The 57,671-nt window shown below is 38.3% G+C and carries 54 protein-coding genes, 2 pseudogenes and 4 riboswitches (1 of these 60 cut by a window edge); of the genes and pseudogenes, 16 read left to right on the forward strand and 40 right to left on the reverse strand.

Going from position 1 to position 57,671, the window contains the following annotated elements; genetic code table 11:
* From CEF18_RS15760 to CEF18_RS27335, 7 genes and pseudogenes are all read right to left on the reverse strand, one after another.
* A protein-coding gene (locus tag CEF18_RS15760) for a bile acid:sodium symporter family protein (RefSeq protein WP_110937342.1) crosses the window boundary here: on the reverse strand, window positions 1–394 show its 5' portion. 584 nt of this gene lie to the left of the window's left edge; the window shows 394 of its 978 coding nt (coding positions 1–394); the start codon lies at window positions 392–394; its stop codon lies beyond the left edge, outside the window.
* Between the two features lie 445 nt (window positions 395–839).
* Window positions 840–1,481 (reverse strand): YesL family protein, encoded by a 642-nt coding sequence (locus CEF18_RS15765; protein WP_110937343.1) that lies wholly within the window; start codon window positions 1,479–1,481, stop codon window positions 840–842.
* A gap of 44 nt (window positions 1,482–1,525) precedes the next feature.
* Complete coding sequence (locus CEF18_RS15770; protein ID WP_110937344.1) at window positions 1,526–2,821, reverse strand: Gfo/Idh/MocA family protein; 1,296 nt, start codon at window positions 2,819–2,821, stop codon at window positions 1,526–1,528.
* Between the two features lie 56 nt (window positions 2,822–2,877).
* Window positions 2,878–3,726, reverse strand: coding sequence for a carbohydrate ABC transporter permease (locus CEF18_RS15775; protein WP_110937345.1), 849 nt, complete (start codon window positions 3,724–3,726; stop codon window positions 2,878–2,880).
* Window positions 3,727–3,744: 18 nt separating this feature from the next.
* On the reverse strand, window positions 3,745–4,620 hold the full coding sequence (locus CEF18_RS15780; protein ID WP_110937729.1) for a carbohydrate ABC transporter permease: 876 nt from the start codon (window positions 4,618–4,620) through the stop codon (window positions 3,745–3,747).
* 186 nt (window positions 4,621–4,806) lie between these two features.
* Window positions 4,807–6,129: an ABC transporter substrate-binding protein gene (locus tag CEF18_RS15785; protein ID WP_110937346.1), complete on the reverse strand. Its 1,323-nt coding sequence runs from the start codon at window positions 6,127–6,129 to the stop codon at window positions 4,807–4,809.
* A 333-nt stretch (window positions 6,130–6,462) separates the two neighbouring features.
* Window positions 6,463–6,767: pseudogene (locus CEF18_RS27335) on the reverse strand (IS4 family transposase); the annotation flags it as partial.
* A gap of 118 nt (window positions 6,768–6,885) precedes the next feature.
* Here CEF18_RS27335 and CEF18_RS15795 point away from each other — a divergent pair.
* Complete coding sequence (locus CEF18_RS15795; RefSeq protein WP_110937347.1) at window positions 6,886–7,506, forward strand: spore coat protein; 621 nt, start codon at window positions 6,886–6,888, stop codon at window positions 7,504–7,506.
* A 55-nt stretch (window positions 7,507–7,561) separates the two neighbouring features.
* The gene (locus CEF18_RS26015) at window positions 7,562–7,720 is read left to right on the forward strand and encodes a hypothetical protein (protein WP_183041068.1); all 159 of its coding nucleotides are present in this window, start codon (window positions 7,562–7,564) and stop codon (window positions 7,718–7,720) included.
* Between the two features lie 243 nt (window positions 7,721–7,963).
* Here the strand turns inward: CEF18_RS26015 and CEF18_RS15800 are convergent, their stop codons facing one another.
* The 4 genes from CEF18_RS15800 to CEF18_RS15815 are packed head-to-tail and all read right to left on the reverse strand — an operon-like array spanning window position 7,964 to window position 8,982.
* On the reverse strand, window positions 7,964–8,263 hold the full coding sequence (locus CEF18_RS15800; protein ID WP_110937348.1) for a spore coat protein: 300 nt from the start codon (window positions 8,261–8,263) through the stop codon (window positions 7,964–7,966).
* 13 nt (window positions 8,264–8,276) lie between these two features.
* Window positions 8,277–8,465, reverse strand: a complete 189-nt coding sequence (locus tag CEF18_RS15805; protein WP_110937349.1) for a hypothetical protein — start codon at window positions 8,463–8,465, stop codon at window positions 8,277–8,279.
* Between the two features lie 14 nt (window positions 8,466–8,479).
* Window positions 8,480–8,755, reverse strand: a complete 276-nt coding sequence (locus tag CEF18_RS15810) for a spore coat protein (protein ID WP_110937350.1) — start codon at window positions 8,753–8,755, stop codon at window positions 8,480–8,482.
* An 11-nt stretch (window positions 8,756–8,766) separates the two neighbouring features.
* The gene (locus tag CEF18_RS15815) at window positions 8,767–8,982 is read right to left on the reverse strand and encodes a hypothetical protein (RefSeq protein WP_110937351.1); all 216 of its coding nucleotides are present in this window, start codon (window positions 8,980–8,982) and stop codon (window positions 8,767–8,769) included.
* Between the two features lie 312 nt (window positions 8,983–9,294).
* Between CEF18_RS15815 and CEF18_RS15820 the strand changes: the two genes are divergently transcribed.
* On the forward strand, window positions 9,295–9,465 hold the full coding sequence (locus CEF18_RS15820; RefSeq protein ID WP_183041067.1) for a hypothetical protein: 171 nt from the start codon (window positions 9,295–9,297) through the stop codon (window positions 9,463–9,465).
* Window positions 9,466–9,626: 161 nt separating this feature from the next.
* Here the strand turns inward: CEF18_RS15820 and CEF18_RS15825 are convergent.
* A pseudogene (locus CEF18_RS15825) lies at window positions 9,627–9,899 on the reverse strand (glucose starvation-inducible protein B); the annotation flags it as partial.
* Window positions 9,900–10,275: 376 nt separating this feature from the next.
* Between CEF18_RS15825 and CEF18_RS15830 the strand changes: the two are divergent.
* Window positions 10,276–11,346 carry an ATP-grasp domain-containing protein gene (locus CEF18_RS15830; RefSeq protein WP_110937354.1) on the forward strand — a complete coding sequence of 357 codons (1,071 nt, stop codon included), beginning with the start codon at window positions 10,276–10,278 and terminating at the stop codon, window positions 11,344–11,346.
* 88 nt (window positions 11,347–11,434) lie between these two features.
* The gene (locus CEF18_RS15835) at window positions 11,435–12,517 is read left to right on the forward strand and encodes a M20 family metallopeptidase (RefSeq protein ID WP_110937355.1); all 1,083 of its coding nucleotides are present in this window, start codon (window positions 11,435–11,437) and stop codon (window positions 12,515–12,517) included.
* Between the two features lie 61 nt (window positions 12,518–12,578).
* Here CEF18_RS15835 and CEF18_RS15840 read toward each other — a convergent pair whose 3' ends face one another.
* The 11 genes from CEF18_RS15840 to CEF18_RS15890 all read right to left on the reverse strand — a co-directional run bounded on the left by CEF18_RS15840 (window position 12,579) and on the right by CEF18_RS15890 (window position 25,583).
* Window positions 12,579–12,881, reverse strand: a complete 303-nt coding sequence (locus CEF18_RS15840) for a YrhK family protein (protein ID WP_110937356.1) — start codon at window positions 12,879–12,881, stop codon at window positions 12,579–12,581.
* A 325-nt stretch (window positions 12,882–13,206) separates the two neighbouring features.
* Window positions 13,207–13,413, reverse strand: coding sequence for an NETI motif-containing protein (locus CEF18_RS15845; protein ID WP_110937357.1), 207 nt, complete (start codon window positions 13,411–13,413; stop codon window positions 13,207–13,209).
* 90 nt (window positions 13,414–13,503) lie between these two features.
* Complete coding sequence (locus tag CEF18_RS15850) at window positions 13,504–14,010, reverse strand: isoprenylcysteine carboxyl methyltransferase family protein (protein WP_110937358.1); 507 nt, start codon at window positions 14,008–14,010, stop codon at window positions 13,504–13,506.
* On the reverse strand, window positions 14,007–15,095 hold the full coding sequence (locus CEF18_RS15855) for a type III polyketide synthase (protein WP_110937359.1): 1,089 nt from the start codon (window positions 15,093–15,095) through the stop codon (window positions 14,007–14,009). Before CEF18_RS15855 ends, CEF18_RS15850 begins: the two co-directional genes overlap by 4 nt.
* Window positions 15,096–15,377: 282 nt before the next feature.
* Window positions 15,378–16,685 (reverse strand): NCS2 family permease, encoded by a 1,308-nt coding sequence (locus CEF18_RS15860; RefSeq protein WP_110937360.1) that lies wholly within the window; start codon window positions 16,683–16,685, stop codon window positions 15,378–15,380.
* A 179-nt stretch (window positions 16,686–16,864) separates the two neighbouring features.
* A riboswitch (purine riboswitch) is annotated at window positions 16,865–16,966 on the reverse strand.
* A 98-nt stretch (window positions 16,967–17,064) separates the two neighbouring features.
* Window positions 17,065–18,603: a glutamine-hydrolyzing GMP synthase gene (guaA, locus tag CEF18_RS15865; RefSeq protein WP_110937361.1), complete on the reverse strand. Its 1,539-nt coding sequence runs from the start codon at window positions 18,601–18,603 to the stop codon at window positions 17,065–17,067.
* A 152-nt stretch (window positions 18,604–18,755) separates the two neighbouring features.
* A riboswitch (purine riboswitch) is annotated at window positions 18,756–18,857 on the reverse strand.
* An 81-nt stretch (window positions 18,858–18,938) separates the two neighbouring features.
* Window positions 18,939–21,218 (reverse strand): transglutaminase TgpA family protein, encoded by a 2,280-nt coding sequence (locus CEF18_RS15870; protein ID WP_110937362.1) that lies wholly within the window; start codon window positions 21,216–21,218, stop codon window positions 18,939–18,941.
* Window positions 21,219–21,228: 10 nt separating this feature from the next.
* Complete coding sequence (locus tag CEF18_RS15875) at window positions 21,229–22,470, reverse strand: DUF58 domain-containing protein (RefSeq protein WP_110937363.1); 1,242 nt, start codon at window positions 22,468–22,470, stop codon at window positions 21,229–21,231.
* Complete coding sequence (locus CEF18_RS15880) at window positions 22,467–23,441, reverse strand: AAA family ATPase (RefSeq protein WP_110937364.1); 975 nt, start codon at window positions 23,439–23,441, stop codon at window positions 22,467–22,469. The genes CEF18_RS15875 and CEF18_RS15880 overlap by 4 nt, the downstream gene beginning before the upstream one ends.
* A 616-nt stretch (window positions 23,442–24,057) precedes the next feature.
* Window positions 24,058–24,279 carry a hypothetical protein gene (locus CEF18_RS15885; RefSeq protein ID WP_110937365.1) on the reverse strand — a complete coding sequence of 74 codons (222 nt, stop codon included), beginning with the start codon at window positions 24,277–24,279 and terminating at the stop codon, window positions 24,058–24,060.
* Between the two features lie 65 nt (window positions 24,280–24,344).
* On the reverse strand, window positions 24,345–25,583 hold the full coding sequence (locus tag CEF18_RS15890; RefSeq protein WP_110937366.1) for an arginine deiminase: 1,239 nt from the start codon (window positions 25,581–25,583) through the stop codon (window positions 24,345–24,347).
* Between the two features lie 229 nt (window positions 25,584–25,812).
* Here CEF18_RS15890 and CEF18_RS15895 point away from each other — a divergent pair, with 229 nt between their 5' ends.
* From CEF18_RS15895 to CEF18_RS15920, 6 genes are all read left to right on the forward strand, one after another.
* The gene (locus CEF18_RS15895; protein WP_110937367.1) at window positions 25,813–26,658 is read left to right on the forward strand and encodes an SDR family oxidoreductase; all 846 of its coding nucleotides are present in this window, start codon (window positions 25,813–25,815) and stop codon (window positions 26,656–26,658) included.
* Window positions 26,659–26,774: 116 nt separating this feature from the next.
* A riboswitch (TPP riboswitch) is annotated at window positions 26,775–26,882 on the forward strand.
* 122 nt (window positions 26,883–27,004) lie between these two features.
* Entirely contained in the window at window positions 27,005–27,772 is a 768-nt protein-coding gene (locus tag CEF18_RS15900) for a thiazole synthase (protein ID WP_110937368.1), read from the forward strand.
* A gap of 227 nt (window positions 27,773–27,999) precedes the next feature.
* Window positions 28,000–29,106, forward strand: a complete 1,107-nt coding sequence (thiH, locus tag CEF18_RS15905; RefSeq protein WP_110937369.1) for a 2-iminoacetate synthase ThiH — start codon at window positions 28,000–28,002, stop codon at window positions 29,104–29,106.
* 18 nt (window positions 29,107–29,124) lie between these two features.
* Window positions 29,125–29,796 (forward strand): thiazole tautomerase TenI, encoded by a 672-nt coding sequence (gene tenI / locus CEF18_RS15910; protein ID WP_110937370.1) that lies wholly within the window; start codon window positions 29,125–29,127, stop codon window positions 29,794–29,796.
* The gene (thiS, locus tag CEF18_RS15915) at window positions 29,765–29,968 is read left to right on the forward strand and encodes a sulfur carrier protein ThiS (RefSeq protein WP_110937371.1); all 204 of its coding nucleotides are present in this window, start codon (window positions 29,765–29,767) and stop codon (window positions 29,966–29,968) included. The genes tenI and thiS overlap by 32 nt, the downstream gene beginning before the upstream one ends.
* Before the next feature lies 1 nt (window position 29,969).
* Entirely contained in the window at window positions 29,970–30,989 is a 1,020-nt protein-coding gene (locus CEF18_RS15920; protein ID WP_110937372.1) for a MoeB/ThiF family adenylyltransferase, read from the forward strand.
* 249 nt (window positions 30,990–31,238) lie between these two features.
* Here the strand turns inward: CEF18_RS15920 and CEF18_RS15925 are convergent, their stop codons facing one another.
* The 6 genes from CEF18_RS15925 to CEF18_RS15945 all read right to left on the reverse strand — a co-directional run bounded on the left by CEF18_RS15925 (window position 31,239) and on the right by CEF18_RS15945 (window position 37,202).
* Window positions 31,239–32,756, reverse strand: a complete 1,518-nt coding sequence (locus CEF18_RS15925) for a sensor domain-containing diguanylate cyclase (protein ID WP_110937373.1) — start codon at window positions 32,754–32,756, stop codon at window positions 31,239–31,241.
* A gap of 285 nt (window positions 32,757–33,041) precedes the next feature.
* On the reverse strand, window positions 33,042–33,755 hold the full coding sequence (locus tag CEF18_RS15930; RefSeq protein WP_183041066.1) for a class F sortase: 714 nt from the start codon (window positions 33,753–33,755) through the stop codon (window positions 33,042–33,044).
* A 32-nt stretch (window positions 33,756–33,787) separates the two neighbouring features.
* A complete protein-coding gene (locus tag CEF18_RS15935; protein WP_110937375.1) occupies window positions 33,788–35,167 on the reverse strand; it encodes a copper amine oxidase in 1,380 nt (459 codons plus the stop codon).
* A gap of 137 nt (window positions 35,168–35,304) precedes the next feature.
* On the reverse strand, window positions 35,305–35,427 hold the full coding sequence (locus CEF18_RS26875) for a hypothetical protein (RefSeq protein WP_259457913.1): 123 nt from the start codon (window positions 35,425–35,427) through the stop codon (window positions 35,305–35,307).
* 375 nt (window positions 35,428–35,802) lie between these two features.
* Entirely contained in the window at window positions 35,803–36,645 is an 843-nt protein-coding gene (locus CEF18_RS15940) for an anti-sigma factor (RefSeq protein ID WP_110937376.1), read from the reverse strand.
* On the reverse strand, window positions 36,642–37,202 hold the full coding sequence (locus CEF18_RS15945; protein WP_110937377.1) for an RNA polymerase sigma factor: 561 nt from the start codon (window positions 37,200–37,202) through the stop codon (window positions 36,642–36,644). Before CEF18_RS15945 ends, CEF18_RS15940 begins: the two co-directional genes overlap by 4 nt.
* Window positions 37,203–37,429: 227 nt before the next feature.
* On the opposite strand from CEF18_RS15945, the gene CEF18_RS15950 reads away from it, so the two are divergent.
* Window positions 37,430–37,633 carry a CsbD family protein gene (locus CEF18_RS15950; protein ID WP_110937378.1) on the forward strand — a complete coding sequence of 68 codons (204 nt, stop codon included), beginning with the start codon at window positions 37,430–37,432 and terminating at the stop codon, window positions 37,631–37,633.
* A 51-nt stretch (window positions 37,634–37,684) separates the two neighbouring features.
* Here CEF18_RS15950 and CEF18_RS15955 read toward each other — a convergent pair whose 3' ends face one another.
* On the reverse strand, window positions 37,685–39,169 hold the full coding sequence (locus tag CEF18_RS15955; RefSeq protein WP_110937379.1) for an amidase: 1,485 nt from the start codon (window positions 39,167–39,169) through the stop codon (window positions 37,685–37,687).
* A gap of 155 nt (window positions 39,170–39,324) precedes the next feature.
* Between CEF18_RS15955 and CEF18_RS15960 the strand changes: the two genes are divergently transcribed.
* Entirely contained in the window at window positions 39,325–39,633 is a 309-nt protein-coding gene (locus CEF18_RS15960) for a hypothetical protein (protein ID WP_110937380.1), read from the forward strand.
* Window positions 39,634–39,954: 321 nt separating this feature from the next.
* On the opposite strand, the gene cydC is transcribed toward CEF18_RS15960, so the two are convergent.
* The 7 genes from cydC to CEF18_RS15995 form a co-directional block, all read right to left on the reverse strand.
* Window positions 39,955–41,688 (reverse strand): thiol reductant ABC exporter subunit CydC, encoded by a 1,734-nt coding sequence (gene cydC, locus CEF18_RS15965; protein WP_110937381.1) that lies wholly within the window; start codon window positions 41,686–41,688, stop codon window positions 39,955–39,957.
* Entirely contained in the window at window positions 41,685–43,418 is a 1,734-nt protein-coding gene (gene cydD, locus CEF18_RS15970; RefSeq protein ID WP_110937382.1) for a thiol reductant ABC exporter subunit CydD, read from the reverse strand. Before cydD ends, cydC begins: the two co-directional genes overlap by 4 nt.
* 169 nt (window positions 43,419–43,587) lie before the next feature.
* A complete protein-coding gene (locus CEF18_RS15975; protein WP_110937383.1) occupies window positions 43,588–43,746 on the reverse strand; it encodes an anti-repressor SinI family protein in 159 nt (52 codons plus the stop codon).
* A gap of 35 nt (window positions 43,747–43,781) precedes the next feature.
* Window positions 43,782–43,876, reverse strand: a riboswitch (cyclic di-GMP riboswitch).
* 141 nt (window positions 43,877–44,017) lie between these two features.
* Window positions 44,018–44,740, reverse strand: coding sequence for a response regulator transcription factor (locus CEF18_RS15980; protein ID WP_110937384.1), 723 nt, complete (start codon window positions 44,738–44,740; stop codon window positions 44,018–44,020).
* A 33-nt stretch (window positions 44,741–44,773) separates the two neighbouring features.
* Window positions 44,774–48,088 carry an ATP-binding protein gene (locus CEF18_RS15985; protein ID WP_110937385.1) on the reverse strand — a complete coding sequence of 1,105 codons (3,315 nt, stop codon included), beginning with the start codon at window positions 48,086–48,088 and terminating at the stop codon, window positions 44,774–44,776.
* Window positions 48,089–48,498: 410 nt separating this feature from the next.
* Window positions 48,499–49,125, reverse strand: coding sequence for a YpjP family protein (locus CEF18_RS15990; protein ID WP_110937386.1), 627 nt, complete (start codon window positions 49,123–49,125; stop codon window positions 48,499–48,501).
* 322 nt (window positions 49,126–49,447) lie between these two features.
* A complete protein-coding gene (locus tag CEF18_RS15995) occupies window positions 49,448–50,581 on the reverse strand; it encodes an acyl-CoA dehydrogenase family protein (RefSeq protein WP_110937387.1) in 1,134 nt (377 codons plus the stop codon).
* Between the two features lie 296 nt (window positions 50,582–50,877).
* Here CEF18_RS15995 and CEF18_RS16000 point away from each other — a divergent pair, with 296 nt between their 5' ends.
* The 3 genes from CEF18_RS16000 (at window position 50,878) to CEF18_RS16010 (ending at window position 53,394) form a co-directional block, all read left to right on the forward strand.
* The gene (locus CEF18_RS16000) at window positions 50,878–51,237 is read left to right on the forward strand and encodes a hypothetical protein (protein ID WP_110937388.1); all 360 of its coding nucleotides are present in this window, start codon (window positions 50,878–50,880) and stop codon (window positions 51,235–51,237) included.
* Between the two features lie 275 nt (window positions 51,238–51,512).
* A complete protein-coding gene (locus CEF18_RS16005; RefSeq protein WP_110937389.1) occupies window positions 51,513–52,307 on the forward strand; it encodes an SDR family oxidoreductase in 795 nt (264 codons plus the stop codon).
* 229 nt (window positions 52,308–52,536) lie between these two features.
* Entirely contained in the window at window positions 52,537–53,394 is an 858-nt protein-coding gene (locus CEF18_RS16010; protein ID WP_110937390.1) for a MurR/RpiR family transcriptional regulator, read from the forward strand.
* Window positions 53,395–53,475: 81 nt separating this feature from the next.
* Here the strand turns inward: CEF18_RS16010 and CEF18_RS16015 are convergent, their stop codons facing one another.
* The 3 genes from CEF18_RS16015 to CEF18_RS16025 are packed head-to-tail and all read right to left on the reverse strand — an operon-like array spanning window position 53,476 to window position 57,535.
* Window positions 53,476–54,111, reverse strand: coding sequence for a YesL family protein (locus CEF18_RS16015; RefSeq protein WP_110937391.1), 636 nt, complete (start codon window positions 54,109–54,111; stop codon window positions 53,476–53,478).
* Between the two features lie 17 nt (window positions 54,112–54,128).
* Complete coding sequence (locus tag CEF18_RS16020) at window positions 54,129–54,668, reverse strand: type 2 periplasmic-binding domain-containing protein (RefSeq protein ID WP_223292329.1); 540 nt, start codon at window positions 54,666–54,668, stop codon at window positions 54,129–54,131.
* Between the two features lie 59 nt (window positions 54,669–54,727).
* Complete coding sequence (locus CEF18_RS16025; protein WP_223292330.1) at window positions 54,728–57,535, reverse strand: glycoside hydrolase family 3 protein; 2,808 nt, start codon at window positions 57,533–57,535, stop codon at window positions 54,728–54,730.
* Window positions 57,536–57,671 lie beyond the last annotated feature (136 nt).

The following is a 57,671-nucleotide window of genomic DNA, read 5'->3' on the forward strand; positions in this document are numbered from 1 at the left end:
GTACTATTGCCAAGGTCAGCCCTGTATTACCGCCGAATATCCCCGTCCACATTAGTGTTATTACGCCAGTAGGAATCGTAAAAGCAAGAACAAGACCTGCTATCATATAGATATCATCAGGAAAAAAAATAAGACCACTAAGGTAAGCAAGAGAAGGAATGAAGAGCTGTAAAATAATCAAACAGACAACAATTGGAACCGGACGGGAAAAAGCTTGCTTTACATGAAACAGGTTAAGACTAAGACAACTTGAAAAACTGATAAAAGCAAAAATCCACTTAACGATCCAATCAAGCTCAGCCATCCCACTCCACACCGTTACGCCCAGACAAACTATTAAAGGGATCATGTACGGCATTGCCTTCTCTAATAAGAGATTAGTTTTTTTTAGCATTAAACTTCCTCTATTCTTTTACACAACTTCTAGCATTGAAATAAAGATTATCTATACTTATATATACCCCACCGCCTACGTCTCCATAATAAAATTGATAAAAACACCTGATCTATACAATCTACGAATGTAGGGATGGATCAGATCTTTTTCTATAGCAACGCCTAATAACTAATTTCGATTATATCGATACGATTTTAGCAATTTGTAATTAAGTGTAACCTATCAAATACTTTAGGAAAAGTCTGAATTTGTCCACTTAACAGAACTCTTATTTAACTTCAATCTTTCGTCAGCGTTAACCTTAACATTTTACTAGTTAGAGTCATTTCCTTCTTTAGTTCCGTTACCTTAAAAGAGATGGAAGGTTATTCAGCAGACCATAGTTACGTGGCTCTATTATATCAATGAACCTCCATCTACAGCTTGAATCTATCTTTATCACCTAAACCAATCCCCGTATAAAAAAGATTCTCTTTCGTTCCACCTTTTTAAATGATTGACAAGCCATCCACATATTAAGCTGAACAAGAAGACTTACGCCAAAAATTGGAATAAACCCCGGAAAAGAAATTAGAAAGTAATAGGTGGAAATACAAGTGATCAGCATCACCAAAACATTCCCAAAGAATAAGAAACTAAAAGCAATGGAGAATTTAACATATTGATAAAGTTTCAGATCAAAATGGACAAAAACTGGGAAAATATATAGGAGCATCAGAAGGAAAACAACTCCAATGATTGTCATGAGTACGTTGAGACTAAAGTAGAGCGATCCTTCGAAAGAACGAAAGAAATTTAAGTTAAAATACCAAAGGAGACCGAATGCAGTCAGACAAATACCAAGAATATTTGCTCTGAAAAACTCCTTTTTATAAGCTTCCCAAAATGCTCGAAATACCTTTACATCCTCTTCGCCAAGGGCTGTTTTTCGAGCTACTGCAAAGACAGCAGTCGTACTCGGTGCTATTCCGAAAATGATCCCGCCTAAAAGCGTGCAAAAGACCCACATGACATTCAGATAAAAAAAGTAACAAATCCATTGGCAAAGATTATATATACTTGTAAATAATCGACCCATTTCCATCACATTTCACCCCAGTCATTTGTCCGTTTATCGGATTTCATATATCAATAGTTTGTTAGTGTTGGCCGCGCCAACAAATCTTCCACCCGGATCGACTGTTTTTCTTTCACTGACTTCCAAACTGCTTCTCCGGTTGTTACTGCATATGCCCCATCCTTGCTACCTGACAAGATTTTATATGGTCTCAATGGGTCTTCACCTAGAAATATGTCTTCCTGAATCACCGGATCGCCACCGCCATGACCACCTTCCCGTTCGACTACGTGGATTATTTCTTTTGATCCAAACAATGGAAAATAGTCAATTGTCTGTACAGGTATAGGAAATGGAACTCTTGACGGAGCATGATATTCCATGGTTTCCAAGCGCCCTTTTGTTCCATTTATCGCCAATCGGTAGCCTTCATATGGAAGCGAAAAATTGATAGAATAGCTAAGCAATGCTCCCTGATCATATTTAATAGTCGCAGTGTAGGTATCTTCAATTGCAATTTCAGAATCAAAGATACACTGATCAGGACGATAATTCGTATATCCGCTGTGCTGCTTTATATCAGAATCGATATGGTCATCTTGAACCTTCATAGTATTACTACGGGAATTCCAGCGGGAATAGTAAGAACAGTTCCTTTTCACAATGCAACTCTCACAATTACGAGAATCTTCCTGCTCTGGGTTGTATATGCTCTCACTTCCATAGTAGTTCAAAGCACCGAAAGCGAATACTTCTGAAGGCTTCTGATCAAGCCACCAATTTATAAGATCAAAGTGATGGGAACTTTTATGAATCGATAACCCACCAGAAAGCTTGCGATCTCGATTCCAACGCTGAAAATAACTTGAGCCGTGATAGGTGTCAATGTACCAATTGAGGTCCACCGAGGTAACCCTTCCGAGCTTCCCTTCGAGAATCATTTCTTTTATTTTAGTATGATGAGGTCCATAACGATAGTTAAATGTAACGGTTACTTCACCCTTGCTGTTTTCTTCGGCATCCATAATTCTTCTGCAATCCGCTGCCGTAGTGGCCATTGGCTTTTCTGTGACCACATCAAGGTCATGCTCTAGTGCCTTAACAATATACTTTACATGTGTCTCATCACGGCTTGCAACAAGAATTACATCCGGTTTGGTTTCCGATATCATGCGGTCGAATTCGCTGTCTGCAAACTCAGGTACATTAATAATCTCTGGAAGCTGTTCCTTACATATAGCAAAGCGTTTTTTGTCGACATCCAGCAGACCAACCAGCTGACAGTTATCAGAGAATTTTTTTAACATGGGCTCAATGAACATACCGATAGCCCTTTTACTCACGCCACAAACCGCAAACTTTTTCAAGACAATCACCCCACCCCTTTATTTTCTTACCTAAATCAACTATGCTTTAAATGGTCTTAACCCTTCAAACCACTTGTACTAATTCCTTCCACAATATAGCGTTGAAAGATAAAGAAAATAACTATGATTGGAAGCAAACTTAATGATGTCATTGCGAACATTGCACCCCAGTTTGTAACTGCTTCTGGGTCGGAGAATAATTTTAGTGCCAAGGAAACCGGATATTTTTCTGGTGTCTGAAGATAAATCAAAGGTGCCATAAAGTCATCCCAGCGCCAGTAGAATGAGAAAATTGCAGATGTCATCAATGCTGGTACAACAAGTGGCAAGATGATACGGGTAAAAATTGAGAAAGTATTACATCCGTCAATTCTAGCTGCCTGATCGAGTTCTTTAGGAATAGTTCTAATAAACTGCATGATCAAAAAGATAAAAAACGGAATCCCGAAAAATGTCGGTAAAATGAGCGGCAGATAAGTGTCAATCCAGCCGAACCAGTTAAACATAATGTACTGAGGAATCATGGTCATTTCAAAAGGAAGCATCATTGTTAACATCATAATAACGAACCACAATTTTTTCCCTCTAAAAGGAATACGGGCGAATCCATATGCTATTAGAGCTGAAGAAAAAATACTTCCTACGGTTGAGATAATCACAATTATAAAGGTATTCTTATAGAAAGTTGTAAAGGTTATTCCAGCAAATCCTTCCCAACCTTCTACGTAGTTTGAGAATTTCCATGACTCAGGAAAAATAGCATGTGCATCAACAAAAACCTCTGAACTCTCTTTAAATGAACTTCCGAGCATCCAGACAAGTGGGTAAAGCATTATTAAAGTAAATGTCCCTAACACTAGATGCTGAGTTATTTTTTTTATTTTTTTCTTCGTTTTATATTCCACAATCGGGTCCTCCTTCTATTAGTTGTCATAATGAACCCAACGTTCTGAACTTTTAAAGATTAAAGCTGTGAAAATCGCAATAATTAAAAGCATCACCCAGGCCAACGCTGAAGCGTATCCCATGCTAAAGAACTGGAATGCTTGTTTGTACATGTACAGAACATACAGAAGCGTACTGTTCATCGGTCCTCCATTTGTAATGACAAAACTCGGAGTAAATGCCATGAAGCCTTGAATAACCTGCATAATTGTATTAAATAATATAACTGGAGTAAGCATTGGTACCGTGATTTTGAAGAATTGCTGGATCGGACGGGCACCATCTACTTCTGAAGCTTCATAGTAAGTTCTTGGAATATTACGCAAACCTGCTAAGAAAATCAACATGGATGAACCAAATTGCCATCCATACAATACAACTAGTGTCCAGATTGCTGTACCTGGGTCTCCCAGCCAAGAGTGGGTAGGCAACCCGACACTGGATAGTACTCCATTAAAAGCACCATCGTTTCCAAATAACTGTCTCCACATGATAGAAACACCAATACTTCCGCCAACAATGGAAGGTAGGTAAAGCAATGTTCTATACACCCCTACCATTTCAACCACTTTATTTAACGCTAGTGCAACTAATAAAGCAAAGACCAAACGTATTGGAACTGCCGTCCCTGCATATAAGAATGTCACTTCCATTGCTTTCCAAAACATAGGGTCGCTTGTGAACATTTCTTTGTAGTTTCCTAGTCCAATCCAGGTATTTCCTCCCACTAGGTTAGCTTCGTTAAAAGATAAATATAAAGAATAGAGTATAGGGAAAAGTGTTAGGGCAACCGTTCCAATGATAAATGGGGAAATAAACAAATAGCCCATTCCATTTTCATAACCACTTTCCATTTTTTTCTTTTTAGTTCTTTTAAAGTTAAATTTAGGACCTTTCTGATTGCTTTTTAAAGTTTTCTCTAGCGGGCTTGTTTCATCGTTTATTTGTTTCACCGTCATCACCTCTTTCTTCTATAAATAAAAGAGGTCCTGTTAACCCATAGAATTAGAACCCCTACACAGGACCACCTTACTTTCTACCTATTTAGCTAGTATATTCTCTGCATCTTTTCTGAATTGTTCTGATCCTTCTTCCGGTGTTAACTCACCATACATCACCAGTTCATCAATATTTACCAAAGTCTGTAATACTTCAGCTGCATCCGAAGGGAAGTTTGTGTCAGCAGGCGTGCTGTTCTTTCCAACATATTCAATATACTCATAAACCTGTTGATCGCCTTCACTTAAAATTGGTGCTAATTCCTCACGAACATCTGAATCGATTGGAACACCTCGATCTGTACCAATAATTTCAAACACTTCTGTTGCATTCGTGAAGAAACTGATGAATTTCGCCGCTTCTTCTTTGTGCTCAGAATTTTCACTGATAGACCAGAGCATAGATGGCTTCAGGTACATGCCACGATCATTGTTTTCACCAGGGAGCATAACCATTTCAAGTGGTGTCCCAGCTGCATCCTGAAGACTGCCTATTTGATTAGACCAAGAAGTTAAGTCCGTTGCCGCTTCGCCACGGGTAATTAATTCATCCTCGAGCCCTTTAATTTGAGATATAATGTCATAGGAAGGCATCAAATCGGAATCTATCATTTCCTTATTCCTTGTAAAATAATCAACTAGCAGCTGATCACCTTCATATCCAAGGCCTGTCCCATCTTCATTAAATAGTTTCTCTCCTTGCTCTCTTAAATAGTATTCGAAGTGGTTTCCCGGCTCTAACAAACGTGTACCATATTTACCGGTTGCATCATGAATTTCTTGTGCCATTGTCTGATAATCTTCCCATGTCCAATCGTGTGTAGGTGGTTCCACTCCCGCTTCTTCAAATATTTTTGGATTATAGATTGTAGCCATGGCGTTTGTTCCGGTTGGAATCCCAACCAGTTTCCCTTCAACCTTTCCAGAATCGATTGTACCCTCATCTGTTCCTTCAAGATCAATGGTTCCATCCTCTACAAAAGGAGCTAGGTCGGTAAGTAAGTTTTGGGCAGCATATTGGTTCACGAATTCACCAAAGTTTTGCTGCATAATATCAGGAAGATTACTCCCCGCTGCTTGGGCTGCCATTTTTTCAAAATATCCGTCAAACCCTGTAAATTCTGTCGTAATCTTCACATGTGGGTTTTGTTTTTCATACAATGTTATAACTTCTTTCGTCATATCATGACGTCCTTGCGACCCCCACCATGACATCCTCAATTCTACTTGTTCCTCACTAGTATCTGAATTTCCTGAACTGCTCCCTTCTTCATTTCCGGATGCTGACTCTTCTGCGTCACCCCCGCAGGCTGTAATTAAAAAGATCATAAAAGCAGTACACAACAACATTAGTATTTTTTTCATGTTTTTCACTCCTTTTCTATTTTGAAAGCGCTTACTTATTACTCACTTAATCATATGCTATGCTTACTTTTAAATAAATAAAAAATTCAGATATCATTGTCTAAAAACCAGACAATTGTCGGACATTAAAAAAATTAGTTACAAAGCCATTGTTATACGTTTCATTTTTGAATCTAAATAGATAAATTCTAAATAGATAAATCTGTCCAAAAAGGACAGATTTATTTCAATATTCTCTTATTATCGCATTTAGTAAAAGTAAAACATAGGAATTGATTACCTCAGCACTTGTTATTAACTCAACTTTTGCAGACAGAAATAGGCAGGCATGCCTAATAACTGAAGTACGACAGCCCATTCGAGGTAACTAATTTCATCACATAGTTCATAAAACATTCCGCCTAGCGTTCGTTGGTACTCCAGACTTTGCCAGGACAATACATCGGGAAAAAACGATCGTCGAATGGCAGATTAACGAATCATACCAGCGACTTTGAAACTCTTTCTGGAGTTTTTACCAAGGACTTTAATGTTTTGAAGAAGACTTCAATATCCTACCGCATGCCATAAAAACGAATCATCTCTTGGTCACTTAACGTTAAGTCTGTACTCAAAGTTGAAAGCCAGTCGTACTTTTTATAAGGCACTGATCGTATAAGAAAAGCTGCATTGCCATCTAAAATAAAAATATGTACATGTTTTTTTGTTTTTGAAGCAAAATAGTCTAGAATTCCACGTTTCAGGAGGGAAAAAATCATGCAAAATCATAACGAACAGCCAGACGAAATGAAAATTTCAGAAAACATGCGACCACAAATGAGTCATGGAGGGCATGAGATTTTTGACGCACAAGAAATTTTAAGCGGAATCATCGCCATGCTTGATCAGTATCAAATGTATGCTGCAAATATTCAGGATCCTGAATTATTAGAGATTCTTAACCACCAAACCAGCTTTATGACTCACCTATATAACACAGTTCTTGAGTCTTTCCAAACCGGAAAAAAGCCTTCGGATTCCACACACGTATATAATATGACTCGAAGTAATAACGTTGTTTACGGTATACAACCTGGTCAACCACCAAGTAAACCGATTCAATTTACAACTGATATAAATGATGGTGGATTATCAGGTTATATGCTCGGTCAGGTCAAAGGACTATCTTCTTTAATGGCCATGACCGCTCTGGAAATGACAAATCCCGTTCTGCGAAGAGTCATTGCTGACAGTGTGCCTAACCTAATTGAAATGAGTTATGAAGTCTTTCTTTATCAAAATAAACATTCTCATTATCAAGTGCCACAGCTTAATCCTCAAGATATGTCACAATTGCTTCAGAGCTATTCACCTGCACCGGAAAAACCACTTAACTAGGAGCGGGTTTCTCATACGAATGGAGATCTGGACCTAAAAAGGGAGGTTTCATGAATTGGATAAGAAAAGAGATACAGAAGAAAATGATAAAAAGGTTGCACCTACACTAGATGAAGAAGATTCATACGGAGAAGATGCCACTCAATCCGACATAGATCATGGAGATTCAACGAAAGTCACCAGATTGATTAACGATGAGGTTGATCCTTCTTAATGAAAATAATAAGAGCATTTAAAAAGCTAATTTGCGCTTTTTAAGTGCTCTTTTAAGTTGTTTTTGAAGCTCTAGCTATTCATTCTTTTCCACTTAAGCATTGATTGCCCACACTCGACCACTACTTCAGCATGGATGCGCAAATTTCCGTCGATCTTGCGCATATCCATATTACTACCACTCATAAACAAAAAAAAGCTGTGTATGCGAAGGCCTTAAAAATCTTTTCACACAGCCTCTAGACTAATCTTTCGCAACGTTCACGGCATTCTCTGCCACATTCATATCTACCTGTAATTGTTTGCCCATGTCGTGAGGATGATAAAAACCTTCATTAATCATATAAGTTGAAATTTGTTGATGAAAGGCGATTGCATCTTCTAAATGCCTTGTCAGCGTCTGTCTCACTTCAGGAGTAGCTGTTTCCGTAATTGCTAACGCATAGCTTTTTATCTCCGCTTTTGCCGCACTCAAAATGTCTGTAGCAATGACTTGGTCGGTGAGTGATGCCATTCCTGTAATTTTTTCAAGTATTTTATTCATTCGAAAACCTCCGTCATATCAAATGATTTTTCAATTCTTCAAGATGTCCCGAAGTCATCGTGACATCATTTTGCATAATTTCCTTTAAAATAGGATCCGTCACCAGTCCTTGCATGAGCGATGCTTTCGTTAAACACAGACTTTTAAACGTAACTAATTCATGTAATTCCAGTGTTTCATGTACACCTAATTTTTGACGCATGCAAATCACCTTCCTTAAGTATTATTCAAAGCTCTATCTGCGTAACTCAAATCTTTTGATAACTGCTCGGGTACGTTATAAGCATCATAAATACCCCCGTCTTGTAAAAAATTATAAATTTGCTCGTGTTGTTTAATCGCATTTCTTAGTTCTTGCACTAAAAAAGTCTGAATTTCCGGTGAAGTTACTTCCGTTATAGCCGCTGCAAAATCCTTCACAGCCGACTTGGTTTCGAAAAGCATATCGGTTGCGATTGCATGATCAGAAACGCTTAATTGTTTTGTTTCCATGAAATTCTCTCCTATTGATTCATTTGGGATGCTGCAGTACTAAGTATTTCTCTCATATGTCTTACTGTGGTACTACCTTGTTGAATATTTTGAGTAATTAATGCTTTTAATTCAGGGTTTTCCACTTCATTTATACGCGCTTTCGCCTGAGTCAGACACGCACCTTTAAAATTGATTAATTCACGCATATCAGTCACTTCATGAATTGCAAATGGACGATTTTCCATCTCTTCACCTCCATACAGATCTTTATTAGTGTCTGCGTACAACTAAAATTTATTCCAGTTCTTGTAACTGGTTTTTTCAGAATCCCCCGCGCATTGCACAGGAATTAAGCACCTTCCCAATTCAAGGAACGCACTTTGCTTGCACCAGTATAGATTGGAAGTAAACCCCTTGTTTATTTAACAAAATAAAACTCATATTAAGTAATGTTTAGATAGCACTTCGCTATTTCTTAAACTCCGCTACACGACTATGATCATTTTATCGATCATTCTTCAAAGACACATTAATAAGGAGATGTTAACATGTTTGGGATGGGACGAAGAAAGAATAATGGTAATGCCATGATGATGTCACTAGTTGGCATAGGTGTTGGTGCAGCTGCAGCTTACGGCATGTCAAGAAGCCGTAACAACGGTAACAACAGGAACAACGGGAACGATATGTCACAGTCGGCCCAAAGAGCGTTTAACCAGATGAGTTAATAATTCGTTTCGGATTTTCTTTGAACAGCTGAACTTAGCTGTTCTTTTTTTAGGTCCAAAAGAGATATTGAGGATTTCAGGCACACACAAAAGAGACTTTCCATTGTTGCCTTTTTACAACCATTGGAAAGTCTCTTTCTGTTTTAACTGTTGTTACTTGAATTACCGTTGCTCTTTTGTCCACTCTTTGCACCAATTTTCTCATAGAATTTTTTGTCTTGATTCTTACTGGTTTGCTTTCCACCTTTTTGTCCTACTTCTTCATAGAACTGTTTATCTTGATTCTTGCTTCTTTGCTCTCCGCCTTTTTGCCCTACTTCTTCATAGAACTGTTTATCATGGTTCTTGCTCGTTTGCTTTCCTCCTTTTCTTCCCGCTTCCTCTCGACTCATGTTCTCTTGATTGTTATTGTTGTTTTGGCTGTTTTGTGCCATTTCCAACATCATCCTTTTCTAAAAAGTTATTTTTCTTTATTCCACATAAAACAAAATTAAAACTACAAATAATTAAAAAGGGAAGTTTGTCCTAATAGCATTAAATATGAGATGGAGATCGGAATGTTTAAATAGTAATTAACAGCATTTAATGGGCATAATACACACCCTTTCCCTCGATTTAAAGTTACTATCTTAGCTTGGATAATTACTTTTAATAAAGTTTAAGCTTTTTCATAGTGGGTACAAAAAATACTATATTTTAAAAAGTTGGCTCTGTGTTAAATCCTTAACATTCCTATGGAGGAACAACCTATTCTGCTTGGTAAACGAGCGCTTTAAAAAAAAAGCTAAAATACAAGGAGGTATACTTTAAATGAATATCTTACTAACATCAGGCGCGAGACGCATAGACTTCGTTGGTTTTTTTAAAAAGGCTTTAAAAGATGCTGATATAAAAGGGAAAATAATTGTGGCCGATCCTGAGGAGAATGCGCCTTCACTACAAGCTGGGGATGAAAATTATGTAATTCCTCATCAAACCGATTCAAAATACATGGAAGCTATTTTCGACATTTGCAAAAAGCATCATGTGCAATGTCTTGTTCCGTTAAATGATTGGGAAGTACCTAAATTATCTGCTCACAAAAAAGAACTCGAAGCAATTGGTGTATCCGTGTTTACGCCGGACAAAAACATTGTTCATAACGTTCGAGACAAAGGAAAATACAAAGAGCTTTTGAAGCCATTTGATGTAAAAGCTCCTCAATCCTACTTTGATATTAAAGAAGTGGAAGAAGCGTTAGAGAAGAATGAAATATCATTTCCTTTAATCGTGAAGCCCCGAAATGGCTCTGCTTCAATCGGAATTGAAATTGCTCACAGTTTAGAAGATCTAAAATTTGCTTATCAGTTTGCGGTGAATAAAATAAAGGAAACACCGTTAGATAACGCTACTTATAAAAAACCAGAAGATAACATTATCATTCAGGATGTTATTGAAGGTGAAAAATACAGTGTGGATATGTTCAATGATTTAGATGGTCGCTTCCTCGGTTCTTTTATCCGTAAGCAAATCGAAATGAGAGGTGGAGATGTCGATAGATGTATTACAGAGAATCCTCCTGAACTACTAGACATTGCACAGAGAATGGGTGAAAACCTTGGGCATGCTGGTTACATCAATACCGATGTGTATTACGATGGAACTGATTATTACGTCATTGATATAAATCCTCGTTTTGGCGGTGGTTACGCATTTACTCACATGGCAGGTGCAGATATACCTGCTACGATTATCGCGCTAACAGCAGGGGAAAAAGTACAGAAGGATTGGTTAACTCAAGATTCGGACATTGAACTAGCACGTCATGACGTTGTCGTCCAGGTAGATAAAGAAAAGGTTAGTAACACCCTTAAAACAAAAGAAAAAGCAAGCTCAATCTAATTTCATCATAAAATCGGACAGTACTTTTCGGTGATAAGTATATAATTATAGCAACAGTTTAGGACTATAAACATGTAGGAGGGATACAATGGGTGATCCAATCCCCTTATTAGAAGATTTAATCAAGATAGACAGTTCTGGAAAAACAGGAGCCAATAAAGCAGTGGATTATTGTGCGAAATGGTTAATGGACAGAGGTCTAGAGGTGAAAAATATAGAAAACAATGGGTACCGAATGTTAGTTTGTGAAGTTGGAAAAGGAGATAATACAATCGTATTAAATGGACATGTTGATGTTATAGAAGCTGATAAAGAGCAGTTCCAACCTTATGTAAAAGAAGGAAAAATGTATGGGCGAGGTTCGGTGGACATGAAAGCAGGTGTCGCCACGATGATGGAGACCATCTCACATATAAAAGATAGAAATATAGGTACAAGAGTAATGCTTCAAATTGTACCTGACGAAGAGACAGGTGGGGTTAATGGCACAAAATTTTTAACGGAAAAAGGATATATAGGAGATTTTATTATTTGTGGTGAACCGACCAATTTTGGGATTGCCATCCAATCTAAAGGAGTTTTACAACTAGATTTTGAGATATACGGAAAACCAGCTCATGGAAGTAGACCCTGGGAAGGTCATAACGCAATCAAAAAAGCTTATGATCTCTATGAAGACATTCTAAAGCTTCCTTTTGCAGTAGAGACCGCACCACCTATGTATGACAAACCTTCTATAAACCTTGCAAAGCTAAAAGGGGGAACCGTGTACAATAAGGTTCCAGAGAAGTGCAAAATGTCACTTGATATTAGGTACTTGCCTGATCAATCACCAGAAGAAATTTTCAACCAGATCCAAGAAATTACGGAGGGCCATGTAAAAATTCATATATGCAATGGACCGGTTAAAACTAGAAAAGATAATCCTTATGTAGAAAGTCTTGCTGAGTCTATAAAAAATCATACCCAACTTGAGAAAATAAACATTTATGGTCAGCATGGATCAAATGATGGTCAATTTTTTACTAAATATGGAGGATCAGCTGTGGAATTTGGCCCAGTAGGCTTTGACTGGCATGGCGAAAAAGAAATGGTTTATGTAGATTCTGTCAGAGAATATCAAGAAGTATTGAAAGACTTCGTCCAATCATTTGATAATAGAAAAACCTAGATTTGAAAAAGCCACCCTTCAACGTTAGCATCGAAGGGTGGCTTCATTACAGCTAAAATACTTATTCTTGCTTTTTAGTAGGATTATAGTTACTTGAATGCTTCATTTCATTACGGAGCGAGGTATTATGCATGATTCGTAAAACCGGGCGACTCGCGAGAAACAAACTTCCGCATAAGTAAAAGATAGATCCAATAATCTCTGTACTAGTAAAAAAGTTAAGACAGCTTCCCGCAACAAAAAAAAGCCCTATTAGCAAATCATTTAGAGTCGTAATGAGTCGGTATCTTTTTCTGAAAAAGATACGAAACCTTCCTGCTTTCACATCGATGTACTCTTCCGTCTCACGAATTTTTGACTTCATAAATTCACCTGCTTCTATATCATCTTACTAAAGGTTAACTACCACCTTTATAGAAATATAAACGTGAAATTAATAAGAAAAACGGCATAGCCGTCTTTTATTAAATACAGCGTCAGCTTCCACCGCCCCGAGTAGCACCTACGAAGTGCGTGTAGGTGCTACTCGAAAGGACGGTGGGTTTCCCTTGATACGTGCGGTGTGAAGGTAGCAGCCAATTTTATAAATTCTCCTAAAAAACGCGTAGCGCTTTTTATTAAATACAGAGTGAGCTTTCGCTATCTAAAGAACCGATAATTTTATAAATTCTTGTAAAATCAACGTTACTTTAATCTTCTAACAATTTTCCTTCAAAAACAATTCTTTGATGAGAAACTTCAATTTCTATTTTCCCGTTTTTCTTCACTTCTTTAAGCACCGGTTCTTCCATCCGATGGACAGGAGTATAACCATCATTTTTCATTCTATCTAAGCAAGCATCAATGGATTCATTTTCCTCCACATAAAAACGTTGTTTCTTCTTTTTATCTGCCATAATCTCATTCCCCTCATCATTAAACTTATAACGTTTATTCAATCTAAGGGTAATATACCGTAAATAACCAGTATCATCAATGTATGTCCTTTACCCTTCCCCCAGTGCTCTTTCTTCTGCAGGAATTCTTATAAGCAGTAAAAACAAGGCATTAAATATTGAAAATAATACGGCAGTAACATAAGCTTGAAATAAAAGTGGAAAAAGCACTAATTCTAACGTTACTATAAGATAATTCGGGTGGCGCAACTTGGAACTGTAGAGACCTTCCGTGATTCTTTTTTCGCCGGGAATAACAAGGATTTTTGTATTCCAAAACTTTCCGAGCGTGGTTAGCATCCAGATCCTTAGCCCTTGTAATAACACATATCCGAGTAATATTACGAACCAGTATGGGTGAAGAAGCTGTGCCCCAATCGTCCATTCTAAGGCGATAAAGAGAAAATATCCTACATGCATTCCAACTAGCCATTTATAGTGAGCTTGTCCATATTCCAACGCCCCTTTTTCTCGCATCCATTCTTCATTACGTTTTGCAATAATGACTTCACTAAGTCGTTGCAGTACAACTAGCCCCCATAAAATCCAAAAAATCATGATCCTACCTCTCTCCATTCCAATAGTAGAAGCTCTGAACAAAATCCCGGTCCTAATGCGGCCATTAATCCCTTTTCTCCGTGTACAGTCTTGTGTTCCATTATTTTTTTCAATACATACAGTACGGTAGGAGAAGACATATTTCCATGATTTTGAAGAACCTTTCTCGATGTTTCCGTCATCTCTTCCGAAAAAGTCAGAGCTTGTTCATAAGCTTGTAAAACTTTTTTACCACCTGGGTGAGCGACGAAATAACTAATATCTTGCAGGTCAATTTTATTCAAAGAGAGAAATTCCTCTACATTCGGTTTCAACCATTTTTCAATAACATTTGGAATGTTTCGCGAAAAAACAACGTTTAAACCGTTCTCTTTAAGATCCCATCCCATAATATCTTCTGAGTCTTGCATAAACGTCGATTGTGATGCCAGAATAAACGGCAATTTTTTTTGCTTGAATTCCATGCTATTAGCAGCAGTATCCCCAACAATTAGTGCGCATGCTGCCCCATCACCGAACAAAGATGTTCCTACTATATTACTTTTCGAAATATCTTCTTTAGAAAAAGTTAAACTGCAGCATTCAACACATACTACAAGTACTTTGGCTCGGGGATATGCCAGACAATAATCATAGGCACGACTTAGTCCAGCCGCTCCACCAGCGCAGCCAAGTCCCCAAATGGGAATCCGTTTCATGTGAGGTGAAAAGGAAAGTTTGTTCATCATTTTTGCATCAATAGTAGGTGTCGCAATTCCTGAGCTTGAAATGTAAAATATGGCATCAACATCAGATACAACTGTTTCATCCACTTTTTCTAAACAAGACCGAATTACTTTCACGCCAAGCTCTACTGCAACTTCTACATATCTTTCATTTTTTTCTGCAAACGTGTGATCCTCTTTAAACCAAGACATTGGCGCTGACAATTGCCGTTCTTCTATTCCACTAGAATCAAATACTTTAATCATTCGATCTATTGCTGAATAGGATGGTTGAAAGAGATCATAAATAAGTCCTTTAATTTCTGCTTGTGTATATTTAAAGGGAGGATTCTCTGTTGTGACAGAAACAATTGCAGGCAATTAAAGCCCTCCTTCATAAGAATGATGGCATATCTTGCCTTTATATTGTGTTAATTACACTGTTTTCATCCAGTAAGAAAAACGGCATAGCCGTCTTTTATTAAATACAGCGTCAGCTTCCACCGCCATCTTTAAAGTATCAAGGGTGGACTTCCCTTGATACGTGCGGTGTGAAGGTAGCTGCCAATTTTATAAATTACCTTTTTAAAAATAAAAAAGACACTGAAAAAGTATGATCTACTTTTTCAGTGTCTTTCCATTACTCCACTATTCTATAGTTTTTTATAAAAATACAAAATAAAGAACAAACACAACCAACAAACCGTACATCACTGGATGCACTTCCTTCGCTCTTCCTTTACATACCATCGTAATAGGATACATGATGAAACCTAAGGCGATACCTGTTGCGATACTGTATGTTAACGGCATTGCAATAATTGTGAAGAAAGCCGGCACTGCAATCTCAAATTTTTTCCAATCAATATTAGATAGCGACGATGCCATTAATACACCAACTACGATTAGCGCTGGAGCTGTAACAGCCTCTGTTACAACAGCGAGTAATGGTGAAAATAATAAAGCAACCAAAAACAGTATACCTGTAACAATCGATGCAAAACCAGTCCGGGCCCCTGCCGCTACTCCTGATGAAGACTCAATATAAGCAGTAGTAGTAGAAGTTCCTAAAACAGCTCCAATCGCCGTTGCAGAAGAATCTGCTAAAAGTGCTTTCTCAGCTCGTGGAAGCTTGTTGTCTTTTATAAAACCAGCTTGATTTGCTACAGCATACATTGTTCCAGCTGTATCGAAAAAGTCTACGAATAAAAATGTTAAAATAACGATCATCAATTGCAGTGTGAAAATTTCACCAATTCCCATCTCTGCGAAAGGTGCAAAAGCCGCTCCAAAAGTAGGGGCAAGACTAGGTACCGCACCAATTACTTGTTGTGGAAATGGAACTGCACCAAAAATCATTCCAACTACGGAAGTAATCACAATTCCGTAAAAGATACCGCCCTTAAGTCCTAAACTCATTAAAACAACAGTGATAATGACACCAAAAACTGCTAACAACGTTTGTGGTGCACCTAGATTCCCTATTTCTACAAGTGTTGCTTCAGAAGCAACAACTATTTCAGCATTCTGCAAACCTATAAAAGCAATAAACAAACCAATACCGGCTCCAGCAGCATATTTTAATTCAGCTGGAATCGCGTTAATAATAAATTCCCGGACGCCAACTAGCGAGATAATAATAAAAATAATACCTGAAACAAATACTCCTAGTAACGCAGTTTCCCAAGGTATACCCATCCCCAAAACGACGGAGTATGTGAAAAATGCATTTAATCCCATTCCTGGTGCTAAAGCAATCGGGTATCGTGCAACAACCCCCATTATAATAGTACCAATTGCTGCAGCCACTGCTGTTGCAACAAATACTGCACCTTGATCCATACCAGCGTCCATTAAAATTAATGGATTAACAAATAAAATATAAGCCATTGCTAGGAACGTGGTGAATCCACCCATGATTTCATTTTTGTAATTTGTTCCTAATTCTTCAAATTCAAAGTAACGTTGCATGTCCCAAACTCCCCTTTTTCTTTATATTTTTAGTCTTCCCACATTTAACCTCATACAGACTTCAGCTGAACGAGTTTAAACATAAAAAGCCCCGTCTTCACTAGATGGAAGACTAGGGCTTTCCTGTTTCTATACGTAATAATAAAAGAAGAAGTGTACATACAATTGAACACTACACCAAACCTTCTTTTACCATTCGTAGTAGAGCTATTTACGGCAGCTCGGTAGAAACTTTCGGGCCCTATTCCCAAAAATATACGAAATAAATAAAATTTATAATAGTTAGTGTAGCATTACATTATTAAAGCCGTCAATATAAAACACGAATAATATTGACGTTTCCACTAATTTCATTCGTTTTTTGTACAATTTAACTATTTTACTCCCACTCAATTGTGGAAGGTGGCTTCGATGTAATGTCATAAACAACACGGTTTACGCTCTTTACTTCATTAACAATACGAGTCGAAATGATCTCCAACACATCATACGGAATTCTTGCCCAATCAGACGTCATTCCATCTATGGAAGTAACTGCACGGATACCAACAGTATAATCATACGTACGTTCATCACCCATGACTCCAACACTTTTCATATCCGGAAGTGCAGTAAAGTACTGCCAAATTTCACGATCAAGCCCTGCTTTTTTAATTTCATCACGAAGAATCGCATCTGATTCTCGAACAATTTCAAGCTTCTCGTCTGTAATTGCTCCCAATACCCGAATTCCAAGACCAGGTCCAGGGAATGGTTGACGCCATACTACTTCATCCGGTAAGCCTAACTCCGCTCCAACAATCCGAACTTCGTCTTTAAATAACGTATTTAGTGGTTCAATTAATTCGAACTTCATGTCTTCTGGCAGACCACCAACATTGTGGTGGGATTTGATCGTTTGAGCAGTATCTGTTCCACTTTCAATAATATCAGTATAAAGTGTTCCTTGAGCTAAGAAATCAACATCTACTAATTTTGAAGCTTCTTCTTCAAATACATAGATAAATTCATTACCAATAATTTTTCTTTTTTGTTCAGGGTCTGTAACCCCGGCCAACTTCGATAAAAAGCGATCTTGAGCATCTATTTTCACAAAATTCATATCGAAGCCTTCACCAAATGTTTTAACAACGCCTTCAGCTTCATCTTTTCGTAAAAGTCCGTGATCGATGAACATACAAATTAATTGATCACCTATCGCCTTATGCACCAAAGCTGCTACGACTGAAGAATCTACGCCACCACTCAACGCACATAATACTTTACGGTTGCCAACTGACTCACGAATCTTTTCTACTTCCATGTCAATAAAGTTTTCCATGGACCAGTTACCTTCGCATTTACAAACCCTGTAAATGAAGTTTTTGAGCATTTCATTACCATATTCTGAATTACGCACTTCAGGATGGAACTGTACGCCATACAACCCGCGACTTTCATCACTCATTGCTGCTACTGGACAAGAAACATTCGTAGCATCTACAGTGAAACCTGCTGGCGGTGCTTTCACAAGATCACCATGACTCATCCAAACTGTTTGCTCCTTTGGTAGTGTATTAAATAGTTTAGACTCGGTTTCAATCGTGATTTTTGCTTTTCCGTATTCGCGGTGATTCGAAGCTTCCACGCCACCGTCATAATGGTGAGTCATCAGTTGCATCCCATAACATATTCCTAGTACTGGAACATCTAAATCAAAGATTGCTGCGTCATAACGAGGGGCACCCTCAGCATAGACGCTTCCTGGACCTCCGGATAATATAATCCCACTCGGGTTCATTGCCTTCAATTCCTCCGCAGTGACCTTATGAGATACTAATTCGCTAAAGACCCCTAAATCACGGATACGCCTCGCAATTAGTTGATTGTATTGTCCACCAAAATCCAACACAATTATCTTTTCATTAATTTCAACCATATCAATTCCACCTCTACTATTTAATTTAAGAGACTGCAAAGCAGTCCTTTATGTTAATAAAAACGGCATAGCCGTCTTTTAATAAAAAAAGCTGTAAATCAATCTTCGTACATAAAAAAATACGAAGACAGAATTTCCAGCTTTACATCGAAGAAAGAAATATCTGCCTTCATAGTCAGGTTGTTTAAGGCAACCCGGTAGAAACTCTTGAGCCATATTCTCAAGGATATATGCGGCAATTACAGTTTTAATTTCATTGAAGCTCCAGTTAGACGATATCCAAGACCATTCGCTTTCACTTAACTGATTCATTTTATCAAGTGATCTTCACGTGGTCAAGCGCCCATTTTTTTCACAATTGCTTCCCATTCCTTTTGCAAAGTCTGCCACTCCCCTTTCGTTTCACGGTCACCGTAGTAAACTCTCTCATACGTTTTCGTGAGTTTCCCCATGGAATTTGAATTTAATTGTTTATCTATTCGCTTCGCATACTCACGTAAAGTTTCTCCTTCAGCTCTTTCAAGTCCTTCGTTTTTTAAGATCCATAACAATCGTTGATAAGCCGATACAAACTTTTCATCTTTCCCTAAAACCCTATAATAAACTAAGAAATACTTGTTTTGGAGGTAATGTTGTTTTTGATAAAAGACCACGACCAATACCGCAACAACAATTGAAATAATAATATTTTTAAGTGTCAACCATTCGTACAGAAGATAGTCACCTTTATTGGAACCACTGGCAGTCTCTTCATCCAGGTTTCCAGATGCTTCCTCATCCTCAGGAGCAAACGGATCTTCCCTATCTAGCGGATCACTTGCCGGTTCTGCTGTCTCATTTTCTGCGGTATCTACATCTACAACCGTCTCTTCTTCTTCAAACTCCGTGTAGTTATCAAATCCCTGGGTAGGTTCAAAAGGTACCCATCCTACACCCGGAAAATAAACCTCTACCCATGAATGGGCATTTCCGTTCCTAACTTCATACAAATAACGATTTTCATCGATTTCTTCCACCCATTCTCCTGCTGTAAATCCTTTCACCCACCTGGTTGGAATATCCAATGTTCTTAGTAAAACAGCCATGGATGTCGAGTAATTATCACAATACCCAAGTTGCGTTTCAAACAAAAACTGGTCTACGTAATCTTGCCCTTCTTCTGGCACAGGAACGTCCGTTGTTTGATATATGAAATCATTCTCGGAGAAATATTGTTCGACCGCAACTACTTGATCATATCGAGTATCCTGACCTTCCACAATCTCTTTTGCTAACTCCGTTACTCGCTCCGGTAATTCTTCCGGCAATTGAAGGTATCTCATTTGAATTTCTTCAGGATCAGCCTCCGAGATATTACGTAAAGTCTCAATAGGAAAAGTTGGCTGTTCATATACGATGTCATAGCTTGTTAAAGTAACATTGTTTTGAGTTGATCCGTGAGCCTGAATTCTACCACTTATGGCGTCGCTGCTAAATGTCAGATTACCAACAGCACCTTCTTCGCCAGCCACTTGATGGGTCAAGGTATTAATATTTGCCATTTTAAACTGACCTGGATAGAAGAAGTGACTAAAACCAACGTCTTCTTCCATTTTCACAGATGCTATGGTATCTTCTACTTCTACTAGTTCTTCAAAAAAAGAGATCTCCACTTCTTCTTCAAAAATAGTGTTCGTCTCTTCATAAAATTGCCCGGATACCCAACCTTGTCCCGTATAATGATTCTTTGATTCTCCGCGCCAGTAAACAGGTTCTACAACTTCCGCTTGAAAAACTAATTCATCATCCTGTGCAAAACCGCCACCAAGCTTTTCATCATTTTCACCGTAACCTATTTTTTTTGTAGTTGATCCCGAGCGACTGTCTTCTCCTAACACAACCGATCGAATCGTTGGAACAGGATCAGACCACTGCGGGTCCGGCTTTGGTGCCACTATACCTACAATAATGGCTATTGTAATCATAACTATAAGCGTATACATCCATGTTGGTGACAGAAACGTATCTGCTTTTCCAGAGATAACTCTCTCCTCATCCTGGACTTTTAACATCTGTAATAACGTAATCATAAAAAATCCGATGACTACAATTCGTACAATTGCGACAGATGCATCTACCGGTGTAAAGGTATCAAGTACCGTAATATAGATAATCGTCGTAAAGAGAAAAAAGAAAATACGCTTTGTATGAAAAATCCAAAAGTAAAGCAAATAACAAATTAAAGCCAATAACAGCAATAAGAGAAATGTTCGAAACGGGTCCGTTAAATAGGCAAATTCTCTTGCATAAATTAGGCCTAAGTTATACTTTACTTCACCAGTGAAAAGCCTGAGTGTTTCCAGAACACCTTCCAAACTGAAAAAAGATCCCTCATAAAAGATAGTATGCACGCCATATAAACTTGCAATCAATAATACGGGGACTATTATCCAATAAGAAATACGAAAATAAATAAGAACAGCACTTAATAATGCAAACAAAACGAAAACGTGAATTTCCGCAGTGTTCGTCACTTGAGGAATCGGTCTTAACCATTCCCACAAAATTAAAAAAGCCATAGAATAGATAAAAAAATGAGTGATGGACCTTGTGTGCTGTTTTTTTAGTTGCGCCATTTCATCACCTCTATACCTTTCCTACACCTTTATCTATATTTCCGTCTGATAATTGATAGACTTCTACACCAGTTTTCCGAAGCTCTTGAAGCCGCTTTTTTTCCCATTCATCTATTTCACTGCCTTTATCCATCAAGGCAAAATAAACTTGGACTCTCCGTGCTACAAGTACTTTTACTCTCTCTAGAGTTTCACGAGTCAATTCCACGGATACGATAATCATAGACACTCCAGAAGGAACTTTATCCTCCGATTCACTAAGCCTCGCCGCAAAATCACCTTGTTGATCACCTTTAAGTTGTGAAAGATGTTTCACCATTCGTTTCTGGTGGTCTCCCCCAGTATCAAGTTCAAACTGGCGCTTATGGGATCCTAATGTCCAGAGTCCAACATCCAGATGCCTGGTATAGGCATACATTATAATCGAGGTAACGAGTTCAATCCCCTTTTCATACGCCTCTACCGTTCTAAAGTGATCGTCAGGAATGACATTATTAAAAACGATTAAGAAGTTCTGACCTATATATTCTTCAAACTCTTTCGTCATTAATTTATTAGTTCTCGCAGTTACCTTCCAATCTATACTCGTCATCTTATCACCAGGAACGTATTCTCGCGCTCCTGCAACCGAAGTTACATCTTCAATAAAATCCTTAGAGGATATGTCTGTCTCCGAGTCATGTTTCTCGTAAGCTGCCCACCGCTCGATATTATGATATCGTGGATATACAAGCACATTTGAGTTTAAAGCAATAAACTTACGTTTTTCAAAAATCCCAAACATATCACTGGTAGATAGAGTGAAACCTAAAAACTCGTACTCTCCGCGCTTCACTTCCGGGATGGTATACGAGAAAGTGAGTTTCTTTTTCATCGTGGGATAAAAGATCATTCTTGATTGGCGTGATGGCATTTGTTCGCGAATTGCATTTCCAACCTCATCTTCCACAGTTAAATATAAAAAAGGGAACGGCCATTTGCGCCGGACTGATATATCCACCGTTAATTCAGAACCAGAAGGCAATGCCCCTTCACCCACATTCCTTTCTATCACAAATGAACCAAGAGGAATTAATGCATACAGCAGCATTAAAGCCACTAAAGTAGCTACACTATAAAATAAAAACCAACTTACAAACTCCCCCTGAAACATCGCATAGCTAAACAATCCGACGAACACACCGACTACAATCAATATCTTAAAAAGGAATTTTATCGGAGACCATAATCGTTTGAAACTAAGTGATTTCATTGGGCTCTTTCTTTCCCTGTTGGAATACCCACTAGTTCGAGTACTTCTTCGATCACCCTACCTGTGGACGCATTAGAAAGCTTGGATTCCGAATTTAATATAAGGCGATGTTGCAGGATATATGGAGCTAAATATTTAATATCATCCGGTATCACATAATCTCGATCTTGCATAAAAGCATAAGCTTGTCCGGCCTTCATCAACGCTATCGATGCTCGTGGACTGGCACCTAAGAAAACAGCAGGGTGATGCCTTGTTTCACTCACAATATTAATAATATATTGCTTCACATTTTCATTTACAAAAATGGTTTTAACTTGTTTTTTCATTTCCAGTAGCTCGTCTAATTCTATGACAGGAAAGAGTGTCTCAATCGGATGTTGCTTCTCTACACGGTTTAAGACTTCAAGTTCCTCTGATTTTGTCGGATAACCAATACGAAACTTAAAGAGAAAACGATCAAGCTGCGCTTCCGGTAATGGGTACGTTCCACCATACTCAATCGGATTTTGGGTTGCCATGACTAGAAACGGTTGCTGAATAATCCGCGTTTCTCCATCGGTGGTCACGCTGCCTTCTTCTAAAGCTTCCAGCAATGCTGCTTGTGTTTTCGGAGACGTTCGATTAATTTCATCTGCTAAGACAATATTAGCCATTACTGGTCCTGGCCGAAAATGGAACTCCATTGTTTTTTGGCTGAAAACAGAGACTCCGGTTACATCAGACGGTAGCAAGTCCGGCGTAAACTGTATACGTTTAAATTCTCCTCCTATAGATCTGGCAATTGCACGAACCATCATTGTTTTCCCAACACCAGGAACATCTTCCAAAAGAACATGACCACCACTTAAAAGGGCAATAAGACTAAGTTCGATTTCTTTCCCTTTTCCTACGACAACTTTCTCGATATTTTCGATTAATTTATATACTAGCGGTTGTTCAACCACTGATCGTTCAGATTGTTTTTGCAATGAGGTTTCCTCCTTGAATAGTAGTTTGCAAGCAGTATCATTGAATGTTAAAAACACAAATCTCTAAATCTAATAATAACATGAAAACTAGATTTTTCGTTGATTTTCCACAATTACCTAGCTTTAGTTATTCCTTCAATTTAAGGAACTTTTCTCGCTCATGATAGGAGCATTTTTACTCTACTTTCGCATTCTGTCTGGCTCAAGTCCGCTTTTTTTCTAAGTAGCTCGTTTCTTCCTCTTATCTGCGCATCTTTCAGGCCTAAAATGCTCATTTGGCGCTAAAAAACTGCCGTAAGCATAAGCTCACGACAGTTTTAGGTTTTACAAATTAAAATATTTTTACTGCTATCGCTGACTTCTCCATATTAAAAACGAAACACCTATAATCAGAAATCCAATTACTAAAACAAGGCTCAGGATTGCTGGCCAATAAATCATATTAAACAACATTATCCATAGTCCATCCTCTCATAATAAAAACGTCCTAACTTTTAAATTAAATGCAGCGCGTCATCTTCTGCCGCTATCTCTTAAGAGTAAAGGTTTTTATTCAACCCATCACTATAGTATATACCCTGAATATCATCGTTTTAATACAGACAAACATCGCTCTTTAGATCACCTTCCGCCATGCCACGAGATTTGCGATAAGTAAAAACATTCCGTATCCATACACACCATAGTCCATTGTTGTTGCCCAAAAGTTGGTAGCACCTATCGAAAACCGACTATTTTTTCTTTCATTTACTCGCTCATGCTCTCGTTTTCTACCTACTTTTGTAGGTGCTACACCGGTAGCACCTACCCCTCCCCGAAAAATCAACCCAGCATACAAAACAAGAACCCCCTCTTTATAAAAGAGAGGATTCCACTATTTAACGAGTTTCCTATGTTTTCACTCTATACTCTGCGCCTCGAAATCGGCATTGTCATGCACCTGGGACCGCCTCTTCCTCTCGACAACTCCGAGCTTGGTACCTCAAGAACTTCTACTCCGTGTGAACGCAGCGTTTCATTGGTGATGTAATTACGATCATAAGTCACAACTACACCAGGGGCCAACGCTAATGTATTACTTCCATCATTCCATTGTTCCCTCGCTGCTTCAATCACGTGCCCATTTCCGATTGGGATAAGAATAATATCATCTAATTCCAAAACTTCTTTCAGAGTTTCAACCAAATTAGTCCGTTTTTCAACGATAATTTCGCCGTTCTCATCTGTTTCCATCACAAATAAATTCATTTCATCCGCAATTTTTATCACCGCCGGATGGACCGTGAATTTATTCGTGTCTACTTGGGTAAATACGGTGTCCAAGTGCATGAATGCACGTTCTTCCGGGATTTGGATCGCAACAATTTTTTTTATGCTTTTATTAACGGACAGAAGTTTTTTGAATAACACTTCGATCGCGTGAGGACTTGTTCTGGAACTTATACCGATAGCCATGACCTCTGGTGTTAGGATAAGCTGATCTCCACCTTCTATCGAGAAGTTATTCGATTTATCATAGATGATCGGTGTGTCAGCATCTTTAAATTCAGGATGGTGATTCATAATGTATTTCATAAAAATGGTTTCATTTTTCCTCGCCGTTTGATTCATCGGATTTAATGAAATCCCATTTCCAATGACATTATACGGGTCTCTTGTGAAATACATGTTAACCAAGGGATCTAAATAAAACGGATACGGGTGGTCCAGCATTCCAGCAAGCTTGTGCCGTTTTTCTACAAAAACTTCTTCTTTACGGATACCTCGAATCAATGTTTCAACAAGCTCCGTTGGACTTTTGGAAAGCAAGTATTCTTTTAAACTTATATAAACACTTTCTTCATCTCGATGCAGCTGTTTTGGAAGAGTCAAAAACTCATCGATAAAATCCGCTCTAACTTTCTTTTCCGTAAGGGCAGCAGAAGCAAGGTCTGTTACATAAAGTACTTCTGCCCCCCTGGATGAGAGAACTTCTACAAATTTATCATGCTCCTTTTGAGCCAAGCGCAGATTAGGGATATCATCAAAAAGAAATTCCTTCATAAACTCTGGGAACAAATTCTCAATTTCTTTACCTGGTCTATGTACCATTACCTTCTCAAGTGTGCCGATTTCTGAATAGATATTAAGTGGTGACTGCATCGTTTTCCTCTCCTTTAGCTAAAACCAGTTGTCTATTTCTATCTATTTACCCTATCTCTATTTTATCAAATCGCAAAAAAAAGCTTCATCTTCATAATAGTAATAGATTCACTTTTAACTCTAGTTTTTTGAAGCTAATTTCATGCTGTTAGACTTATAATAAGAATAACATTAAATAGTTTTACTAAGCGCATGAATGTGAGAATTTATAACGACGGAGGTATAGATCATGAAAAAAAAGCTGGCAATCATCACCGGTGCCAACACCGGCATGGGATTGGCGACGTCTATTGAATTAGCTAAGAAAGGGATACAAGTTGTTATGGTATGCAGGAACCCCGAAAAAGGAAGGAAAGCACTGTCGACAGCAATCGAGCAAAGTGGTTCCAACTACATTTCATTGATGATTTGTGATTTAGGTTCCTTAAAGAGTGTTCGGTCGTTTGCACAACTGTTCCGAGAAACCTTTGACTATCTTGACATCCTCATTAATAATGCCGGTGTTGTTTCGTTAAAAAAGCAATTAACAGAGGATGGTTTTGAATTACAGTTAGGGGTCAATCACTTAGGCCATTTTCTTCTGACAAACGAACTGTTGGACATGATCAAAGAGTCACCGGATGGTCGCATTATCGTATTGTCTTCCGGAGCCCACAAGTGGGGTAAATTTGATTTGAATGATCCTTATTTCACCAATGAAAAATATAATGTTATCAAAGGATACGGACGTTCCAAACTAGCAAATATTCTTTTTACAAAAGAACTGGCCAGTCAATTAAAAGACACAAATGTCACGGTTAATGCAGTACATCCAGGTGCCGTTGCGACGAGCCTCGGAGTCGACAGAAAAACGGACTTCGGAAAAACCGTTCATAAACTGTTAAAACCATTTTTCCAAACACCTGCTGAGGGAGCCCGGACTGCAATCTACCTAGCAACAAGCCCTGAAATCAAGGGAATTACCGGAGAATACTTCGAACATAAGAAAAAGATCTCCGTCTCGGAAACCGCACAAGATAAAACTTTGGCAACAGCATTTTGGAAATGGAGTGAAAATGAAGTTGGTTTTCATTGAACGACGATTGAACGACGACTGAACGGCGTGGAACTATCTGAATTATCAATGTGTATTTTTAAAATATGTAGTAACCGCTTACTAATCTATGTTATGGTAAATATAAGAACTTAATAAGTAATTGCTAGGGGAGCCACCGTGATGTGATGGCTGAGAGGAACAACCGCCGACCCTTTGAACCTGAATTGGTTAATACCAACGTAGGGAAGCATAGATGAACTAAAGTAGAATCTTCTATTATATGTTTATTATGCCCGCCCTTGTTGGCGGGCTTTTTTGCGTTATCATACCCCTGTACTATTAAGTTCTTGTCTATCTTTTTATTTCAACATTGGAGGAATGAAAAATGAAAGATTCGTTAGTTATTGGTGGAGTAGAATTATCAAGTCGTTTATTTATAGGCACAGGGAAATATGCCGATCATCATCAGATGAAAGAAGCTATCACAACGTCTGAATCACAAGTAGTGACCGTTGCATTGCGACGTGTTGATATGGATTCTGAAGCAGATAATATTGTGAATGATATACCAGATCACGTTACATTAATGCCAAACACATCTGGGGCAAGAACCGCGGATGAAGCGATACGCATTGCCCGACTTGCGAAAGCGAGTGGAATGGGTAATTGGATTAAAATTGAAGTGATTTCTGACAGTAAATATTTACTGCCTGATAACCAAGAAACAGTGAAAGCAACCGAGGTTTTAGCAAAGGAAGGCTTTATTGTTTTACCGTATATGAGTCCGGATTTAATGGCCGCAAAGCAAATGGAGCAAGCAGGAGCATCTGCCATTATGCCACTAGGCGCGCCTATCGGTTCAAACAAAGGAATTCGAATGAAGGAAATGATACAGATCATGATCGATGAAATCAAGGTTCCTATTGTCGTCGATGCTGGGATTGGCAAACCTTCAGAAGCTGCGGAAGCAATGGAAATGGGTGCTGATGCCGTGCTTGTAAATACTGCAATTGCTACAGCTGATGACCCTATTAATATGGCACATGCTTTTAACTTAGCTGTTCGATCCGGCCGTCTAGGTTATCTTTCAGGACTCGGACCTATTTCAAAGAAAGCCCATGCCTCTTCGCCATTAACAGGATTTCTAGGTTAAGAAAAACGGCATAGCCGTCTTTTTTTAAATACAGCGTGATCTTTAAAGCCACCCCGAGTAGCACCTACGTAGTACGTGTAGGTGCTACTCGATAGGAGGCGAACTTCCATTGATGCTTGTGGCGTAAAGATAGCTGTCAACTTACAAATTCTTATCTTGTAAGAAAAACGCATACCGTTTCTAGAACCTGTCCGATCCTAAAATATATTCAATGAAAAGGTGATTTAATGAGTTTTTACACGAAATTAAAAGAGATTAATACACTTTCTTTCGATGAGCTTTTTGAAAACGTCACAAACCGTGATGTTGAGAAGGTATTGAAAAAAGACCGATTATCCGAACAAGATTTCATGACACTTTTATCCCCTGCAGCAGAAAATTATTTAGAGGAAATGGCACAAAAATCCCATGAAATAACAACACAGCATTTCGGCAAAACCATGCAGTTGTTTCTTCCATTATATTTATCTGATTACTGTGTTAACACATGTAAATATTGTAGTTTTAGTGTCGATAATGATTTCCCTAGAAGACGCCTGTCTATGGAAGAAATTGAGCAGGAAGCAAAAATTATTGCAGACATGGGAATAAAACACATCATACTTTTATCCGGTGAATCGAGAATGCATTCATCCAATGCCTATTTAAAGGAAAGCTTGAAAGTACTGAAAAAATACTTCTCTTCAATTGGTTTAGAGATTCAACCGTTGGATACAGAGGAGTATCAAGAATTAGTCGACCACGGTATCGACGGACTAACCGTCTATCAAGAAGTCTACAACGAAGAAATTTATGCTGGTATTCACACGAAAGGTCCGAAGCGAGACTTTAAATATCGCTTGGATACGCCTGAGCGAGGCGCCTTTGCCGGAATGCGCTCGGTAAATATCGCGGCACTTCTAGGATTGGACGATTGGCGAAAAGAAAGCTTCATCACCGGTCTCCATGCAGCTTATTTACAAGATAACTATCTAGAAACAGAAGTAGGTGTCTCTTTCCCTAGAATTCGTCCAAACGCTGGTGACTTCCAACCTAAAGTCGATGTGACAGATAAGAATCTTGTTCAAGCCTTGCTTGCTTCACGACTATTTTTACCACGGTCCGGGATCACCATTTCAACGAGAGAAACGCCAGAATTTCGTGACCAACTTATCCCATTAGGTGTTACAAAAATGTCTGCGGCCTCTTCTACTGTCGTTGGCGGTTATACAGAACCTGATGCAACGCAAAGTCAATTCGAAATATCCGATGAGCGCTCCGTCAAAGAAGTCAAAGAACTGTTACTTGCCAAAGGATACCAGCCTGTAATGAAAGATTGGCACATCCTGTCCTAAAAATAAGGGGGTTGTTTGATGACAAATCAAGACTTTGATTTTCATATTATTTCAGATGGCAATCATTCGATTGAAACACTTGTTGAAAAAGCATTATTGGTTGCTCCTTATGTCGACTTTATTCAATTGCGAGAAAAACAAAAGTCTTCGGCGGAATTATACGAAACAATTCAGCTTCTATTAGTAGCCGGAATCCCAAGCTCTAAAATTACTGTCAATGACCGGGCAGATGTCGCACATGTTACGCAAGTAGCCGGCGTTCAACTTGCTTTTCACAGTCTCCATGTGGCTGCAGTAAAAAAAGCATTCCCCTCTCTCAGGATTGGGAAATCCATTCATTCTGTCACAGAAGCTAAAGAGGCTGAAGAAAGTGGAGCGGACTATCTCCTTTTTGGACATATTTATCAAAGTTCCTCTAAACCAGGAAAACAACCAAACGGTTTACAAGGTCTACGCAATATTGTGGAAACTGTGACTATTCCAGTGATTGCCATTGGAGGAATTCAACCGGCTCACGTTAATGACATCATGGAAACCGGAGCAAATGGAATGGCAGTGATGTCAGGAGTTTTTAGTGCTTCGAATCCTGAAAAAGCAGCCAGAACCTATAAAGAAGCTTACGAAAGATCTTTCATCTTTCAAGAAAGGAGTAACAAGCATGTTCATACAAGTGAATGGGAAAAAAGATGAGGTTCCAGAAAGTCTTCATACAATCGCAGATTTACTATCACACTATGGATTAGATAAAAAAGTTGTGATTGTCGAACAGAATGGAGTAATCATTGATAAAACAACTCACAGTGAGACCCTTCTTACAGCCGATGACCAACTAGAATTCGTCCACTTCGTTGGTGGTGGATAACATGGAAACTCGCTATTCGAGACAAACTTTATTTAAGCCTATCGGTGAAAAAGGGCAACACCTTCTCCAACAGAAACATGTATTAATCATCGGAGCCGGGGCGCTAGGAACTGGGAATGCAGAAAATCTTGTAAGAGCAGGCGTAGGTACAGTTACTATTGTGGATAGGGACTATGTAGAAAAAAGTAACCTTCAACGCCAACAGCTTTACTCGGAACAAGACGCTTTCGAACGCCTTCCAAAAGCAGTTGCTGCAAAAACTCGTCTTGAAGCGATAAATTCTCAAGTTGACATTCGTGCCCATGTTTTAGATATTAGAAAAGAAGAGCTCGAAGGTTTACTCAAAGGAATAGATCTTCTAATAGATGCTACAGATAACTTTGATACTCGGTTAATCATCAATGACCTGACTCAGAAAAACGATATCCCTTGGATTTATGGTGCTTGTGTTGGTAGTTACGGGTTAAGTTTCACCGTGATTCCTAAAGATACTCCATGCCTGCATTGTCTGATGGAAACTATTCCACTCGGTGGAGCAACCTGTGATACAGCCGGAATTATAGCACCTGCAGTTCAAATGGTCGTGGCTCACCAAACAACGGAAGCTATGAAGCTCTTAGTGAACGACAAAGCTTCTTTAAGAAAAAGATTAATCTCTTTTGACCTTTGGAAAAATGAACAGTCGACGATTGATGTGAGCAGCTTGAAAAACAAGCATTGTTTGTCATGTGGCACTAAACCAACCTATCCATTTTTATCATTCGAGAAACAACTGAAATCATCTGTGTTATGCGGAAGAGATTCTGTTCAAATCCGACCTTCTGATATCATGACAAGAGATTTACAAGCTTTAAAAGAACAGTTGTCTCATCTTGAAGGAAAAGTGGAATCGAATCCTTACTTAGTCACTTTTTTTCATCAAAAACACAGACTCGTATTCTTTTTAGATGGAAGAGTACTTATTCATGGCACCAGTGACATTTCCGAAGCCAGAACGATTTATCATCAGATCATTGGGTGATTCAAATTACTCTGAGTTACTTAAATTTACAGCTTTAAAGCAACTGCAGTTACAAGCGATCCTTGTCTGCAGTTGCTTTTTTTTAAAGAGATAATTTATAAAATTGGTAGCTACCTTCACACCGCAAGTATCAAGGGAAACCCACCCTCCTTTCGAGTAGCACCTACACGCACTACGTAGGTGCTACTCGGGGCGGTGGAAGCTGACGCTTTCCCCTTCTTCAAGTTTCCTTTTCCAAAATAAGAGGGATTATGTAAATGGCTTTGGATTATAATAACGCCATCTATTTTTTCCATTCTCTTTCGCTTGGTACATCGCCTTATCCGCCATTTGGATAAGTTCATCCAGACTCTCTCCATCTTTGGGATAATGACTAATACCCATACTCGTTGAATTGCTAATCCTCGTGTTATCTATTCTATATTCCCGTCTAAGAGAAGTTAATAATCTATCAAGCTGTTCTTCTAGTTTTTCATTATCGATATCTTCCAGCAGAATGATAAATTCATCTCCACCAAGTCTGGAAACAAAGCCAGTTTGATCCTTCATAAATTCTCTTAATCTCAAAGAAAATTTATTTAATAATTTATCTCCTACTAGATGACCATAGGTATCATTCACACTTTTAAAACCATCAATATCCATAAATATCGTATAAAACGAATGCTGCTCTTTGTTTTTAAAGCTGTATTGATATAAATAATACCGGTTAGGTAACCCTGTCATTTGATCATAAAATGCCAAATTCTTAACTTCTTCCGTTTTACAATCTAACGTTTGAAGTAAGTCATTAATCGTATGTTTCAGCATACTTATTTCATCGCTACCTGATTTATCCACTTCCACTCTGGCATTCTTTTCATCCTTTGTTGCTTGAATAGTCCGCAATTCCGTTGACAGTCCCGTTACTCTTGAAGTAATCAATCGATCTAATAAATAAAATAAGATCATCGTTAGCAGGACACTAGCTAGGAAAAATGACAGAAAAAGCATATTCATATTTGATTGTTCTTCCATATAGTGGCTTCTTTGCATAGGAATATCTAACCGTAGCATTTGTTCATTAAATTCATCAAAAAGATACATTGATCCATTTATCATTGTATTATCGGTGATTGATATTTCATGGCCACCATCGTTGCCTGCCTCATCAACTTCGATGTATGAAAAAGAAGTAGCTAATTCTTTTTGCATCCGATCAAAATAACCAGCCTCTAAAAATTTCCCCATCACGAGTAATCCAGCTGAATCACCCTCTCCATTACTCGGATAAACTTCTTCGACAGATAACATTGTTAAACCAAATTCCGTAACGCCGAACAACGTTCTTTCTTTGTTGCTCTTCTTATCGATTAGTAAACTAAGGTTTTCAACAAATTCCTCACCAAGCTCTAAATTTATCCCCGTATCATAGTTCATTGCTTTTTCTTCTATTATTTCTGAGTTCTCATTGATGAATATCATTAAGTTTACTTCGTTATTCGTAAAGGTTTCTTTTTGTAAATTCACTTCCTCGTAATTAGGGTATTCCCCTAAAAGCAAATTGTAGGTGTCATCCCACACTGCCCAGTCTTTATTAAGCCTTTGAAGGTCATCCGTTTCACTTTCTATGTACGCAAGGACATTATCCATTTTAGTAGATAAACGATGCTCGTCTAATTTTGCTGCACTTTCAAGTAAAATCGGTTTGATAATAAAAAGTAAAACGATGAAAAATACCAATAAACAGATTAAAATGACGTTAAATACCTTCATTTTTAGTTTCATAGCGCTTTTTCTCCTGTACAAGTTAATAGTCCAATTATATCATCAATACCTGTTAATTACTTTTAATATAAACCCTTTTATGAAAAGTATAGGAAAAAGTACTTAGTTTATAAGAAAAACGCGTAGCGTCTTTTCTTAAATACAGCGTCAGCTTCCACCGCCATTTTTTAAGTAACAAGGATGGGTTTCCCTTGTTACGCGCGGTGTGAAGGTAGCTGCTACTTTTTTCAGATTGAAAAATCCACTATGAGAGTTTTCTCATAGTGGATTAGCAATCATTATTGCTTAACTATCACTCAAATCATCTTTTAACACAGTATAAACGACAAGTCGTTCATCATGAGTCCCTGCTTTGGAATTAAATTCTCCTGTACAGGTAATAAGGTTCAACTGACTTCGATAGGAATAGCCAAAAATCTTTTGTAATGGGGCTTCATTGCGATCATAACTCTTACTTTCTTGAACAACAAAGATTTTTTCTTCTCCCTGTTCATCGGTAACAATGATTTCATCTCCTTGAGTTAACTCCTCAAGTTGATAAAATACAGCTGGCCCTGTTTTACTGTCTACGTGTCCTGCCAGAACAGAACTTCCTTGTTCCCCCGGCAAATAGCCACCTTCATACCAAGCAACCCCATCCATAGTTGATGGTTCATCCATCTGTCCGCTATCCAACAAGCCGACATCCTCTATGGGTGCATCTATGCCAAGTGTGGGAATTTCAATGTTATTTGGTTCAATTCCCTCTCTAACATAACTCATAACCTGGGATTCATCTCGTTTAGTTTTATCTGTGGGAATCTTTAAAGCTGGAACAGAAGAGGCTGTTTCCTGCCCCTCTTCTTCCGCTTCCACCTCAACCTCATCAAGTGATTCATCGTTTTGGACACTGGAAACAGTATCAGTTGAATCATTGATCATCTGTTCAGAAGTTTCTTCTGTTTCATTCGTACCGCAAGACACTAGTAGTAAAACTATCAAGCCTATGCATTTTTTCATCGTCATCACCTTTGAATAGGATTACGTTCTAATTATTGTTGATTTGATGTTTTTCTGCGAGTAATCATAACTACTCCAGCTGCAAGTAAAATTGTCATGATGCTATACAAATACCATGGTGACATAGAATTTGAATCACTCATTCCACCTAAACCTGTTTTAGGCATTTCACTAGGCATACCTGACTCAAACTTTTCAGGGAACTGGTCAACAATCGCACCAGAAACGCCTTCACCTACACCATACATGTGACCATATGCTTCACGTACATTTTCATACGTTGTTTCATAGTCGCCTTCTACATAGCTATCAAAAGCACCAACTAATTGGTTGACGTGCATTTGAAGACCATCAGCAAGTTCTGTAGCATCTAGTCTTTCTTCAGTAGCTGTTTCAAGAAACTCTGAGAATGTTGCTCTGTAGCCATCAAGATTTTCTAAAGCTTCTTCTTTACCCATTTCATCGTCTTCTGCAGTTGCCGTCACGTAATCAACGAAATAACCAATATGCTCGCTCCACTGCTCATTGAATGCCTCTCCTGCTTCTTCACCATAAACGGAAGCGATTGCTGCTGATAATTCTTCTGTGTTTTCATTCAATGATCCTGCAATTGACTCAAAATCCTCTGCACCATCAATCCCTTTTTGCATTGTTACTACAGCTAGTGCTGCGTGCTCAGAAAAAAGGAAGTTCAAATCAGCGCGAAGGTCAGCTGCTGGTGTATCCGGATGTGAACCTTCGAAATCTTCATCAAACTGATCTACGATTGCTGTAGAAAGACCTTTACCTACACCAAACATGTGCTCCATTGCTTCACTAACATTGTCATATGCAGTGCCAAATTCACCTGCGTTATAATTATCAAAAGCCCAAACTAGCTGATCAACGTGCATTTGTAAACCTTCTGCTAGCGCTCCAGCTTCTAATCTTTCCTCCGTAGCTGATTCTAGAAATTCAGAGAAATCTACGCGATAATTATCTAGCTCGGCTAATGCTGCTTCTCTTCCTGCTTCGTCTTCTTCCGCTGTTGCTGTTACATAATCAACGAAATATCCAATGTGATCTTCCCACATTCCACGGAACATCTCTCCAGCTTCATCGCCATATACACTTGCGATAGCACCTGTCAGATCATCCGTATTATTACTTAACGCTCCTGCCGTTGCTTCAAAATCTTCTGCGCCCTCAATTCCCTTTTGCATCGTTAATACTGCTAAAAAGGCGTGCTCAGATAAGTATTGGTCTAATGTTGCTCGAAGATCTGCTGCTGGTGTAGAAACCCTTACCTCATATTCTCCGTGTCCTTCTTCCATGTCTGACTCTTCGTCATGACCATGTCCAAAAACCGAGTTTGCCGGAATTAATAGTGCTGCTCCTAATGGTAATACTGCTAATGATCTTTTCCAATTCATGTTGAAACACTCTCCCTTTAGTTTGTTTTAATTTGCTTTCACCCAAGATAACGGAAGAGAGATCAATATGGATCACTATTTTCAATAAAAAATTATTGTTGTTTCCTAGAACGCTGATATATCAATGTTTAATGGGGTTAAATATTTTTAATAAAACTAGTAATGTTTCGTTTTTTTTTGTTAGTTTTTGTAGTTGCTAGATCGTTAGCAATGTTTTCTGCGACGAAAGTAATCGCAGGAGCAGCTGCTGATAACTTCACTCTTCAATCTCCCTCATCCTCACTCATTCGCTCGTTTTCTACGTGCTACTTTTGTAGGTGCTATCCCGGTAGCAATTTTTTCTGCGACGAGTAACCGCAGGAGCACCTACCGATATTCCTCCTCTTCTATCTCCCTCATCCTCACTCATTCACCCGTTTTCTACGTGCTACGTTTGTAGGTGCTACTCCGGTAGCACCTACCGATAATTCCACTCTTCTACCTCCTTCATCCTCACTCATTCGCTCGTTTTCTACGTGCTACGTTTGTAGGTGCTACTCCGGTAGCACCTACCGACAACTTCGACGAGTAATCTCGGCCGATAAACACCACAAAAAAGACCCAAAAGATCGAAATCTTCCGGGTCTCTTCGTATTTTATAAAGGTGAAGCGAGAATTAGATCTCCTTCAGGCGTTTCATTGTATGGTTGTGGTTCTAATGTGATGGCTATTTGATCAATTTGAAAATCTTCCAAGTCACTAATACGATACGTTACTGCTCCATTTCCATTCTCATCAATATTGAAATTCCCCGCTGGCAGTGGGGTTTCTCCTTCAATAAGCCAAGCTTGGAAAGTTTCTGTTCCGTTTAGTGGCGGAAGCCCTTCTACTTGGATGACCAAGTCTATATTGCCACCTTCAGCAATTATACTTGCCTTACCTTGCCATTCTTCTCCCTCATCTATAGAAGAAAGATTGGAAGTCTGGATAACATCATAGACTCCTTCTTCATCATCGGTTTCGATCTGAGCTAATATCTCATTATAATCCGACTCAAGAATGTCTCTTTCCATCGCAATGTTGTCTTTTTCAGACTCTGTTTCTCTGGCCTCATTCCATAGATAGCCATTTCCCGCTACCGATAATAACAGTGCTGCAGCAAGTGTTCCAAAAATAATTGGGGAACGACGACGTCTTGATACTCCGGGATGATTTTCAGTTATTGACTCACGTTCAGGTGAAACTGGTGTGGTATTTTGCATCGTTTCTGATTCATTTTTTTCATCAAAAACACTAGCTAATACTCTTTTTTTCATGCCTTGAGGTGGCTCCTCTGATTCAGTTAGAAACGGAAAATCGCTTGTCAAATCACGCAATTCATTTAACTCCTCCTGACAGGATTTACAACTTCGCAAATGATCTTCAAACTCTCGTTTTTCTTCATCTGATAATTGATCGTTAAAATAATCGATTACCTGATCACATTGGCGTTCAGTCATTGCAAATCCCTCCTTTCATCATGCAATTGGCCATTCAGGTGCTTCAATGCTAACCTAATTCGCCCTTTTACCGTTCCAAGAGGAATATCAATTCTCTCAGATATTTTTTGTTGAGAGTACCCTTTAAAATAAAACAAATCGATAATTATTTGTTGTTCTTTTTTTAATGTACGCATGGCCGTCTTTAAGCGGTCACCCTTTTCTTTCCATTCCACTAAGTCTTCCACGGGGGCTTGATGGTCCCGTAATTCTACCTCTTGATGAATCTCTTCTGAACGGACTTTTTTCTCTTTTCGAATATAGTCAATCGCTGTATTGCGTGTAACAGTTAGTAACCAAGAAGAAAATTTACCACTTTTATCAGAATATGAACCTGTACCTTTCCATACTTTTATCATAACCTCTTGGACAATCTCTTCCGCCGCTTGAGAATCATGTACCATCTTGTATGAAAAGGAATAGAGAAGACGTTCATATTTGTCATAAAGAGATTCAAGCGCTTCTTTTTCACCGGAGCGCAGTCGCTCGTACAACATTAAGTCCTTGTTTTCACCCACTCTTAATCTCCTCTCGGATAGTCTTCCTACTTTTATAACGAAATAAAAGCAACTTTGGATCACCAATTGACCTATCCTTTAATATGTAACTAAGTACCTATACCCTAATTTAAAAGTCAAAAACTCTTAAAATACAACTTATTTCCCGGTTTAACATCGCATTAAAACGAGTATATAAAGTATGAAAGAGATTTTAACAATCCTAAAATTAAGGAGAGTTGATAAAAATGGACAAAAATATTTTCAAAGGTAAATGGAATCAATTAAAAGGTGAATCAAAGAAAAAGTGGTCAAAGCTTACGGATGATGACCTTCAATCTATTGATGGAGACAGGGATAAGCTTGTTGGGAAAATTCAAGAGCGTTATGGAAAAGAAAGAGATGAAGCAGAAAAAGAAGTGAATACTTGGGAATCTGAACAAAACAGATAATTCTCTCCATACGGACGGACGTAAAACGCATCGAAATATTCGATGCGTTTTTTAACGGTTCCCCTCCCAAATAGCTGATTGCTCCAACTGCCACGCTATTTTTAACAATGCATCCTCTCGCCCTTTTGTTGCCATGAATTGTACTCCAATCGGAAGACCCTCTTCAGTCATGTGAACGGGGACAGACATCGCCGGTTGTCCTGTTAAGTTCGCCAATTGCGTAAATGGGGTATACGTTAAACTAGGCAGGAACATTTCATAGATTAATTGCTGCTGCTTTGTCACGTCTCCAGCCAGTTTAGCCATCTGTTCTTGTAATCTTTCTTGCTCCGCTGTCGAATGGGATAACTCACCAATTCTTGGAGCAGAAAACGCAGTCGCAGGAGTCACAAAAAAGTCATACTTCTCATGATAGCTGGCCATCTGTGCTGCCGCTCTATCCCAAGAGGCAAGACTGCCAGTGAATTCTGTTGCTGATACAGATTTTCCGGCTTCATGCAGCAACCACGTTTCAATTTCTACATCTCCAGGGGTGACTTTCCTGCCTAGCATCTTCTCCATCGATTGAATCATAGCTGAGATTTCGCCACAATTCATTAAATAATAATTTTTCATAAGCCCAATGCCATCTACGTCATTATTTCTTTCTTCGACATGATGCCCTTGCTGTTCCAACCAAGTCATGGTTTTTTTTACTGCTTTACAAGCTTCTGCAGATACCGGTGTACCTACTGGAGACTCCGTTGTAAAACCAATTCGGAGAGGTTTTACCCAAGGTCTTTTTAATTGTTCTGTATAACTTCCCGCAAACAATGGGACTTGAAATGCTGCTTCTGGTTGAATAACCTGTAACTCATCAAGAATAGCCGCACTATCTCGAACCGTTCGGCTAACGACAAAATCTATCGAAGCCCCTTGCCATTGTCTACCAATCCCTGGTCCTACTGGTGTTCTTCCTCTGGTTGGTTTAAGACCGAAAATATTTGTAAACGAGGCAGGAATTCGGATCGAACCTCCCCCATCACTTGCTCCTGCAACGGGGACTATTCCAGAAGCAACCGCAGCTGCCGCGCCACCACTAGAGCCACCAGCAGAATACTCCGTGTTCGATGGGTTTCTGGTTACGCCGTGAAGCTCCGGTTCTGTTATGTTTTTTAATCCAAACTCTGGTGTATTCGTGTGACCAATAATCAGACATCCTGCCTTCTGTAATTTAGATACAAAATTTGACGTCTGTTTCGCTATATTTCCCTTAAGTAATTTTGCTCCCGCTGTCATCGGTTCGTCCTTTATTGCTTGGGAAATATTTTTCAACAGTATCGGCACACCGGCCAAGGGCAAATTCAAACGATCTAGTTTCTGTGCCTCTTCATAAACGGCTTTTTTTCGCATATGTATAATAGCATTCAGAGGAGGATTTAACTCTTTAGCCACTTGAAAACTAAGGTCCAATAATTCAACTGCTGTAACTTCTTTTTTCTGAATCAACTCTGCTAAATCAGTCGCATCTAATCGACGGAATGATTGTGTGTTCATCGTATCACCTCTAGTAATACTATATCATTTATTGACTCTGAACTCTCACTTGTCCTCTTTGATAGATGATATACTATTTTAAGAGGTACTGGTGAAAAACTGCACGCCAATCTTTCACTTTGATTACTTACTTTATCAAAAAAGGAGAATTACCATTGATATATTTAATTTCAATCATTGTCATTATTGCCATCTTGTTAGGCGTTTATTATATGAATATCGGTATTAGCAAAGTTCAGTTAGAAGAGCTCACACACCGACAACAAATAAATGAACATAGTAACAGAGACCTGGATGAGTGGGAATACTATTTAGGGAAACTATTCGGTAAACCATTCGGCACCAAAAAACTCATTGATAAATATGGCGAACCTTTTGAAGATTTCATGCGGGCAAATCACCCTAATCATGATTCTCGGATATTCGCAAAATACAAAAAATATAAACAGAAAAAGTCATCGTAAGAAAAACGCGTGCGTCTTAAAACAAAAGCTACTGCTTTCTTAACCATGAATTTTTAAAAGCTCGAAGTAGCGAAGTCGGCTACTCCTGCGGGATTAGCAATAGCTGAAGACCCCGCAGGGACGAGCGTTACTGGCAGAGGAAGAGACACATTTCTTAGTCCGAGGAGACTGAAGCAGTGCCCGCGGAAAGCGTCCACTTAGAGCTGATTCGAGCACCTCACAATCTAAAAAGAAACAAGTTTTAAAAAGACCACCTTCTATAATAGAAGGTGGTCCGTAAAAAAGAAATTATTGTTTTATTTTAAACGTCTAGCTTCGACCTTACGTGAACACACTCTTTTCAATTTGTTTCATTTCATAAAAATAGCCTTTTTTATCCATCAGTTCACTAAAAGTTCCAGACTCGATCATTTTGCCGTGCTCCATTACAATAATCCGGTCCATCTGTTCAAGACCAGTGAGACGATGGCTAATGAGGATCAACGTGTCTTCCTTTGCTTGCTCCAAAAGGTGTTGGAAGATGATAGACTCGGTTAATGCATCGACAGAGGAAGTCGGTTCATCCAACAGCCACAAACGTGAGCCTTTTAATATCACTCTCGCAATCGCAAGCCTTTGTTTTTCTCCACCGGAAAGATTTTGTCCATGCTCCAATACGCGATCATCGAGTGCAAACTTTCCAAGTTGCACTTTTCCAAGAGCCTGCAACATGGCCTCATCTGTTAACTCATCACCTGCTATAAGCAAGTTGTCACGGATCGTTCCATAAAAAAAGTGGTTGTGTTGAAGAACGATGTTTGTCCCTTTCCAAACACTTTTATTTTCGATTTGGTCAATTGATTCTCCTTGTAATCTTACGTTACCTTTTGATGCCTCATAAACCTTTAATAGTAACTGAAGTAACGTTGATTTACCAGATCCACTCGGACCAACGATTGCAGTTTTAGATCCAGCTGGGAAATTCAATGAAACATTATCCAACGCAAGTCGTTTTTCATCCGGAAATGCGAATGAGACGTTCTCCATCTCAATCGTCCATGCATCCCGGTTATCTAGTTGTTTTAATTCCTTTGGTTTTTCGGAAGACTTATTGGTATCCTGTTTTTGTCCACCTACTACCGAAAATAATCTTGATGCAGCTAGCCTGCTATCCTCATAGTGAGAAGGAAAAACCGCCATCGGTGTTGAGTTTTCAAACACAGTTAAGGAAATCATCACCAGCATAGCAAGGAATACACCATCTAACTGACCTGCCGAAACTAAGTAACCTCCTATCACCAAAATGAACCAAGATACCGTTAAAGAAACCATCTGATTCACAGAATGATTAAACAGGCCTCTCACCCCATCACGTTCTTGCTCCTCAATATAGCTATTGGATGCATTCGTGAGCTGTTGTTCTTTTTCCTTTTGTTTTTGGTGAATTTTTAGGTCAAGAAACCCGTATAAAAATTCCGTTGTCTCCGTCGATAATTCTCCTCGTTGCACTCTTAATTTACTTTCAATATTTTTTCGTTTCCAAGCAAACCAGCCTGGAACGATGACTCCTGTCAAAATAAGTCCTAATATGAGTACGATAGCTACTTCTACAGAGAAATACATTGTAAAAGCAATGGTACTTAAAAACACTATAATCATAACGATTGGCGGGTAATACACACGCAAGAAAAAGTTTTGAAGACTTTCAACATCTCCTACGATTCTCGACAATAGATCCCCACTTCTGTACTTCTGAAAAATACCGGGAACCAAAGGCTCTAATCGTTCAAAAAAATGAACCCGCAAATTACTTAAGATCGTAAATGTAGCCCGGTGGGAATAGTATCGTTCTGCATATCTGGTTAATGCTCTTGTAACACTAAACAGTTTTAGAAGAGCAATACTAACCGTTAAGACATATAATGGCGGTGTCACCGCTGCTTTGGATATTAAATAACCACTGTTTGCAAACAAGCTGACTGTAGCCATACCCGCCAGAAAACCAAACAAAATAGAGTAGAAGACGTCTTTCTTTTCCTTCATTACTAATTTCACAACTATTCCGAGCTCTTTCAACTTGCATCGCCTCCTTGCTGTACTGCTACCATCTCAGCATATTCCGGTACTTGGGTAACTAGGTCCTCATGGGTTCCAGAGGCGACTAAACTACCTTCTGCTAAAAATAGAATCTGATCTGCATTTTTAATCGTATGCAGGCGATGTGCTACAGTGATTATAGTAGAGCCTTTTGCTAATTCCTTGATAGATCGTTGTAAAATACGTTCTGTTTGAAGATCTAAACCAACAGTTGGTTCATCAAAAATAACCACGGAAGGCATCTTTAGAAAAGCCCTTGCAAGAGCTACTCTCTGCTTTTCCCCACCTGAAAGACCTCGTCCACCTTCACCAACGAAAGTATCATAGCCATCATCGAGACCTTCAACCAGTTCTGCGATACCAGCCTTTTCAGAAGCTATTACTATTTCTGCTCTCGTTGACTGACTCGTTCCACCAACCGCAATGTTCTCAGCTATCGTTCCAGAGAATAAATATGGATTTTGGGATATATAGCCAATTTGATCAAACCACGCTGATTCTTGATAGCTAAATATAGGACGACCGTCAACAATAATTTCTCCCTCAGAAGGGGAAACAAGTCCTGACAACAGATGTAGAAATGTTGTTTTACCAGCACCACTTTTCCCGACAATCGCCACTTCCTTAAATGGGGCAATTTCAGCACTAATTTCCTTTAAAGCAAATGATCCTTCACCATAAGTAAATCCAACACGTTTAAATTCGATAGAAGGTGGCGAATCACTTCCCAGCAGCCTGTTATCTCCCCATTCAACCGGCTGTTCCTCTTGTTCTAATTCTGAAGTCACTCTATTAGCAGCGCCTGTACTCCCTCTTCCAGCATGAAAAGCACTTCCCAGTTCTTTTAGCGACGTGTAATATTCTGGGGCTAACACTAACACGAAAAAAGCAGTGAAAAACGACAACTGATTATAAATGACCAGGCGTAAGCCCACTTCCAAGGCAATGATCGCCATACTTAGCATAGAAACGAACTCCATCATTAACGTCGATAGAAAGGCAATTTTCAATACATCCATCGTCGCTTCCCGATAGTTAATACTACTTTCCCGGATTCCCTCCAATTGTTCTTTCGAACGACCAAAATACTTCAACGTGGAAAGGCCCTGTAAGGTGTCGAGAAAACGACCTGAAAAAGCTGCAAGTTTTTCCATTTGTTCCTCTGACTTCTTTTGCGTTTTCTGGCCTATAATAATCATAAATATCGGAATAAAAGGTGCCGTTATAACCATTGTTAGTCCCGACACCCAGTTTACAGAAAATACCGCAATCAATATAATAATCGGCACAAAAGTTGTCTGGATCATTTGCGGATAATATTTTGTATAGAAAGCCTCTATTTCATCAATGGAGTCCATCATGACACTAACTTTTTCACCCGATTGCCCTTTTAAAGAAGCTTGCATTGGATTTCTTCTAAATTTGGCTAATAGTTCGGCTCTGAATTCTTTTTTTACAATAGAAGCCATCCGAACTCCAGTTCGACCGTTTATATAAGTAAAGAGTCCTCTGCCTAATAAAACAAGAAGTAACCCACCAAATTCCGGTAACAGCTCCGATACAGATGCTCCTTGAAGAAAAATACGATCTACGATGGTGACAATAAAATAAGCTTGGGCAACAATCATTGCTCCAAGTAAAAGAGAAGAGAAAAGCAGGATAGCTCTATGCTTTTTTTGTGCTTGTGCTTTTTCTTTGAGTTTCTTCATTATCTCCCACGATCTCCTATCAAAATTCCTGTTGATTTTAGTTGTTACTATTAGCGTATTTATATCTTTATGTAGACGAATTTTCCCTTTAGATTTATTATTCCTGTCCATATTATGACACTTAAACATAGCATTTGTGAAGTAAACTGAAAAAACACATGCCTAAATGTTAATTGGCATGTGTCCTATCATTATTTTTTTGCAAAGCTTTCTCTTTTTTTTCGTTAAGAAATTTTCGTATGTCGCTCGGATGCAACCCAAAATTTTTCGCTTTTTCCATCAGGTGAATCCAGTCAGCATCTAAATGAGATAAATTGCGTTCCTTCATCTTTCCTCACTCCCCCTATTAAACATCCTCAGCTCATAGGAAACCCGGCTGCCTTAAACATATTCTTCTTTATGTTCTTAGGCCCGTAGCTTTGCGTCGCTACCTTTCAGTAGGTTTGCCTTTGTCTATTAGAAGGTACTACTAAATTCTAGTAATTGACCATCCGGCTCTGATTTAATGTTGCGTTCTATTATTCACTATAGAATACAAAGGTTAAAATGAGGTTAAATAAATAAAATTTCGATAACTTTTTTATGACAAAAAAAGACAATCAAAAGGAGGAAATTGTCTTTTCAGAGGCGAACTTATAACCAAATCCTCGTACCGTTTGAATATATTTCGGTTTTCCCGGATCTACTTCAATTTTTCTGCGAAGATTACTAATATGAACCATGACTGTTTTCAAGTCTCCGTAACTTTCCATTCCCCATATTTGCTTATACAATTGCTCAGCACTAAATACCTGATTGGGATTTTTCACAAGAATTAATAACAATTGCTTTTCTTTTGTATATAAATCAACTAATTCTTTACGCACATAGACATCAAAGTTTTTTAAATCGATAGAGAGTTGATCTACCGACAGAAAGCGAAGAGTCGTCTGATGCACTTTAGGTGCCTGTCCGCTTCTACGAAGAATAGCTTGAATTCTGGCCTCTAGTTCCACTAGATCAAAAGGTTTTGTAATATAGTCGTCCGCTCCTGCATTAAACCCTTGTACTTTGTCTTCCGAGTCCCGCTTACAACTCATGAATAAAACAGGCACGGTCGAGGTCTCTCTTATTTTCACACAAACATCAAATCCAGTTATACCGGGCAGCAAAATATCCAGCAATACAAGATTCGGTTCCTCAGAGTTAACAAGCTCGAGTGCTTCGAATCCAGTATCAGCAGTTACTACTTTATAACCCTTTTTTTCTAAATACAAAGAAGTTAATTCACGAATCCCTTGATCGTCTTCAACAATTAATATTTTTTTCTCTCTCCTATTCATTTAATCCCCCCCTTACAGTCGAAATATTTATTTTTAGGATAAGACAACCGGTAACGAGAAAAATAAAGATGTTCCTTGTTTATTTGTACTTTCTACCCAAATTTCCCCTTTATGATAGTCGATAATTTCTTTTGTAATTGCCAAACCTAAGCCAGAACCTTTTGCTCCGCTAATATTTTGGGAACTCCCTTTGAAAAATCGATTAAAAATATGAGGAATTTCTTCCTCCGGGATTCCATTACCTGTATCTCTTACCTCTACGATCATATGAGGAGTAAAATCTCTCGTATCCTCCGATTCACTATAAAGTATTAATTCGCCAGATAAGGAAATTCCCCCTCCTTTTGGCGTATGCTTTATAGCATTGTAGATTAGATTTGCTAATACTTGATCCATTCTTTCTATATCAATAAATAGTGTTTCACGCTCATCGTCTGAACTAGTTTTAAGAAATGGTTTCTCCATCACAAGTCCACTTTGTTTCACTTCAAATTCAAATTTCTCATAAATACAAAAAAACCATTCCTTGGCATTTGCAGGGCTCATCGATAGTTGCATTTTCCCTGACTCAAACTTACTCAAGTCATATATATCCGCAATTAGACGGTCTAATAATTTTATTTTTTCTTGAGCCAAAACAAGATACTTAGGATCGTTTATATTGACATAGCCTTCCTGAACTGTTTGGATATAACCTTGTAAGAATGTTAATGGAGTACCTAGTTCATGAGATATGTTTGATAGAAGTGCAACTCTCGACTTTTCAACTCGTATTAGCTCCATATTTCTCATATCTAATTCTTCATTTTTAAACTCTAGTTCTTTTGTACGTGAAGAGACCTCCTCTTCCAGATGATCATTCATTTGAATTAATTCTTGGTTAAGTAAATCCAGTTCCTGCGCACGCTCTTTTGCTTCAATACTTGATTTTCTTAAATTTATTAATGTTCTAGTTCTAGACAGCAATTCTCTTTTATCAACAGGCTTCGTTAAATAATCATTTGCACCCAGTTCAAAAGCGGTGATTCTGTCTTCTATTTGGTTTTTCGCAGTCAGCATTAAAATTGGCAGTTCTGTTAATGAATATTGTTTTCTCAACAGCCGGCAGACTTCAAACCCCGATAACTTAGGCATCATTACATCAAGCATCACCATATCAAATTCGGCTCCTTGATCTATTAATTGGATGACCGCCTCCCCATCTGACACTACTTGTATGTTATATCCCTCCAATGATAAGTAGTTAACTAGAATTTGAATATTTACTGGTTCATCATCAGCAATTAAAACTTTCTCACCGTCATTCATAAAACTAACGTGATGCACTTCCCGAAATGGCTCCTCTTTACGTTCTTTAGAGAAAGAGCCTTCAATAGAAACAATTTCAGAATTTACATTGCTGCTTTCTTTGAAAGTAGGCAGCGTAAAACGAAAGATTGATCCTTTGCCAGTTGTTGATTCTAGCGATATTTCTCCTTGTTGAAGCTCTACTAAACGCTTTGTAATATTCAAACCAATGCCAGTGCCCTGATACGAATTATTCGTAAAATTACCGCCACGATTAAATGGTAAAAAGATGGATTCGTGATATTCTTTTGGAATACCAATGCCTGTGTCAATCACCTCAATGATTACTTTGGCATTTACCTCCTTGGCTTGGATAGTAACCTTCCCTTTTTCTGTATACTTAATTGCATTTCCAATTAGATTATAGAGAATTTGTTGGAGACGGTTTTCATCCGCTAAGATAGCTGGTATTTTTGAGTGGATATTGTTTTGTAATTGAATATCTTTTTGCCTAACGAGTGTTTCACATATTGTCAGAACAACATCCGTGATTTCTTTTAAGTGAACCTTTTTTAATGATAGATCTAAATTATTATTTTCTAGTTTTGAAAAGTCTAAAATATCATCGATCAAATGAGATAAACGGGTTCCACTTCTTTTAATCATCGAAAGATTACTGTTCATAGCATCGTTTATATCACCGGCTGCTCCTTCTTGTAAAGAAGCAGTTATACCAATAATCCCATTTAACGGTGTTCGCAACTCATGGGAGGTTACTGCTAAAAATTTATCTTTTAATTTATCATTCCGTTGTAGACTTTCGAGCATTTCTTTCTGACTCTTAATCGCATTTTTTTTAGCTTGTTCCTTCTCTAATCGCATTGTATTAATTTTATCTGCGAGGGCAAATGATAATAATATTAGTTCCAGAGAAGAGGAAAGCTGCCACGCATACTTCGTGTAAAAATTCACTGGAATGAATCCTGAATCGGCCAATATAGAAATAACAACGCCGCCAAAAAAAATTATCCATGCTAATAGGAAATAACGCGCAGGTCTAAAACCTTTCTTTAAACACATGTAAGCTCCAGCGATGATCACAATGGAAGTTATCGCGATACCGACAATACTTAAGTTCAAAGCTGTTGGATAAGATACCATAAGTATGATAATGACAGTAACAGTGAAGAGAACTAGCACGTTCAAGAGGCGATTAAGCCGCGGAATATTTTGTTTTACCTCTAAAAACGATTTTGCGAATAATATGGCTATGATGTTCGACGTACTCATAAAAAAGACAATCGAACGATTATTCCACCAAACAGCATCGGACCATATATGCTGATAGGCTAGTCCTGTAAATGCAAGATGTGTAAAGACATTTGCAACGATAAAAATGACATAATACAAATAACTTTTATTTCGTAATGAAAAGAATAGAAATAAATTGTAAAATGCCATCACAACCCCTAGTCCTACAAACATTCCGAGTATGCCATACTCAAGTTCTGATTTATCAAGAAATGATGGGGGACTATAAACAGTTAATGGAAATTGCATCGCCCCTTGTGTTTCAAACCGAAGATATATTAGTTTTTCGTGGTTGGGTTCTAAATCAAGGTTAAAGATAAAATTCCGATGATCCATGTCACGCATGTCGAAAGGGAGAAGATCTCCAGTCAGTTCGCGGCTGAAATTTAAGTTTGATTCTGAAGAATAAAGAGTCACATTGTCCAAAGTTGGATTATCTATTTCCAGTAACCAATCGTTCTCGTTTGAGTCATTTGTAAGCTGAAATTTAACCCAATAAACGGAACTCGTGTAGCTAAAATTAGGAACCACTCCATGATATGGTTGAAATTGTTCATCCAATTCTTGTGTCTGAATATCATCAAACGTCCAGTGATTTTCTTTATCCTCTAGTATTTCTACGAGACCATCTAACCGAAAACTTCCAGAAGATTCATCAAGTGTTATTACTGAGGTAGCAGATACATCTATACCAAAAATAAAAAGGAAGAGAAGTGTGAGAAGCGGCAATTTCATTGTTTTTATTCGCAAGACTTCCAGCCTCCTAAAAACTTAGTAGTTTTGATCTCTTAAACCCAATTATTGTTTTAATTAGAACAGGGAAGCCAGAAACTGATGTGCTAGTGGCAAATGCTTCCCACTACTGTGGGAATGCATCAACGTAAGACTAATAGAGACAAGTACTACTTCAAAAACAATTTATATAATAAAAAATGACAATAAGTTATAAAATATTCCATTCTGGTAGTTCTATTATCACAAGATAAATAAGGAACATCAACACATTTCTGAATTATCAAAAAAATAAAAGCAAAAAAGGCTACTTGACAATAAAAAAAGCCGCTATCAGCGGCTTTTTCCTAAATGTTAAGAATATATGCTTACCGGTTTTTTCAAGAGGAAGTTATTTATTCTCTTTCGGCAGGCACTTCGTGTTCTTCTTATTGACTCATCCATTTTGGTGGAGTGTTTTTATCCCAGTAAATATCCCCGATATTATAGTGTTCTTCAAAATCGTCGTTACTTAAATGGTAGTGAAAATTAAACCAGTAGCCTTCCTTAGGACGAATTTCCCGCCTGACATGAAACATTGCCACATCTTGTTTTGCTTGATGATCATAAACATTAAATATTTTTTCACCATAACCCGGTGTTAAGTCTTCTGTGATCTCATAAAATTGAAATTTTTCTTGACCGGCCTCTTCGAAAAGTCCAACTATGACCTCTTCTATATGGGGCAATATCGTTGTCATAACATCATTTTCAACTTTATTTACAATTTTCGGTCCAAGTTTTGTGACAGTTTGTTCTTTGGCTTGATTCGTAACCATATGAATATAGTGGTCACTGACATCGTCATCTTCATCGTCCAAACTATCAAGTTGTGTTTCTTCTATTTCACCTATATCTGGAAGGGGAGTATCTGTTTCCGGCAAACGATCGTTAGAAGAAACAACCTCTTTATTTGCTGCCTCAGCCTCTGCGTCAAGGTATGTAGGTGGAATATACATTCCAACGGTCATAAATGTTATGAGAACTACCGATAGTTTTTTCAGCCAAAGTTTCATAGGTCAACTTCCCTCCCAAAATAGATATATTCGTTACTTTAATATTAACATGTTATACGAAAAAGTCTATCAGATAATCGTATTGTAATGAAAACGCAATCTTAAGATAACTCACTGAATTATGACTTAGCAAGTAAATGTAATATCTTTATTTTACTTATATTAAGAAAAATCTTCGTCTCTTTCAAATCGATGGTTGTTTGGATGAATTACCTCTTCCTTTCCGTGGAAGACTACGAGCCTATTAGGAGAAAGACGCTCGGTTTATTGCATCAAAAGGACACTGAAAAATTAAAAAATGACCTTTTCAGTGCCCTTTTTGTTACTCCTCTTTTTTTATTGTATCCGTAGCTAAAAGCATAATCGTCATGTCATCCATAGGCGGGTTATGAAGGCCCGCTCTTATATCACGGTAATATCGTTGTAGAGGATTTTTCATAGAAAGACTTTTCGCCCCTACTATTCGCATTGCTAAGTCAACAATTTCTATTGCTTGATTTACTACTGCATGCTTGACCGCACCAAGTTCTGCTTTCATTTGTTGCCGGGTTTCATGATCAGATTCATCCCATTTGGTCGCCATTGAAAAAAGGAAATGCTCACTTTGAAGTCTTTTCAATTCCATTTCTCCAATTTTCTGTTTTACATTCGGAAGATCTGCAATGGTCCCTTTAATACTATTAGGTGAATAGGACTTAGCAAAGTCTATCGCGTATTGTTGGGCAGCTTCGGCAATTCCTAAGTAACAAGCCGGAATATGCAAGAGCCATCCATTTGCTGCTTTACTTCCTATATTTATATTTTCGACGAGAAGTTCTTTTTTTATCGAAACGTTTTGAAGTACTAAATCATTACTAGCTGTGCCTCTCATTGCTATAGAATCCCATGTTTCCTCGATTGAAAGACCCTTACTTTCTCTAGGAATTAGAAAGTTTCCCACTTCATCTGTCCCTTCTATCGATGCACTTACTCCAAAGTAGTTTAGAACAGGAGACATTGTCGTAAATGTCTTTCTTCCATTAATAATCCAAGTGTCCCCATTATCTTTAGCTGTGGTTTCCGGCTTCCCACCTCGAGTCGGGCTTCCTGTTGCAGGTTCCGAAGCAGCATTGTTTAAAAGAGCGCCATTATCAATGACATCTTTACAGAACGCTTCATAGATCTCTTCCTTCCAAGATTGTTGCTCGTGTAAATGTTTGACGAGGCCCATGTGCCAACCGATAGAAAGCGAGGTTGAGCCATCACCTTTACCAAGAATTTTCTGAAATTCAACTAATAGTCGTAATGAAATTTCTTCTCCGCCGTATTTTTTAGGAACTGTTAAAGATGTATAACCTATTTCCCTCAAGTCTTGAATGTTTTTACGAGGGAAACTTCCTTCTTCATCATGTTTCCAAGACCTTTCCTGGAATACTTTAATTTTGTCTTTTAACATGTCTTTCATTTTATCTGCCATAGTACCCCTCCTTGCATTAAGATCAGTTTCCATTTGCTGAGTATTTTCTAATGGTTTTAGTATAACTAAAATTGATACAAGAAACCTAATAGAAGCTTTGTTAGTTAAGTAAGTGCGTAGTGTATTTTGTTATATACTGCGTGATTTTTCGCCACCCCGGGTAGCTCCTCTAAATCGCATCTAGGTGCTAGACCCTCCAATATATTCAATAAAAATAAATGAATAATTGTACTATCACTTTCTAGGCACATGTTGCATATAACACAGTAGACAATATTACGGAGAGGAATGTTTAGATGTATCCTTATCGTTACTATCCAAATCCTTATCCTGTTTACCGGCCGGAAGATGTATATCCTCCTGTAGAAATCGATATTTTTCAACAATCCTTGTCTACTTCTCAGAGCTTGCTTCAGCATGGAATGACATTGATAAACGGGTTTTCTTCTGAAGCATTTATTCAGCAGTTTATGAATGCTGCTCAAGCCGGAAAACGTGAAGAGGTTCATCGAATCATTCAGACAATAGGAGTGCCTATAGATATAGAGACATCCTTCAACCCGAGTGGCATTACCTTTACACTGCGTGATAATCAAAATGATTCGCCTTGTTGTCGGTTAAAGCTTTATTTAACATGGGGAAGATCCTTTAGATAGTGTTTAAAAACAAAGCTACACGGGCAAATTTAATTTAGTACGATATTTTGAAGAAGGCTTATTTCCTAGCTGTATTGATTACATCTTATAGAGGTGCTCTAAGTCGCTACTGGCGTCCACTTTTGTGGTCAAAGCTTCAGCCTTCTCGGGATAATCGCCCTATGTGGATTGTGGGGTCGTTGCTATCCCTGCTGGAATTCTTCGCCTTTCGTTTTCTTCAAGTTTATTCATAAAAAAAATCGCCTTTTGAAAAAAAGAATTAGGAGGAAATTGAGATGGATAAGTATGATTCTTTGAATGGAAAAGTTGCTCTTATTACTGGTGGAGGTTCCGGAATTGGAAAAGCCTCTGCTGTATTTTTAGCTAAGCAAGGAGTTAAGGTTTGTTTGGTCGATTTAAAGGAGAAATCGGCTGAAGAGACAAAAGCTGCTATAGAAGATAATAAAGGAGAAGCATCTATTGTCGAAGCAGATGTTTCTAAACCCAAGGAGTTAGAGGTCGCTTTTAAAGAAACAGTAAATCAATATGGCCGCCTGGATATAGTTTTTGCCAATGCTGGCATAAATGGTACCGTTGCCCCCATTGAGGATCTTCAACCGGAAGAATGGGATGAAACGTTGACAACGAATTTAAAAAGCACATTTCTTACATGCAAATACGCCATTCCTTATTTAAAAGAGAACGGTGGCAGCATTATTATCACAAGTTCTATTAATGGAAATCGAGTTTTTTCCAGCTTCGGAATGTCAGCCTACAGCAGTAGCAAAGCTGCTCAGGTAGCCTTTGGAAAAATGGCAGCATTAGAACTAGCAAATTATCGCATTCGTGTCAACATTATCTGCCCAGGTGCAATAAAAACGCATATCGGTGAAAATACTTTTCCGAAAAAGGACAAGCTAGAAAAAATTAAAATTCCCGTTGAATATCCCGAAGGAAGTCACCCTCTTGAGCATCATTCAGGTAACGCTGAGCAAGTAGCTAGTCTCGTTTCCTTTTTAGCATCAGACGCCTCTAGTCATATAACAGGAACGGAATTATTTATTGATGGTGCAGAATCACTGCTGAGATGACAAAAGCCATAGCCGTGAAGGTTCTTTCCGAAAAGTTTTATAAAGACTTATTAAGGCAGTATTATACCAAAAAAATCCTCTTCTGTCTCAAGAAGTAAGAAATATTAAACCAATTCCCATTTCAATTACCTCCTTTCGTTAAATTCGTTTATACTATGATTAGTAGAACTTCTAAAATTAAATGAATGACTAATAAAGTATTTTCAACTTCACGAAAGGAGTTTTTCAGATGGCTGCAGCAGAAAATAGACATTGCAAACACCGGATAAGAGCTTCTTACCACTCTTTCCGGGAAAAAGAACAAAGAATTGCTGATTACATTCTGGCCCACCCTGAAGAAATTATTCATTCAACGATAAGCCAAGTTGCTGAAAAACTTCAGGTAGCAGAGGCAACCGTCTTTCGTTTTTGTAAGCACATAGGTTTTAAAGGTTACCAAGCGATGAAAATAGCTTTAGCCTCAGAAATCGTCACGGGAATGAAAGACATCCATGAAACTATCCAAGAGGGCGATGACGAACAGCTTGTAGCAGAGAAAGTATTCAAGGCTAATATACGAACATTAGAGGAAACATTAACAATTATCGATGGTAATAATTTCAAAAGAGCTGTAGACATGATCTTAAACGCTAATCGCCTAGAGTTTTATGGAAATGGAGGTTCTGGTGCCATTGCCCTTGATGCTCATCACAAGTTTATGCGCACCGGAATCCCTTGCATTTCATATAGTGACTCGCACTTTCAGGTGATGTCGGCATCTCAGCTTACGGAAAAAGATGTCGTTGTTTTAATTTCTCATACTGGAACGAACCGGGATATTCTTGATGCCCTGGAAATAGCAAAAGAACAAGGAGCGATGACGATCGGCATTACAACACTTGCAAAATCACCACTCAGCCAAGGTGTTGATGTAGCATTGTATACGGTATCAGAGGAAACTGATTATCGTTCAGAAGCACTTTCTTCGCGTCTAGCGCAGCTTACATTAATTGATGCTCTTTACGTCAATGTGAGTATGCAAAGAAAAGAACTTATGAAGAAATCTTTAACAAAAGTGCGAAAAGCTATTTCCGCTAAAAGAATCTAACTGACAACGCGTTTAAAAGATGTGCAACAGTAAAGTTGCACATCTTTTTTCTTTTTATAACTCTTCTTTTCTTTATCTACATTAAGCTGTTTCTAAAGACTCCTTTTTTCTTTCAATTCTATTAATCGCAAGAAGTGAACACCATAAACTCAATGTAGCGAATCCGCTTCCAAAGTAGAACATCGTTAACCCAGGTAAAAAATTGAAAACATAATAAATGGCGCTAACTCCAACAGCCATAAAAATAATAATATGTGGATTGATTAATGCAATGTAAAAAGCATGTTTAAAATAGTGGCTAAATTTCAAATCATATTGGACATAAATAGGTAGAATGATAAAGACGGTTGCAACATAGCATACAGCGATAAGTACCAGGGCAACAGAAAGGAAACTATGAAGATAACCTTCGATCGATCCTAAATACAAAAAATCTATATAAAGAATATATCCTGTCCCACCAAGAATAACTCCTAGTATATTCGACTTTAAGAATTCACTTTTAAATACTCTTGTAAATGTTTTAAAAATAGGAACTTGGTCATCTTTCACGATTAATTTTCTTATAATTGTAAACATCGCCACTGTTGCTGGCATGAATCCCAGTACAATACCTCCTAAAAAGGTGAACAATATCCATAGTAAATTGATATATGCCAGCCTCATTAACCAATCAGAAATAACATAAAGCGGTGTATCGGTCCAATTTTTCTCCACCTTTGTTCCCCCTTCAGTTAGTTATACATCTCCCCTAGTATTTCTAACCCAAACTCATTAACAGGTCTATCCTTCATCATGACAGCTATGAAAGAAGAGGCGTGTTCAACATTCAATCCCTCGAATAGTGGCGAATCTGCATCTAAAGGGATTGCAAAAAGATGCTCTTTGCCCGTATTTTCATCCACTTCTATAAATTGATCGAAGTTATCTCCTAAAGATTCCTTATCAACAATCGAATCTAGTGGATGTAAAATTACTGAGTCAAATATTATAGGGTACATTGAGTTTTCAACAATATAAATATCACCGTCTCCTGCAACCATTTCCACTGTGAGTTTTTCTGAGGAAGGAAGAAACATATGCACATCCGTTGTCTGGTGTTCGTGACTCGAGGTGCCTCCCTCAAAAAAAGAGACGATATGATCATGTAAATCAAATGGAAGATCAGTGAAGAACATGATGTCTAACGTGTGAACACTTTTTTCTTTATCTCCACACCCTGTTATAAAAGCAAAAGAAACAACGATAATCAATAACTGTACTGTTTTTTGCATGGATCTCAAATCCTTTATAGTAGCACCTTCACAGAGAGAGTAAACGTACTACAGTATCATTAAAACAAACGTAACCAGCTTACTTTAACAGCACCTTTTATAATGACATATACATGTTGACTCCCATTTACCTGTGATAAATCTACTTCTAGTTCCTGCCAACTATTCGACTTTTCAATGGAAACATTACCAATTATTTTTCCATCTTGATTTCCAAGTCTGATCTCTATTTCTCCATTACTTGTGTTTGAATATACTTTAGTTTTGAATCGTGTTGTCCTTTCACCAAGATCAACATCGTGAAAAGCTATCCAACTCTCTTTCTCTGACGGACGTACACAGTATTCCTTTCCTTCCCCTTCGTCCAAGATAACATTCGTGTAGTCATCATAATTTATCGCTTTAATACCATTAGACATTTTTCGTAAAGGAATTGTTTCTCCTTCAACATTCAAATCGACTTCTGCTATTATATTTGCTGAAGAACTCCCTATCATTAACGTGTAAGTGTCTTTTTCCACACAATATCTTTCTCGCGTCACATCCCAAATTTCCAACTCCGAAATAGGTAGTGTAAATTCTACACGTTTACTTTCCCCTGCTTTTAGAAAAATCCTGTTGAATCCTTTTAATGTCTTTATTGGTCGCTTCACACGAGATTTATTCGCTTTAACATATAGCTGAACGACTTCTTCACCAGCCACTGCACCACTATTTTCAACATCAACCGTTATTGTCACTTCGCTGCCTAATTTAACATTTCTCTTACTTAGGACCACCCTACTATATTTAAAATCAGTATAGCTTAATCCATGACCAAAAGGATAAAGGACTTCGCCATCAAAGTATTGGTACGTTCGTTTCCCCTTTATAACATCATAATCCTTGATATCCGGTAGCTGTTCTATGGAACGGTACCAGGTCATACTCAACCTTCCAGCAGGATTATAATCCCCGAAAAGCACATCAGCAACAGCAGAGCCTAACTCAGGCCCCGCATGAGATGTATACATGACTCCTGGAATATTCTCTTCACACCAATTTACTGCATAAGGATAACTCCCTACTATGACTACAACCGTGTTAGGATTGACTTCCTTGACAGAACGAATAAGCTCTTCTTGAGCCGGTGGTAAAATGATATCATCCCGATCAATTTCTTCTTTCCCGTTAATAAATGGATTATTCCCCACAAATACCACAGCTGTATCTGCCTCTGCAGATGCTTTTATCGCTTCTGCGAGGCCATCTATTACCATTTCCACGTGATAGTAATCTGATCCTAGAGTATCTCCACTATCTTGTACAAAAAGCCGTCTATCTTTTCTAGCACTAATTGCTTTTCCATTCCATGATGTTAACCGGTGATTGTTCCCTTCTCCTTCAAAGCTAACTATTTCCTTTACAAACCACCCACGGGTTTCTTCTGCAGTAGCCGTAAGTGATTCATCTCCAGCAGTCACAAACTTACCAGTAGTTAGTGATTTCAATGTTTGACTTCCAAAGCCCCAATCGATCAGTTCGAACAATTCTGCTTCTTCCGCATTTTCTTGATTTGCTACGAGAGCTTTTTCTTCCGAGCCATCAAGAGTGATATATTGACCCGTATGTTTTGAACGGATACGGACACACTTACTACCATTTTTTAAAACAACATTGTCACGCCCAATCTTGTTTTGAATACCTTCTAGAGGAGTCACCCGATATGTAGGCGTTCCACTATACCAGTCAATATGAACCTCATTTGCTAACGGTCCGATAACAGCAACCGAGTTAGTTTTTTCTTTATTCAATGGTAGGATCCCATCGTTTTTTAATAACACTATTTGCTCCTGTGCTGCACGATATGATAATTGCAAATGTTCAGGCGCGAGTAATGTTGATTCTGAGATATGTGCATATGGATTTTTATCTGGATCAAATTCACCAAGGCGGAATCTTACCCCAAAAGCATTATTTAAAGCAATGTCTAAGTCGCTCTCTTCTAACAAATCCTGTTCTATCGCATTACGAATAGCTTTGATTGAAATTTCTGCATCATCTGTAATACTATCTACTCCACTTTTAATCGTGCTTGCCAATGCCTTCGCATAGTGATCGTAATATTTGTGATCATTGACAATTCCTAATACATCTCCTGCATCACTTACAATAAAACCATCCATTCCCCATTCATCTTTGACGATTTCTTTCACATAAGGATGTAAAAGGGCAGGTGTTCCATTAATGGAATTATACGCAGTCATCATCGACTTCGCCTTCCCTTCCACTATCGCAGGTTTAAATGCTTTCAAGTAATATTCATACATATTTCGTGGATCTATACTAGCTGAGCACGATCCACGATCAATTTCGTTATTATTACCTAAAAAATGCTTTAATGTTGCCACTGATTTAAAGAAAACTGGATCATCACCTTGCATACCTTTTACTAATTCTTTCGTTAATTGACCTGTTAATTCCGGATCCTCTCCATAGGATTCCTCAGTTCTCCCCCATCTAGGATCCCTTTCCATGTCCACGGTCGGTGCCCAAAGAGTAAGGCCGTTCACGGTTGGTTCCTTTTGAAAAAATACTCGTGCTTCATCACCAATAACTGTTCCAATTTTCTTCATTAATACTGGATTCCACGTATTCGAAAGCCCAATATTTTGTGGGAAAACAGTTGCTTCTCCTAGCCAAGCAATACCGTGAGCAGCTTCAGTCCCTTGTTTATAAGCACCTACTCCAAGCCTAGAAACTTCTGGCTGGTGTTGCATCATTAGCTCAATTTTTTCATCAAGAGTAAATCGTGAAACTAAGTCTTTCACTCTTTCATCAAATGGTAAATCTGAATTTTGGTAACTATATTTTTCTGTTTCCGGCAAGATAATCTCTCCTTAAGAAAAACGGCATAGCCGTCTTTTATTAAATGCAGCGTCAGCTTCCACCGCCATCTTTTAAGTAGCAAGGGTGGGGTTCCCTTGATACTTGCGGTGTGAAGGTAGCTGCCAATTTTATAAA

The organism is Salipaludibacillus neizhouensis, from assembly GCF_002886185.1.
Taxonomy (GTDB): Bacteria; Bacillota; Bacilli; order Bacillales; family Salisediminibacteriaceae; genus Salipaludibacillus; species Salipaludibacillus neizhouensis.

Coding starts and splice junctions, on each gene's coding strand:
- CEF18_RS15845 (WP_110937357.1), bottom strand. CDS start 13,413: ATGGCAGATAAAAAGAAGAAACAACGTTTTTATGTGGAGGAAAATGAA.
- thiH (WP_110937369.1), top strand. CDS start 28,000: ATGAGTTTTTACACGAAATTAAAAGAGATTAATACACTTTCTTTCGAT.
- CEF18_RS15980 (WP_110937384.1), bottom strand. CDS start 44,740: ATGAATAGGAGAGAGAAAAAAATATTAATTGTTGAAGACGATCAAGGG.
- CEF18_RS15810 (WP_110937350.1), bottom strand. CDS start 8,755: ATGGAAACAAAACAATTAAGCGTTTCTGATCATGCAATCGCAACCGAT.
- CEF18_RS16000 (WP_110937388.1), top strand. CDS start 50,878: ATGTATCCTTATCGTTACTATCCAAATCCTTATCCTGTTTACCGGCCG.
- CEF18_RS15950 (WP_110937378.1), top strand. CDS start 37,430: ATGGACAAAAATATTTTCAAAGGTAAATGGAATCAATTAAAAGGTGAA.
- CEF18_RS15890 (WP_110937366.1), bottom strand. CDS start 25,583: ATGCAGTCACCACTTAATATCTATTCAGAAATCGGCACACTTGAGAAG.
- CEF18_RS15850 (WP_110937358.1), bottom strand. CDS start 14,010: ATGATTTTTTGGATTTTATGGGGGCTAGTTGTACTGCAACGACTTAGT.
- CEF18_RS15785 (WP_110937346.1), bottom strand. CDS start 6,129: ATGAAAAAAATACTAATGTTGTTGTGTACTGCTTTTATGATCTTTTTA.
- CEF18_RS16005 (WP_110937389.1), top strand. CDS start 51,513: ATGGATAAGTATGATTCTTTGAATGGAAAAGTTGCTCTTATTACTGGT.
- CEF18_RS15940 (WP_110937376.1), bottom strand. CDS start 36,645: ATGACTGAACGCCAATGTGATCAGGTAATCGATTATTTTAACGATCAA.
- CEF18_RS15930 (WP_183041066.1), bottom strand. CDS start 33,755: ATGAAAAAATGCATAGGCTTGATAGTTTTACTACTAGTGTCTTGCGGT.
- thiS (WP_110937371.1), top strand. CDS start 29,765: ATGTTCATACAAGTGAATGGGAAAAAAGATGAGGTTCCAGAAAGTCTT.
- CEF18_RS15765 (WP_110937343.1), bottom strand. CDS start 1,481: ATGGAAATGGGTCGATTATTTACAAGTATATATAATCTTTGCCAATGG.
- CEF18_RS15835 (WP_110937355.1), top strand. CDS start 11,435: ATGGGTGATCCAATCCCCTTATTAGAAGATTTAATCAAGATAGACAGT.
- CEF18_RS15780 (WP_110937729.1), bottom strand. CDS start 4,620: ATGGAAAGTGGTTATGAAAATGGAATGGGCTATTTGTTTATTTCCCCA.
- CEF18_RS15815 (WP_110937351.1), bottom strand. CDS start 8,982: ATGGAAAATCGTCCATTTGCAATTCATGAAGTGACTGATATGCGTGAA.
- CEF18_RS15800 (WP_110937348.1), bottom strand. CDS start 8,263: ATGAATAAAATACTTGAAAAAATTACAGGAATGGCATCACTCACCGAC.
- CEF18_RS15795 (WP_110937347.1), top strand. CDS start 6,886: ATGCAAAATCATAACGAACAGCCAGACGAAATGAAAATTTCAGAAAAC.
- CEF18_RS16010 (WP_110937390.1), top strand. CDS start 52,537: ATGGCTGCAGCAGAAAATAGACATTGCAAACACCGGATAAGAGCTTCT.
- CEF18_RS15900 (WP_110937368.1), top strand. CDS start 27,005: ATGAAAGATTCGTTAGTTATTGGTGGAGTAGAATTATCAAGTCGTTTA.
- CEF18_RS16020 (WP_223292329.1), bottom strand. CDS start 54,668: ATGCAAAAAACAGTACAGTTATTGATTATCGTTGTTTCTTTTGCTTTT.
- CEF18_RS15955 (WP_110937379.1), bottom strand. CDS start 39,169: ATGAACACACAATCATTCCGTCGATTAGATGCGACTGATTTAGCAGAG.
- cydD (WP_110937382.1), bottom strand. CDS start 43,418: ATGAAGAAACTCAAAGAAAAAGCACAAGCACAAAAAAAGCATAGAGCT.
- CEF18_RS15895 (WP_110937367.1), top strand. CDS start 25,813: ATGAAAAAAAAGCTGGCAATCATCACCGGTGCCAACACCGGCATGGGA.
- CEF18_RS15995 (WP_110937387.1), bottom strand. CDS start 50,581: ATGGCAGATAAAATGAAAGACATGTTAAAAGACAAAATTAAAGTATTC.
- tenI (WP_110937370.1), top strand. CDS start 29,125: ATGACAAATCAAGACTTTGATTTTCATATTATTTCAGATGGCAATCAT.
- CEF18_RS15875 (WP_110937363.1), bottom strand. CDS start 22,470: ATGAAATCACTTAGTTTCAAACGATTATGGTCTCCGATAAAATTCCTT.
- CEF18_RS15975 (WP_110937383.1), bottom strand. CDS start 43,746: ATGAAGGAACGCAATTTATCTCATTTAGATGCTGACTGGATTCACCTG.
- CEF18_RS15805 (WP_110937349.1), bottom strand. CDS start 8,465: ATGCGTCAAAAATTAGGTGTACATGAAACACTGGAATTACATGAATTA.
- CEF18_RS15920 (WP_110937372.1), top strand. CDS start 29,970: ATGGAAACTCGCTATTCGAGACAAACTTTATTTAAGCCTATCGGTGAA.
- CEF18_RS15925 (WP_110937373.1), bottom strand. CDS start 32,756: ATGAAACTAAAAATGAAGGTATTTAACGTCATTTTAATCTGTTTATTG.
- CEF18_RS15830 (WP_110937354.1), top strand. CDS start 10,276: ATGAATATCTTACTAACATCAGGCGCGAGACGCATAGACTTCGTTGGT.
- guaA (WP_110937361.1), bottom strand. CDS start 18,603: ATGGTTGAAATTAATGAAAAGATAATTGTGTTGGATTTTGGTGGACAA.
- CEF18_RS15870 (WP_110937362.1), bottom strand. CDS start 21,218: ATGGCGCAACTAAAAAAACAGCACACAAGGTCCATCACTCATTTTTTT.
- CEF18_RS15820 (WP_183041067.1), top strand. CDS start 9,295: ATGGGACGAAGAAAGAATAATGGTAATGCCATGATGATGTCACTAGTT.
- CEF18_RS15935 (WP_110937375.1), bottom strand. CDS start 35,167: ATGAATTGGAAAAGATCATTAGCAGTATTACCATTAGGAGCAGCACTA.
- CEF18_RS15840 (WP_110937356.1), bottom strand. CDS start 12,881: ATGAAGTCAAAAATTCGTGAGACGGAAGAGTACATCGATGTGAAAGCA.
- CEF18_RS15860 (WP_110937360.1), bottom strand. CDS start 16,685: ATGCAACGTTACTTTGAATTTGAAGAATTAGGAACAAATTACAAAAAT.
- CEF18_RS15990 (WP_110937386.1), bottom strand. CDS start 49,125: ATGAAACTTTGGCTGAAAAAACTATCGGTAGTTCTCATAACATTTATG.